Annotated in this window: 43 protein-coding genes and 2 pseudogenes (1 of these 45 only partly in view); 25 read left to right on the top strand and 20 right to left on the bottom strand. The window is 37.5% G+C overall.

What is annotated here, in order from left to right; all coding sequences use genetic code 11:
* Nucleotides 1–258: 258 nt before the first annotated feature.
* Nucleotides 259–401, top strand: a pseudogene (locus ACFINE_RS00725) (integrase); the annotation flags it as partial.
* A gap of 99 nt (nt 402–500) precedes the next feature.
* Here ACFINE_RS00725 and panB read toward each other — a convergent pair.
* The 11 genes from panB to rpoZ all read right to left on the bottom strand — a co-directional run bounded on the left by panB (nt 501) and on the right by rpoZ (nt 9,924).
* Nucleotides 501–1,316, bottom strand: a complete 816-nt coding sequence (panB, locus tag ACFINE_RS00720) for a 3-methyl-2-oxobutanoate hydroxymethyltransferase (protein ID WP_375620722.1) — start codon at nt 1,314–1,316, stop codon at nt 501–503.
* Nucleotides 1,313–2,173, bottom strand: a complete 861-nt coding sequence (gene panC / locus ACFINE_RS00715; RefSeq protein WP_375620721.1) for a pantoate--beta-alanine ligase — start codon at nt 2,171–2,173, stop codon at nt 1,313–1,315. The genes panB and panC overlap by 4 nt, the downstream gene beginning before the upstream one ends.
* A 23-nt stretch (nt 2,174–2,196) precedes the next feature.
* On the bottom strand, nt 2,197–2,943 hold the full coding sequence (recO, locus tag ACFINE_RS00710; protein WP_375620720.1) for a DNA repair protein RecO: 747 nt from the start codon (nt 2,941–2,943) through the stop codon (nt 2,197–2,199).
* A 25-nt stretch (nt 2,944–2,968) separates the two neighbouring features.
* Nucleotides 2,969–3,874, bottom strand: a complete 906-nt coding sequence (gene era / locus ACFINE_RS00705) for a GTPase Era (protein ID WP_375620719.1) — start codon at nt 3,872–3,874, stop codon at nt 2,969–2,971.
* Complete coding sequence (gene rnc / locus ACFINE_RS00700; RefSeq protein WP_375612949.1) at nt 3,867–4,574, bottom strand: ribonuclease III; 708 nt, start codon at nt 4,572–4,574, stop codon at nt 3,867–3,869. The genes era and rnc overlap by 8 nt, the downstream gene beginning before the upstream one ends.
* Entirely contained in the window at nt 4,555–5,367 is an 813-nt protein-coding gene (lepB, locus tag ACFINE_RS00695) for a signal peptidase I (protein WP_375620718.1), read from the bottom strand. The genes rnc and lepB overlap by 20 nt, the downstream gene beginning before the upstream one ends.
* Before the next feature lie 79 nt (nt 5,368–5,446).
* Nucleotides 5,447–5,848 carry a holo-ACP synthase gene (gene acpS, locus ACFINE_RS00690; RefSeq protein ID WP_375620717.1) on the bottom strand — a complete coding sequence of 134 codons (402 nt, stop codon included), beginning with the start codon at nt 5,846–5,848 and terminating at the stop codon, nt 5,447–5,449.
* 26 nt (nt 5,849–5,874) lie between these two features.
* Nucleotides 5,875–6,483, bottom strand: a complete 609-nt coding sequence (locus ACFINE_RS00685; RefSeq protein ID WP_375610146.1) for a DUF2062 domain-containing protein — start codon at nt 6,481–6,483, stop codon at nt 5,875–5,877.
* Nucleotides 6,484–6,576: 93 nt separating this feature from the next.
* Nucleotides 6,577–7,155, bottom strand: a complete 579-nt coding sequence (gene pyrE, locus ACFINE_RS00680) for an orotate phosphoribosyltransferase (protein ID WP_375620810.1) — start codon at nt 7,153–7,155, stop codon at nt 6,577–6,579.
* Between the two features lie 16 nt (nt 7,156–7,171).
* Nucleotides 7,172–9,397: a RelA/SpoT family protein gene (locus ACFINE_RS00675; RefSeq protein ID WP_375620716.1), complete on the bottom strand. Its 2,226-nt coding sequence runs from the start codon at nt 9,395–9,397 to the stop codon at nt 7,172–7,174.
* A 128-nt stretch (nt 9,398–9,525) separates the two neighbouring features.
* Complete coding sequence (gene rpoZ / locus ACFINE_RS00670) at nt 9,526–9,924, bottom strand: DNA-directed RNA polymerase subunit omega (RefSeq protein ID WP_273791104.1); 399 nt, start codon at nt 9,922–9,924, stop codon at nt 9,526–9,528.
* A gap of 567 nt (nt 9,925–10,491) precedes the next feature.
* Here rpoZ and ACFINE_RS00665 point away from each other — a divergent pair.
* Complete coding sequence (locus tag ACFINE_RS00665; RefSeq protein ID WP_375620809.1) at nt 10,492–11,160, top strand: uracil-DNA glycosylase; 669 nt, start codon at nt 10,492–10,494, stop codon at nt 11,158–11,160.
* A 48-nt stretch (nt 11,161–11,208) separates the two neighbouring features.
* Here the strand turns inward: ACFINE_RS00665 and smpB are convergent, their stop codons facing one another.
* Together smpB and dapA are read right to left on the bottom strand one after the other, a co-directional pair.
* Nucleotides 11,209–11,685 carry an SsrA-binding protein SmpB gene (smpB, locus tag ACFINE_RS00660; RefSeq protein ID WP_012231306.1) on the bottom strand — a complete coding sequence of 159 codons (477 nt, stop codon included), beginning with the start codon at nt 11,683–11,685 and terminating at the stop codon, nt 11,209–11,211.
* 18 nt (nt 11,686–11,703) lie between these two features.
* Nucleotides 11,704–12,588 (bottom strand): 4-hydroxy-tetrahydrodipicolinate synthase, encoded by an 885-nt coding sequence (gene dapA / locus ACFINE_RS00655; RefSeq protein ID WP_375620715.1) that lies wholly within the window; start codon nt 12,586–12,588, stop codon nt 11,704–11,706.
* Between the two features lie 251 nt (nt 12,589–12,839).
* Between dapA and ACFINE_RS00650 the strand changes: the two genes are divergently transcribed.
* Nucleotides 12,840–14,930 (top strand): lytic transglycosylase domain-containing protein, encoded by a 2,091-nt coding sequence (locus ACFINE_RS00650; RefSeq protein ID WP_375620714.1) that lies wholly within the window; start codon nt 12,840–12,842, stop codon nt 14,928–14,930.
* Between the two features lie 1,015 nt (nt 14,931–15,945).
* On the opposite strand, the gene ACFINE_RS00645 is transcribed toward ACFINE_RS00650, so the two are convergent.
* Nucleotides 15,946–16,716 carry an energy transducer TonB gene (locus ACFINE_RS00645; RefSeq protein ID WP_375620808.1) on the bottom strand — a complete coding sequence of 257 codons (771 nt, stop codon included), beginning with the start codon at nt 16,714–16,716 and terminating at the stop codon, nt 15,946–15,948.
* 242 nt (nt 16,717–16,958) lie between these two features.
* Here ACFINE_RS00645 and ACFINE_RS00640 point away from each other — a divergent pair, with 242 nt between their 5' ends.
* From ACFINE_RS00640 to ACFINE_RS00620, 5 genes are all read left to right on the top strand, one after another.
* Nucleotides 16,959–19,136 (top strand): TonB-dependent hemoglobin/transferrin/lactoferrin family receptor, encoded by a 2,178-nt coding sequence (locus tag ACFINE_RS00640; RefSeq protein WP_375620713.1) that lies wholly within the window; start codon nt 16,959–16,961, stop codon nt 19,134–19,136.
* A 263-nt stretch (nt 19,137–19,399) separates the two neighbouring features.
* A complete protein-coding gene (locus ACFINE_RS00635; protein ID WP_375620712.1) occupies nt 19,400–20,443 on the top strand; it encodes a hemin-degrading factor in 1,044 nt (347 codons plus the stop codon).
* Nucleotides 20,444–20,461: 18 nt separating this feature from the next.
* Complete coding sequence (locus ACFINE_RS00630; RefSeq protein ID WP_375620711.1) at nt 20,462–21,364, top strand: hemin ABC transporter substrate-binding protein; 903 nt, start codon at nt 20,462–20,464, stop codon at nt 21,362–21,364.
* A 5-nt stretch (nt 21,365–21,369) separates the two neighbouring features.
* A complete protein-coding gene (locus ACFINE_RS00625; RefSeq protein ID WP_375612958.1) occupies nt 21,370–22,467 on the top strand; it encodes a FecCD family ABC transporter permease in 1,098 nt (365 codons plus the stop codon).
* The gene (locus tag ACFINE_RS00620) at nt 22,464–23,297 is read left to right on the top strand and encodes a heme ABC transporter ATP-binding protein (RefSeq protein WP_375620710.1); all 834 of its coding nucleotides are present in this window, start codon (nt 22,464–22,466) and stop codon (nt 23,295–23,297) included. Before ACFINE_RS00625 ends, ACFINE_RS00620 begins: the two co-directional genes overlap by 4 nt.
* A gap of 1,121 nt (nt 23,298–24,418) precedes the next feature.
* Here the strand turns inward: ACFINE_RS00620 and ACFINE_RS00615 are convergent.
* Nucleotides 24,419–25,393 carry a tail fiber protein gene (locus ACFINE_RS00615; protein WP_375611203.1) on the bottom strand — a complete coding sequence of 325 codons (975 nt, stop codon included), beginning with the start codon at nt 25,391–25,393 and terminating at the stop codon, nt 24,419–24,421.
* Nucleotides 25,394–27,260: 1,867 nt separating this feature from the next.
* Here ACFINE_RS00615 and thiC point away from each other — a divergent pair.
* The 9 genes from thiC (at nt 27,261) to ACFINE_RS00570 (ending at nt 38,970) form a co-directional block, all read left to right on the top strand.
* Nucleotides 27,261–29,096: a phosphomethylpyrimidine synthase ThiC gene (gene thiC / locus ACFINE_RS00610; RefSeq protein ID WP_375620709.1), complete on the top strand. Its 1,836-nt coding sequence runs from the start codon at nt 27,261–27,263 to the stop codon at nt 29,094–29,096.
* Nucleotides 29,093–30,043, top strand: a complete 951-nt coding sequence (locus ACFINE_RS00605) for an FAD-dependent oxidoreductase (RefSeq protein WP_375611201.1) — start codon at nt 29,093–29,095, stop codon at nt 30,041–30,043. The genes thiC and ACFINE_RS00605 overlap by 4 nt, the downstream gene beginning before the upstream one ends.
* A gap of 3 nt (nt 30,044–30,046) precedes the next feature.
* Nucleotides 30,047–30,244, top strand: coding sequence for a sulfur carrier protein ThiS (thiS, locus tag ACFINE_RS00600; RefSeq protein ID WP_273791115.1), 198 nt, complete (start codon nt 30,047–30,049; stop codon nt 30,242–30,244).
* A 4-nt stretch (nt 30,245–30,248) separates the two neighbouring features.
* Complete coding sequence (locus ACFINE_RS00595; RefSeq protein ID WP_375611200.1) at nt 30,249–31,022, top strand: thiazole synthase; 774 nt, start codon at nt 30,249–30,251, stop codon at nt 31,020–31,022.
* A complete protein-coding gene (locus ACFINE_RS00590) occupies nt 31,019–31,624 on the top strand; it encodes a thiamine phosphate synthase (RefSeq protein ID WP_375611199.1) in 606 nt (201 codons plus the stop codon). The genes ACFINE_RS00595 and ACFINE_RS00590 overlap by 4 nt, the downstream gene beginning before the upstream one ends.
* Nucleotides 31,615–32,373, top strand: a complete 759-nt coding sequence (locus tag ACFINE_RS00585; protein WP_375620807.1) for a hydroxymethylpyrimidine/phosphomethylpyrimidine kinase — start codon at nt 31,615–31,617, stop codon at nt 32,371–32,373. Before ACFINE_RS00590 ends, ACFINE_RS00585 begins: the two co-directional genes overlap by 10 nt.
* A gap of 448 nt (nt 32,374–32,821) precedes the next feature.
* Nucleotides 32,822–33,661 carry a uracil-DNA glycosylase family protein gene (locus tag ACFINE_RS00580; RefSeq protein ID WP_273791211.1) on the top strand — a complete coding sequence of 280 codons (840 nt, stop codon included), beginning with the start codon at nt 32,822–32,824 and terminating at the stop codon, nt 33,659–33,661.
* A 73-nt stretch (nt 33,662–33,734) separates the two neighbouring features.
* Nucleotides 33,735–36,362, top strand: coding sequence for an aminopeptidase N (gene pepN / locus ACFINE_RS00575; protein WP_375612964.1), 2,628 nt, complete (start codon nt 33,735–33,737; stop codon nt 36,360–36,362).
* Between the two features lie 286 nt (nt 36,363–36,648).
* The gene (locus ACFINE_RS00570; RefSeq protein ID WP_375620708.1) at nt 36,649–38,970 is read left to right on the top strand and encodes an ATP-binding protein; all 2,322 of its coding nucleotides are present in this window, start codon (nt 36,649–36,651) and stop codon (nt 38,968–38,970) included.
* Here the strand turns inward: ACFINE_RS00570 and ACFINE_RS00565 are convergent.
* Nucleotides 38,967–39,491, bottom strand: a complete 525-nt coding sequence (locus ACFINE_RS00565; protein WP_375620707.1) for a methylated-DNA--[protein]-cysteine S-methyltransferase — start codon at nt 39,489–39,491, stop codon at nt 38,967–38,969. The two genes, ACFINE_RS00570 and ACFINE_RS00565, sit on opposite strands and share 4 nt — an antisense overlap.
* A gap of 455 nt (nt 39,492–39,946) precedes the next feature.
* Here ACFINE_RS00565 and ACFINE_RS00560 point away from each other — a divergent pair.
* From ACFINE_RS00560 to ACFINE_RS00545, 4 genes and pseudogenes are all read left to right on the top strand, one after another.
* A pseudogene (locus ACFINE_RS00560) lies at nt 39,947–40,045 on the top strand (integrase); the annotation flags it as partial.
* Nucleotides 40,046–40,302: 257 nt separating this feature from the next.
* On the top strand, nt 40,303–43,788 hold the full coding sequence (gene carB / locus ACFINE_RS00555; RefSeq protein WP_375611195.1) for a carbamoyl-phosphate synthase large subunit: 3,486 nt from the start codon (nt 40,303–40,305) through the stop codon (nt 43,786–43,788).
* A gap of 247 nt (nt 43,789–44,035) precedes the next feature.
* The gene (locus ACFINE_RS00550; RefSeq protein ID WP_012754908.1) at nt 44,036–44,245 is read left to right on the top strand and encodes a cold-shock protein; all 210 of its coding nucleotides are present in this window, start codon (nt 44,036–44,038) and stop codon (nt 44,243–44,245) included.
* A 321-nt stretch (nt 44,246–44,566) separates the two neighbouring features.
* Nucleotides 44,567–45,769: a pyridoxal phosphate-dependent aminotransferase gene (locus ACFINE_RS00545; RefSeq protein ID WP_375620706.1), complete on the top strand. Its 1,203-nt coding sequence runs from the start codon at nt 44,567–44,569 to the stop codon at nt 45,767–45,769.
* 1,157 nt (nt 45,770–46,926) lie between these two features.
* On the opposite strand, the gene ACFINE_RS00540 is transcribed toward ACFINE_RS00545, so the two are convergent.
* Nucleotides 46,927–47,832, bottom strand: a complete 906-nt coding sequence (locus ACFINE_RS00540; RefSeq protein ID WP_273791217.1) for a LysR family transcriptional regulator — start codon at nt 47,830–47,832, stop codon at nt 46,927–46,929.
* Between the two features lie 42 nt (nt 47,833–47,874).
* Nucleotides 47,875–48,831: a thioredoxin-disulfide reductase gene (trxB, locus tag ACFINE_RS00535; protein WP_375620705.1), complete on the bottom strand. Its 957-nt coding sequence runs from the start codon at nt 48,829–48,831 to the stop codon at nt 47,875–47,877.
* A gap of 310 nt (nt 48,832–49,141) precedes the next feature.
* Here trxB and ACFINE_RS00530 point away from each other — a divergent pair, with 310 nt between their 5' ends.
* Nucleotides 49,142–50,536 (top strand): TrkH family potassium uptake protein, encoded by a 1,395-nt coding sequence (locus ACFINE_RS00530; RefSeq protein ID WP_375620704.1) that lies wholly within the window; start codon nt 49,142–49,144, stop codon nt 50,534–50,536.
* Nucleotides 50,537–51,758: 1,222 nt separating this feature from the next.
* Here ACFINE_RS00530 and ACFINE_RS00525 read toward each other — a convergent pair.
* Complete coding sequence (locus ACFINE_RS00525; RefSeq protein ID WP_375620703.1) at nt 51,759–52,817, bottom strand: glycosyltransferase family 4 protein; 1,059 nt, start codon at nt 52,815–52,817, stop codon at nt 51,759–51,761.
* A 17-nt stretch (nt 52,818–52,834) separates the two neighbouring features.
* A complete protein-coding gene (gene greA / locus ACFINE_RS00520) occupies nt 52,835–53,308 on the bottom strand; it encodes a transcription elongation factor GreA (RefSeq protein ID WP_007347010.1) in 474 nt (157 codons plus the stop codon).
* A 338-nt stretch (nt 53,309–53,646) separates the two neighbouring features.
* Between greA and ACFINE_RS00515 the strand changes: the two genes are divergently transcribed.
* The 3 genes from ACFINE_RS00515 to ACFINE_RS00505 form a co-directional block, all read left to right on the top strand.
* The gene (locus ACFINE_RS00515; protein WP_375612971.1) at nt 53,647–53,961 is read left to right on the top strand and encodes an SH3 domain-containing protein; all 315 of its coding nucleotides are present in this window, start codon (nt 53,647–53,649) and stop codon (nt 53,959–53,961) included.
* Between the two features lie 258 nt (nt 53,962–54,219).
* Entirely contained in the window at nt 54,220–56,529 is a 2,310-nt protein-coding gene (uvrB, locus tag ACFINE_RS00510) for an excinuclease ABC subunit UvrB (RefSeq protein WP_375620702.1), read from the top strand.
* Nucleotides 56,530–57,159: 630 nt separating this feature from the next.
* On the top strand, nt 57,160–57,671 hold the 5' portion of the coding sequence (locus ACFINE_RS00505) for a BA14K family protein (protein ID WP_375620701.1). It continues 274 nt past the right edge of the window; the window shows 512 of its 786 coding nt (coding positions 1–512); its start codon is at nt 57,160–57,162; its stop codon lies off the right edge, out of view.

Genomic DNA, 57,671 nt, shown 5'->3' with positions numbered 1-57,671 from the left:
AATATCGTAAGCTTCACTCATTTCAAATCTGTTTATATTGAATCAATCAAAATCATTCTCTTGCACACCACAAGCGGGTCTGGCGTGTGGGTAAAATTTTTTAAAGAAAGAGTTAAAATGCTCCTTATGAACCATCTCAAGTGCTAAGCGCTGTCGCAGCATTGAAAATTGGCAAAGTGTGTGATGATGCCGGTTTGCTCTCTTATGAAGCGTAAAGACGGGAGTACTCTATAAATTTTATAAACTTTATAAGGGACTTACCACTATACTATTCACGAACGCCGTCGCGAAATAAGATTGGGTACCTTAAGAAAGCTTTCTTTAAAAAAGCACGTGAATTAGCGACCCAATGGCGTTCTGTTTTGCATGAGAGGCGTGACTTCATTAAAGAAATGGAAAAAAGCACAGTTCAAATTGCATACAAAATATATTAAATAATGCACATTCATTATCAAAATAAAAAATGTTCTCTTGTCAAACCTTTCATCTTAAACTGAAGTTTATTTTAGTTTATAAACTTCATTATCCGCTGGGAAAGCGCGAGATGTGACATCCTCTGCATAATTCTTTATTGCAGTTTCCATCGCTTGTTCAAGGTCTCCATAACGGCGTACAAATTTTGGCACATGAGAACCATAGCCCAACATATCTTCCATAACCAATACTTGCCCATCACATTGATTGGACGCCCCTATACCGATCGTAGGGATAGAAAGCTTATCTGTCAGTTTCACCGCTAAAGGTTCAACCATTGCTTCTAAAACAACAGCAAAAGCACCTGCCTCTTCAATCGCTGCTCCATCTGCTTCAATTCTTTGCCAATCATTCTCCTTGCGTCCTTGTGTTTTAAAACCACCAAAACGATTCATTGCTTGGGGTGTAAGACCAATGTGCCCCATCACTGGAATGCCACGTTTACACAAAAAATCTATTGTTTGGGCTATATAAACGCCACCTTCAAGCTTAACTGCACCACACCCCGTTTGTGCAAGAATGCGCGATGCATTTAAAAAAGCTTGTTCTGGACTTTCCTCATAAGATCCAAAAGGCATATCAATAACAACAAGAGCTTTTTGAGATCCACGCACCACGGCTTTCCCGTGTAAAATCATCATATCTAAATTAACAGGAAGCGTTGTCTCAAACCCATACACAACCATCCCAACGCTATCACCAACCAAAAGGATATCGCAATATGGATCAGCAATCCGCGCAGTATAAGCTTGATAAGCTGTTAAAGAAACAATTGGCTGTTGTCCCTTTCGTGCACGTATTTCGGAAGATGTTATACGCTTTACGGTTTTATGTACACTCATTTTCCACCCTTCTCTTGCAATATATATTGATCAATCAGCCTTACCTCACCAAAACGGACAGTAAGGAGTAAAACCGCCGGTTTATTCAATGTTCCTTTAACCACGCATAAAGTTTCCATATCCCGTAAATCTATCGCTTCAATGATTGCACGCGTTTCTTGTTGTAAAATATCACGAACAGTTTTGCATAATTTATCAACCGACCGTTCACCTTCATGATAAAGCTTTTCAGCAGCTTTTCCACTTTCAGGAATAATTTTGGCAGCTTTACGATCTTCTAATGTTAAAAGCTGATTGCGTGAAGAACAAGCTACACCATCTGACTCCCGTAGAATAGGAACTCCAACGATTTCAATAGGAAAAGCCAAATCTTCAACCATACGCCGAATAATTAAAATTTGTTGAAAATCTTTTTCCCCAAAAAAAGCCTTATCTGCTTGGACAATGTTAAAAAGTTTAGCAACAACGCTTGTTACACCACAAAAGTGCCCCGGACGTAATTTTCCCATCAAAATACGTGATAATTTTTTCACTTGCACAATTGTATCATTTCCTAGTGGCCACATTTCATCGACAGAAGGAGCAAAAACACATTCAACACCTGCTTCTTTTAACAAAGCACAATCGCCCTTCAAATCTCTTGGATATTGAGAAAAATCTTCATGAGGTCCAAATTGCTTTGGATTGACAAAAATAGAAACCACTACGCGATCACACATTGCTCTTGCATACTGTACTAATGCAAGATGACCATCATGCAATGCCCCCATTGTTGGAACAAAACCAATCGAAAAACCTAAACGTCGTTCCTCTGAAGTATATTGGCGAACTTCAGCAATTGTCTTTAAAATTCTCATTTTCCCATTCAATTATCATCAGATCAACAAATTAATGCCTGTACACCAAATTGGCGCTCAAACAATTGTATCAAATTCATGCGCACTGACGGCTGCTTTATATCTCGTGGCTCCCAGACATGACGCATAAGAAAAAAACCCGTCAGTATAAAACCATTTATTATATCACTAAAATCAGCAGGACGAGTCGTTCTTTGTACAAGAAACTGTGGTAGAATGAGAAGCTTTTTTTTCCAAGGTTCTCCTGCTTCTTCACAGACAGCCCGACCAGATTTTGGTGATACGTAATGAAGCCTTTCCTGACGACCTGTTGCAGCACAACAAGATAAATCAAGACCAAAACCAAGTTCTTCAAGAAGCAGCATTTCAAAACGTACAAGCAATTCTGCATTTACAAATGGTTCATCAAAATTCTGCATAAAAAGGTGTAAAATATCATATAAAATGGGGTGCGGATCACGTTCGGGAAGAAGCCGCAAATGAAAAGCTATCAATTGCAAAGCATAAAGTGCTTCTGGTAGACAGATTAATCGTGCCGCATGTAAATCAAGAGCTTCAAGCCGAAAAAGTCCCAAATGTTCGTCTAAACGAGCCCACCATTCAGCCTCCACAAAATTTCCAGGTTGAAGAAGAGCTGCCATACGACGCGACCGCCCCCCTTTTACCACTCCCATATAACGACCATGTTCACGTGTCATAATCTCAAGAATAACACTTGTTTCACCATATTGGCGTGTACCAAGAATAACGGCTTGTTCTTTCCACTTCATTTTACTTTAATTATTTTTAAAAATCTTATTTTAAAAAATCCAATCCCATTTCGCGATAACGTTCTGGATCAGTATCCCAATTATCGCGCACTTTCACAAAGAGAAAAAGATGAACCTTTTGATCCATAATTTCCATGAGTTCTTTACGTGCTGCTTGACCAATCGCTTTAATTGTATCGCCTTTTGCTCCTAAGACAATTTTTTTCTGACTCTCACGCTCGACATAAATAACTTGATTAATTTTAACGGAACCATCTGAACGCTCTTCCCAGTTTTCTGTTTCAACCGTTGAGGAATAAGGAAGTTCATCATGAAGACGAAGAAAAAGTTTTTCACGCGTAACTTCAGCAGCAAGATGACGCATAGGCATATCAGAAATTTGATCTTCCGGATAATACCATGGCCCTTCCTGCATCATGTTACTCAACGCATGAAGTAAATCCTTGCAACCAGAACCGTTTAGAGCAGAAATCATAAATGTTTGCGCAAACTTTACACGTTCATTTATTTTAGTGGTTAACGCTAGAAGAGATGATTTAACAACTGTATCAACCTTATTAAGAACAAGAACTTTTTCTTGTTTCATATTGTTTACAATATCTAACATCATATCAACTTCATCCGAAAGACCACTTTGAGCGTCAATTAAAACGAGTAGAACATCAGCGCTCTTAGCCCCTCCCCAAGCAGCAGAGACCATGGCTCGTTCTAAGCGCTTATGGGGACGAAAAACACCCGGTGTATCGACCAACACAATTTGCACATCATCATGAATGACAATACCGCGGATTAAAGTTCGTGTTGTTTGTACCTTATGTGTTACAATTGAAACCTTTGTTCCAACCAATTGATTAACCAATGTCGATTTACCGGCATTAGGCATCCCAATAAGCACAACAAACCCAGAACGCGTTTTCATAACGTCACTCATGATCATTTTTTCCTACTGTTTTCCATACACCCTCTCGTCGCAAAATTTTTTCAGCTGCCATTCTTTCAGCATATCTTTTGGAGCTTCCCTGCCCAATCTCTGAAGCAAACCCAGAAATACTGACCTCTACCATAAAAACAGGATCGTGATCTGGACCTGAACGTTTTATAACCTGATAATGTGGTTGTGCATTGCCTTGGATATGCGCCCATTCCTGTAATTCTGTCTTGGCATCACGTCGACCAGCATCCATTTTCTTTGCCCGACTTTGCCAATATTTTTGAATAAAAGGGCGAACGCTTTCCAATCCTCCATCGAGATATATTACTGCAATCAAAGCTTCCACGACATCTGCATGCATGTTGATAAGTCGACGTCCCTCAAAATTTTTCATCTCAAAACCAACACGGATCATATCAGGAAGCCTCATTTCACGCGCAATATCAGCACATGTCTGTGCATTGACCAGATGATTTAAACGAACTGATAATTCACCTTCACTTGCCTGAGGAAAAAGTTGATACAGCATCTCTGCAATCAAAAGCCCTAAAACCCGATCCCCTAGAAACTCTAGTCGTTCATAATTCCCCTGTTCCGAATCTTGTACACTCGAGTGTGTTAATGCCTTCTTTAACCTCTCTTCATCTTTAAAACGATGCCCCGTCAGCTTGAAAAGCTGATCAATCATGAGACGTTTCATCGTTGCTTCCTTGCTTGATAAGCGGCAAATCATGAACCGTATTTATGAAAGAAAACAAACGTTTCCAACGCACATCAAATGGCCAGCGCCAAATCTGCCAAGCACTTGAACCATTACTGATAGAAAAGAAAATCACGCTCGCGCGACCAATAAGATTTTCTTCTGGAACATAGCCTACATCTAAACGACTATCATCTGAATTGTCGCGGTTATCTCCCATCATAAAGTAATGTCCTTGAGGAACTTCAAAGACTTCTGTATCATCAACTTTCGGGATGAAAGCTAAATCAAGTGTATCATAACTGACACCGTTAGGCATTGTCTCGCGATAAACCTCAACAGGATAGTTAACCTCTGTTATATCAGAATTATCAATCTCCCCCATAAAGTGACGTGAAACAGCCTCATCATTAATATAAAGGACACTTTGACGGACTTGTATACGATCACCTGGTAGCCCAACAACGCGTTTTATATAATCAATCTTCGGATTACTTGGTAAGCGAAAAACGACCACATCTCCACGTTGAGGTTGAGATGCCCAAATCCGTCCAGAAAAAAGAGGAGGAGAAAAGGGGATGGAAAAACGAGAATACCCATATGCATACTTAGAAACAAACAGATAATCTCCCACCAACAAAGTAGGACGCATTGAACCGGAAGGAATACTAAACGGCTGGAAAAAAAGTGTCCGAATAAACGCTGCTAAAAGCAAAGCCTGTATTAAAACAGAAATAAATTCACGAAGCCCACCTTTTTTTTCTTTTTTATGCACTTTATCTTTTTGGATCATCACCAACTGCCTTCTCATCACAGATATAATTTTTTTCATCATAATATTCAAATAACAAAAGCACAATCTCTCATGCCATCTATCCACGTGGAAGTGCTTCGATAATAATAAATGCCTGCGCCCAAGGAAAATCATCTGTTATACTAAGATGAATAACTGCATCATGATGAGGAGGTAATAACTTTTGAAGTTGTATTTGCGCACGATTTGTTAATTGCATTATTGGTTTACCAGACGGCAAATTAACTACCCCCATGTCTTTCCAATTGATACCACAAGCGATTCCCGTTCCTAAGGCTTTAGCACATGCTTCTTTAGCAGCAAATCTTTTTGCATAAGAAGAGGAGCTTTTTTTGAGATTTTCAGATCTATTTCTTTCAATATCCGTAAAAATACGTTCGATAAAATGCTCACCATAACGAACCAACATTTTCTCAATACGTCGTATATCAACCAGATCATTTCCAAGACCAATAATCATAAGATATTACCCGATCTTTCTTAAATTTATTTCTGTTTTAATACAGGCGATGAGCGCTTCTTTAAACGCCTTTTTTTTATAATCTTTTGGTATCGCTTTTGTTTAAAACGAACCGTTGCTCTGTAAACACCTATATAAGATAAACCACCAAAAACAATACCTAAAAGAGTTCCCCCTAAAATCATAGGACTCATAATTGTGTCCCATGCGCCTTTAAAGAGGAGAGAGAGATTTGACAATGTCAAACCATTAAATAGAGCACGAATTTGCGAAAGAGAAATCTCTTTGACATCGCTAAAAAGTGATAAACAAAAATACCCTACTTTATAATCAGCCATGACAATCAATAAAAATGTGAGTGGATTAGAAAAAATTGTCCCAATGATTGCGGCAGCAAAGTTTGCACGCAAAAGCCAAGAAAAAAATATTGCCAAAATAATATGCAGCCCAAAGAAAGGTGAACAAGCTAAAAAAACGCCAACAGCAACCCCTAATGCTACTTCATGCGGTGTTGCTGATATACGCAAAATACGTTTATGTATGTAGCAAAATGAGCGAGAAAATGAACGACGTGGCCATAACCAAAGTCGAATACGCGTTACAAAATCTATTGGTTCTCGACGACGAAAAAGCATATGACTCTCAATATACATCTTTTGATGATGAAATAATCTATATCATCCAAATTAATCTTTTTAAGCTTTTGCACAAAAAAAATATAACGACAATTAAATATTTCGACTGCCTGGTTTAATCGCGGGAAGAACAGAAAGCTCTGCAGGAAGTGCATCACTAGCATAAGAGGTTATCTCGTATTCAGCAAGCGCAATCAATGGAACTCCAACATTGACCTTACCACCAGAACGATCAAGGATACATGCACTAGCCAATACCTCTGCTCCTGCTGCAACAAGCGCTTCAACAGTCTCACGAATGGAAAGACCCGTTGTTACAATATCTTCAACAATAACAATCCGTGCACCCTTCTTGATTTCAAAACGACGCAATTCAAAGATGCCATTTACACGCTCTACCCAAAGAGAAGGAACACCAAGGTGACGTGAAGTTTCATAGGAAGGAATAAGACCGCCAATTGCGGGACCAACAACATAGTCAATTTTTCCCTCGATAGATTTTTTGATTTTTTCAGCCAATCCACGACATAACTTTTCCGTCAAGTCAGCATGCATGAATACTTTCGCTTTTTGCATATAAGTCGCACTATGGCGCCCCGATGTTAAAATAAAATGCCCTTCTAGAATAGCATCTGCTTGTTTAAAAATATCAATGACATCCTGTGTCTTCATTGCAAAATCTTTCTTTTTATCCATGAACCCGCCGTACTGTACTTACTGAACCTGCCTTTTTTAACTGAGAAAAAATACGATTCAAATGTTTTAAATCCCACACTTCCAAATCAATCATAATTTCTGTAAAATCTGGTGCTGTACGGATAAAAGATAAATTTTGGATATTGGCATCGTTAGCAGAAATTATTTGTGTAATTTCAGCCAGAGAACCTGGACTATTTACAACTAAAATATCCATCCGTGCAGGAAAACGTTCATTCATTTGGGCATCAATATCCCAGCGGACATCAATCCATCGTTCTGGCTGATCATCATACGCCATCAAAGCTGAAGACTGTATTGGATAAATAACGATCCCAGCTCCTGGCTGCATAATACCAACAATCCGATCTCCAGGTACTGCTCCTTCCGGTGAAAAACGTACGGGTATATCTCCACGGGTTCCTCTAATAGGCAATGCTTTAGATTGATGATTCTCGACCTTTGCATTCTTCTCATTTTCTGGAACTTTAAAAATCATACCTTGAGCATTTTCAATATTAAACCAACCTTCTTCCCCAGGCCTAAAAGATGACTTTTGTACCACACGGTGATCTTGATAATCAGGATAAACCGCTTTAATCACATCAGCGGAAAACAGCTCTCCACGCCCAACAGCAGCCAATACATCCTCTACATCTTTACGTGCTAAACGTGGCAAAACTTTCTTCAAAAGGTCTTTTGAAAATTGCTTTCCCATATATTCAAATGAACGCTCGAGAATACGATATCCTAAACCCGAATATTGTTTACGTACCGCTGCACGACTTGCTCGTCGAATAGCTGAACGTGCTTTACCCGTGACAACAAGAAATTCCCATGCTGCTGGCGGAATTTGAGCGTGTGAGCGAATAATATCAACCTCATCACCATTTTTTAATTTGGTCATTAAAGGCATAATACGACCATTGATTTTTACACCCACACAAGAATCACCGATGTCTGTATGGACGGCATAAGCAAAATCAATAGGCGTAGCTCCTTTAGGAAAAGCAATTAATCGACCTTTCGGCGTAAAACAAAAAACTTGGTCTTGAAAAAGCTCAAGTTTTGTATGTTCTAAAAACTCTTCTGGATTATCTCCATCAGACAAAGATTGTATCGTTTGACGCAACCATGCATAGGCATTCGTTTCACTTGATAACTTCACAGTCGAATAATTGGAACCATGCTCTTTATAGATGGAATGAGCAGCAACCCCATATTCAGCAACTTCATCCATAGCAGCCGTTCTAATTTGCAACTCAACACGTTGTCTTGAAGGGCCAACAATTGTTGTATGAATAGAACGATAATCATTTTGCTTTGGTATAGAGATATAATCTTTGAAACGACCAGGAACCATTGGCCATGTCGTATGAATGACACCAAGAGCACGATAACAATCATTCACGGACTCAACAATCACACGAAATCCAAAAATATCCGATAATTGTTCAAAAGATAATGCTTTACTTTCCATTTTGCGAAAAACTGAATAAGATTTTTTCTGACGGCTTTTAACATCTGCTTTAATGCCATTTTCCAAAAAAAGTTTTGTCAATTCATTTTCAATTGTGGAAAGCAAATCACGGTTGTGTTTCAATAATTCAGAAAGTCGATTGGTAATCGTACGATAACCTTCTGGATTTAAATAAAAGAAAGAGAGATCCTCTAATTCCTCACGCATATCCTGCATACCCATACGACCTGCAAGTGGCGCATAGATATCCATCGTCTCTTCAGCAATTCGCCGACGTTTATCATCACGCATAACACCAAGGGTACGCATATTATGAAGACGATCAGCAAGTTTGACTAAAAGAACACGAACATCATCAGAAATAGCAATAAGAAGTTTACGAAGATTTTCTGCTTGTACGGCTTTCTTTGATACAAGATCAAGCTTATTAAGCTTTGTAAGCCCTTCAACCAACTTCCCAATTTCAGAACCAAAAAGCTGATCAATTTCTGCTCGTGTAGCGCTTGTATCTTCAATTGTATCATGCAAAAGAGCAACAGCAATCGTTGCCTCGTCCAACCGCATATCTGTCAAAATAGCAGCAACTTCTAAAGGATGAGAAAAATAAAGATCACCTGATGCACGCTTTTGATGTGCATGCTTTTTCATTGCATAATCATAGGCCCTGTTTAAAAGAGCCTCATCTACGTCAGACTTGTAACGTTGAACACGTCCAACAAGCTCACACTGACGCATCATACGAGCATATCCTTTATCTTTTCACACCTCTAATCTTTATTGAACATGTCCTATCAATAAAAGACAAGAAAAATAATTGCTCCTTACATGACAAGGTATCTTTACTCCTGTAACATAAATTGCTGCAATTAATAATCGTCACTTTTTTCTGGAACAACCAAACCTTCAATACCCGCTAAAAGCTCTTCTTCTGACATATGATCAAATGAAGTACCTTCTTCTTGCGACGACGTATTAAAAACACTTTCAGCTTCACCTGAATGGGTAATAAATTCACTTGCCATTTCTGGCTCATCTACTTCCACATGCTTTTGCAACGAATGAATAAGGTCTTCCTTTAAATCAGCAGGCGACAATGTTTCTTCTGCTATTTCACGCAAAGCAACAACTGGATTTTTATCATTATCACGATCAACCGTAATCTGCGCTCCTTGTGAAATCTGACGCGCCCGATGACCTGCTAAAAGTACCAATTCAAAGCGGTTGTCAACTTTATCAATACAATCTTCTACCGTTACGCGGGCCATTTATGCCTCTTTCTCAAATAAAAAAATTTAATAGCGGATAAAGGAGTATATACAATAATCAAAATAAAACACAAGAAAAACAACACAAACTTTTATATTTTTTGATTAAAGAACTTATTTAAAAAAATTCTTGGAAAATTTAAAAATGTATAACCTATTCATGCTCGTTATCAAAATTTCTTTTAAAAGCATTCCAATAGATTGACTTCAAACAAAGGGAGGTCTTTCTTGACAAAAGACTTGTCTGGAGTCCTTATCCTTTTAAAAGGAATACCTGCTGTTTAAACCCTTTGCAATAACAGCAGTCTTATACATACTTTTTATGATAATATCTTTATCTAAAGAGAAAACTTTTTTCTTTGAACATCATGTGTATCGCACTCTTATTCATCGAATAAATTACTGAAAGATGACCTCTCTTTACACAATAATGAGCAATAAGTTTATATTAAACTTTCTTCTAAAAAAGTTTATTTATATTCATTATAGATTGTTTATCAAAACATAACCCGTCATATACGCTATATAAAGACTCACAAAATAGAAAAACGATTGATGCCTAACACCATGAATAGCCAATTAACATCACTGTGCCCAGAACCACCCCAAAATTGCAATTTATGTCCGAGGCTTCATCAATTTATCGCTGGCTGGCGTGTAAAAGAACCAAGTTGGTATAACGCACCGGTGCGCCCATTCTTTCCTTATAAAGGGCCAGATACAACACGCCTTCTTATTGTTGGGCTTGCTCCTGGATTACGCGGAGCAAATCGAACTGGACGTCCATTTACTGGTGATTATGCTGGGCACTTACTTTATTCAACTTTAAAAAAGTTTGGTTTTGCCCAAGGAACCTTTGAAGAAAGAGCAGACGATACTCTTGAACTTATTGATGCAGCAATTGTTAACTCTGTTCGTTGTGTTCCACCAGAAAATAAACCCACCGGTGCAGAAATTAACACGTGCCGCTATTTCTTCTCACCTCTTTTAACAAATCTTCCCAAACTTAAAGCCGTTATTACCTTAGGCACCATTGCGCACCATTCAACGATACGTGCCCTTAATGCAAAAGTTTTAGCTCACCCTTTTGGACACGGCGAAATCAATAACATCGGCAGATTACGCATCTTTTCGAGCTATCACTGTTCTCGTTATAATACAAATACTGGACGTTTGACAGACGCCATGTTTCATCAAATCTTTCAAGCAGCAAAAACATACTTAGATCAATGCTAAAACTGTTTTAAACAGCGCTATGAATAAAGAATATCTAGATCGCATCCATTAGCCATACCTTTTTAAAAGTCTTGCTTTCTCACGTCCCCAATCACGTTTTTTTTCCGTTTCGCGCTTATCATGAAGCTTTTTCCCCCGCGCTAGAGCGATCTCCAACTTAACGCGCCCTCGTTCATTAAAATAAAGTTTGAGAGGAACAAGTGTCATTCCTTCACGAGACGTTGCATTAAAAAAACGTGCCATCTCACGTTTTGAAAGTAATAATTTGCGCAAACGTCGTGGTTCATGATTAAAACGATTAGCCTGCGTATATTCAGGAATATAGCTGTTTACTAACCACAATTCCCCATTCTCAAAACTCGCATAGCTTTCAGCAATATTGGCATGATTAGAACGTAAGGACTTCACTTCCGCTCCCTGAAGGACAAGACCAGCCTCAAGATTATTAAGGATTTCAAAATTAAAACGTGCTTTACGATTGTCAGCAATTATTTTCCGTACGGGCGCGTTCTTTTTTTTATTCATGGCTTTGTCAATATCATTTTATGCTTTTAAAAGACCAGCATGACTGAGGGCTGCATCAATAATCTTCTTTGTTCTTTCTGTTAATGGAACAATAGGAGAACGCACAGTATCACCACAAAATCCTAATTTTGCAGCAGCATATTTAATACCTGCTGGACTAGGTTCAATAAACACAGCACGATTAAGAGGCATCAAGCGATCATTTAATTCTCGTGCTGTTTTATAATCACCACGAAAACAAGCTGCTTGAAGTTCTGCACAAAGCTTCGGAGCAACATTGGAGGAAACTGAAATACACCCCATACCTCCATGTGCATTAAAACCTAACGCCGTACAATCATCACCGGAAAGCTGCACAAAATCTTTTCCACACTTTTCACTTTGTTCACTAACGCGCTCAATTCTGCTCGTTGCATCCTTAACACCAATGATATTGTTAAAATCTTGATAAAGGTCTTTCATCGTTTCTACAGCCATATCGATAATAGAACGACCAGGAATATTATAAATTATAATCGGAATAGAAACAGCTTTGGCAATGGAAGAAAAATGCTTATATAAGCCAGATTGATTTGGTCTATTATAATAGGGAGTGACAACCAAAACTGCATCTGCGCCAGCTTTTTGCGCGTATTGTGCAAGCTCTACAGCCTCGCTTGTGCTATTTGATCCCGCTCCAGCAACAACAGGAACACGCTTTGCAACCTGCTCAACACACAATTCTATAATCCGCTTATGTTCTTCATGACTTAACGTTGCTGATTCACCTGTTGTCCCAACAGGGCTTACACCGTTAATCCCTTGTGTGATCTGCCATTCAACAAAATCACAAAACGCCTTCTCATCAATTGCGCCCTTGTTATCAAACGGTGTGATAAGCGCAGTTATAGCTCCCTTGAGCATGACAAACTCCCTATAATGTTTGCTTTTATTTTTTTAATAATCGCCTTTTATAAATTTTAAATAGAGCATAATCTTGCTCTATCATTGAAGCAAGATGAATTTCAAAAAAAGCCCCCATAAGATGAAAATGTCCCTCCTTAAATGTTGAACATTTCTTTAAAATAAGCCGTCTATATTAACGCGTTTTTCATGCTTGTGTTCTATAAATCCTTAAGTTTTTACAAAAAGCAAGGTCTCAAGGTCTTTTCTCTATGCGTGTATTTTCCACCTCTCTTTTCGTATCAACCTTTACTGCCCTTATACTGGCAATAAGAATTTTATTTTCAAGTGCATACGCGCAAACACCCCTTTTGCAAGGGAAAGTACCAATCCCTTTGGTTCGCCCTACTCCCTTTACCGCAAAAGAAGCTCAAGAATCTCTTCAACAGACACACACAACATCACACAATACTGCTACACTTCAGCAACTGAAAACTGGGCTAGATGCACTAGCAAACAACAATATTGCAAAAACAATAAATCTTCGTAATTCAATGGAAAAACATAGCCTTGATCGTCATATTTTGACATGGGCGCTGGGGGTGTCAAACCAAGCTAATATATCCAGTTCTGAAATATTTAATGCAATCAACATGCTAAAAGGATGGCCAGGTATAGAAACGATGCAACGCAATGCTGAACGTGCTTTTCTTAACGAAACCAACGTCACACGCGCAATCATCCAAAAATTTTCTCATCACCCGCCCCAAACAGCACAAGGGATGGCTCTTTTCGCTAAAGCACTTATCGCAACGGGACAAACCACTCGTGCTCAACACGTTATTGCGCCATGGTGGCATAAAACACAGCTTAATGCAAAAGAAGAAGTATTTGTTCTTAAAAATGCAAGCGCTACATTAAAACCTATTGATCATTTGAAACGCATGCAGTTTATGCTGTATGCACATCGTTTTGATTCAGCAGCACGCGTTGCAAAATTAGCCCATGCTCAATCTCTTTTTAATGCTTTTGTGGCCGTTGAAAAAAATGATCCTAGAGCTACACAAAAATTAAAAGCTGTAGAGAGATCATGGCAAAAAGATCCTCTTTTTCAGTTTGCTCGAATACGCCATCTTCGACGAACAGAGCAATATGATGCGGCCGCAGCACTCATGATGAAAACATCAAAAGATGCATTTCGCCTTATGAACCCTCATTCATTGTGGAAAGAACAACGCGCCCTTTCTCGTGAAATGCTCGATTTAAACAAACCAAAAATTGCTTATCAACTCGTTGCAATGCACACTGGTATAACATCTGCATTAGCCATCGATGCTGAGTTTCATGCAGGATGGTATGCACTACGGTTTCTTCATAACCCTAAATTAGCAATGCAGCATTTTTCACGTATTCCTCAACTCTCTTCTTTACCTTTTTATGCATCACGTGGATATTACTGGATGGGACGAACAGCAGAAGCGCTAAAAGAACATCAAAATGCCCAGCAATACTTTCATCGCGCAGCTCATTTTGGTGCAACTTACTATGGTCAATTAGCCGCTGCACGACTCAACCAAAAAAAGCTTAAAGTTTTCTTTCCCAAACCAACAACCGCTGAGCGACAACATTTTAGTGCACGAAAAGCGATCAAAGCAATTCAACGTCTTGAAGCAGCCGGCTATGCTGATTTTGCTAAAATTTTTTATAGAGAGCTCGGAAAAAAAATAGAAAGCCCCGGTGAATTAGCTCTTCTGGCTGTTATGGCAGAAAAAAATGGAGACTATTATACCAGCCTCAAAATTGGAAAAATGGCTGTTTTTCAGGGGAAAAATGTCGGTGCACTCTCTCATCCTCTGGGAGCTATACCAGCTTCTGCTAATATTTCTGTAGAAGAAAAATCGCTTATCTATGCCATTGCACGCCAAGAAAGCGAATTTAATCCAACAGCCATATCAAAAGCAGGTGCACAAGGTATACTCCAATTGCTTCCTACAACAGCAAAAGCACTGGCAAAAAAATACTCAATCGCATGGTCTCCTAAAAAATTTAGCAGTGATGCTCATTATAATGCAACATTAGGTGCTCATTTTCTCAATGAACAATTAGAACGTTTTAATGGATCCTATATACTAACTCTTATTGGCTATAATGCGGGTCCCCGTCGAGTCAATGAATGGATAAAACGTTATGGCGATCCTCGAGGTCAATCTCTCGATAACGTCATTGATTGGATTGAACGTATTCCTTATACAGAAACACGTAATTACGTGATGCGTGTCATGGAAAATTATGGTGTCTACAAAGCAAGACTCACTGGGAAAATAGATATAAAAACCGACTTGCTTTCTGGTCGACGGAAATAATATGCCTTAACTTCCCAAATAGCATTTGAAAGCGTTGATAAGAAGTGTTTTTATTCCTTTTTAAATAGTACCATACCCACTTTCTTAGGACGTATAAGAAAGTAATTTTAATTGATTCAGTATTAATAAATTCGAAATGAGGAAACCCTACGCTATTTGGGTCTTTTATTTTAAATACAAAATGATGAATTATCATTATAAATCAACAGGTAGTACAAATAATTCATTTCTTCTCAACATAGACGACAATATCATAGAGATTACAAATATAAGAGAAGAGTGAAACAAATAGCTCATCCTTTTACTGTTGCTTATTAGTCAATATTCAAATCTTGTGAAACAGCATCTTTTAAGACTATTTTTTCCTGCTTATAACATTTCTATAACAAATAAGAGTACGTTATTATATATATCGTTTGGATTATCTCTGATAACAGAAAGACAGACTCATTGAGTTAGAAAGCCTTAAAGACAAACAATTCTCTTCTGCCCCTTCCCTTTTCATTCGGTTCTACGACTTTTAAATATGTCAATATCTTTTAATGATGAAGATGAAGCTTTGCTTTTTTTTCTTATTTTTACATATAAGCTCACATCCTTCACACAAAACAGAGTATCCCCAAATAGTATGTTTTTCTTATTTATATTATTGTTTTATTTTAATGTTTCTAAGTCCATTTCACAACGGTGTATCTGAAAAGTACTTACGAAAATCCTCTCACGAATGGTATAAAAATCGATTAGACCTTTAATTAATAAAAGCTATAGCTCTATCATCCCTTAACTCCCAATGATGCAAAAGCCCTTTCATTTAGAGCACTCATAAGAAGTATATTCACTGCTTCTTAGAAGTTTTTTATCCATGCTCCTCCTCAACTTGTATCATACGTAAGCGGATGGTTTTGATTGATTCAACATCAAAAAAATTCGAATAAATTGTATTTGAACTTTCATTAAAATTATAAATAATCATTATAAATCAATATATTATAAGAAAAGCGCCCCGCATAAAAAATCAGCTAAATATTAGGGATACTCTAATTGTTTTATTCACTTTTGATGGTGGTGGTGGTGGAAAAGAACCAACGCGTCGAAGGGCTGCCATCGCTAATCGATCAAGTTCCGGGTCACCAGCAGAGACTGCTACACGACTAGAAAAAATACTCCCCTGCTCATGCACCATAAATTCTAACTTCACCGTTCCTTTTGTACGATTGGTGCGCTGTCCCACAATATAATTTTTTTGCCTTTCTAATTGTGACTGTACCTTTGCTAACCACTCCATTAACAACATATCTTCAAGCCCTGCTGTACCGCCACCCTTGTTGATGGAAGAAGAACGTACCGCCTTTGCATTGGAGCGCTTTACTACAGCCTTTGGCATCGGTATTGTTTTTTTGATAAACGCTTTATGCTCCACTTTTTGAGGTAGGGGTTCTTCCAAAGGCTTTAAGTCATCTTGTTCTACTATATGCTGAGGTTCTTCCGATTGAACTTCATCCACGGATTCCAATCCTTCTGACTCCTGCTCTAGGAGATCAGACTGTAATACTTCTTGCTCTGTATTAATATCCAACTCTCTATGAATATCTGGCAAGTCTGTATCAACATCCGGATATACAGTTTCTTGCATAAAAGTCAGCATAATCTCCGACGAGAGCAAACCATTACTTATACCAGTACTTTGAAAATAAAACTGTGCTACCAATAATACATGCAAAAAGAAAGCCCCAATAAATGCACCAATCCAAAGAGTTAATAATTGTTTCGTATTTGCAAAATTCATCGTTTCTTCTGCCACTATTTTAAGCTTAATATTGGTGTTCAATCTCATTAAAACAGGCTATTTTGAAATTGCAACTTTTTTCTTGACTGATTTTGTCATGTTTAATATGGTCTTCTAATGATTTTGTGCCGTTGTCAAAATCATTCCTACTTGGCTGGCAAGTTTTAATCAGTGAGTCCAGCCTTTTTGTATTAAAAAATTTCAAAACAGAGAGGGGATGTTTAAAAGGGTTATGATGTGTTATGCAAATAAGACGAAAAAATATCTATAAAAGCTGTGTAATTTTAAGTGCATTATCGGTCTGTATACCTTCATTTGTTTTTGCACAAAATAAAGATGGAAGTGCTGTCACTGAACTCAAACCAATCCTTATTAAAGGAAAAAAAATAGAAGATGCTTCAAATTCAATAACCATTCTGACTGATCGTAAGACCAACAAGAATATTGATGAAAGACAAATAACTGATGTTTATGATGTGAGTCGTCTTAATCCTTCCGTATCCTATAACTCAGAAAATAACAGTTTCGTTATTCGGGGTTTAGATGCAAACCGTGTTCTTACGACAATGGATGGTATTTCTCTTCCATGGTTTAATGATATATTCCGTGGTGGAGGTGGAAACACAACTTTTGATTTCAATGCTCTTTCTACGTTTGATACTATTCAAGGATCAGATTCTAGTCTTTATGGTTCTGGCGCCTTAGGGGGAATCATTGCGTTGCGTACCCTTGATCCTGAAGACCTGATCGTGGAAGAAAAGAATTGGGGAAGCCTTATAAAAGGTGGTTATAATTCTGTTGATAACAGCTGGCGCATCGATCAAGCTTTTGCTGTGCGTAATTACCGGACATTTTTACTTTTTCAAGGATCTTATGTAGAAGGTCATGAGCGCAAAAATATGGGAACAGTAGAAGGGTATGAGGAACGCACGCGCAAAAACCCTTCTCACTTTGATAAAAATAACTTGCTTTTTAAAATTCATCAATATTTGAGTGATAATCACCGCCTTGGTTTTACCGCAGAGCGTTTTGGTCATAATAGTAACACACATGAATTAAATTCGTCTAAAAGATACGCTCCAGGTTCCGTTTATGAGCAGGATAATAAACTTCGTGAGCGCTTTTCTCTTTCTTATAATTATAATGGTAATGGTGATGCAGTTCTTGATGCGTTTAATGGGCAGCTTTATTGGCAAAGGCAATCAAGTCGTTACGTTATGACAGGCGTTCGTGTTTCAGCTCCCAAAGGGGATTATTTGAGAGATAATTTCTTGCGTAATATCAATTATGGTTTCAATGCTGATGCCCTTAAAAAAGTGGATTTTGGCACTATAAACCATACGTTAAAGTTTGTAATGAATGTTTCGTCATCTAAATTTCATCACTATTTGTTAGGTAAAGACAATTGTCATATAAAAGAATACGCTCGGGGATGTCTTTTTGTTCCTGCTAATCGATCAGATTCACCAGACACAAATGGTTACAATTTAGGTTTTGTTTTTGAAGATGAAATTGGGTTGGTTGATGATCGTTTTCGTGTAACACCGGGAATCCGGTATGATTGGTACAAATATGTTCCTCAGAAAACACCTTCTTATGAGAAAGCACTGATTTCTGATAAATTCCCTCCAGAAAGAAGTGGTTCACGCTTTTCTCCTAAATTACGCGTGGAGTGGGATGTTCGTAATCAAGTAACGCTCTATGCTCAGTGGGCACAGGCTTTTCGTGCACCACGTATTTCAGAACTTTACGTCTCTTATATCAAACCTTCTGCTTATTACGTGAAAGGGAATCCTGATCTTCAACCAGAAACAAGCAATGGGTATGATGTTGGTCTACGGTATGGAAATGTAAATTTCGGTGGTTCCTTCAATGCCTTTTTCAATCAATATAAGAATTTCATAGATACTGAGGATAGAGGGCCATCAGAGGAATTTAGATTTGCGCGTCGGCATTACATGAATCGTTTTCACGTGCAAATTTTTGGTGTTGAGACAAAAGCTCATTTAGTTCTTAAAAATGGTTTTCATAGCAATGTTGCTCTTGCTTATTCACAAGGAAAAGATCTTGATAAAAAGGAGTATCTTAACTCAATTCCTCCTTTGAAAGCAGTTATCGGATTAGGATATGCAAAAGAAGTTTGGGGAAGCGATATTATCCTTACTTTGGCAGCTAAACGTGACAAAGTAGCCGGAGAATCTGATTACCAAAAAATTCCAGGATATCATGTCGTTGATATGACAGGGTGGTGGAAACCATTCGGTGAAACGGGACCTATTCTAAGAGCCGGTGTTTATAATCTTTTCAATACAAAATATTGGAATGTATCTGAACTTCCTTCAGGTAAAAGTTCAACACCAAAAGATTATTATAGCCAGCCTGGTCGTAACTTTAAGGTGTCGTTTGTACAAAAGTTTTAGTCACTTCTGTTAATTATTCGGTCAATAAAATCGTATTGATAAAAGGATTAATTATTGTGTTTCTATTTTCAACATCTTTAAAATTACAAAGATTTGGTAGAAAAGTTTTAATTCTTTCTGTTTTATCGTTTTTTGATTGCTCAGCTGTTGACGATAGAGTGTTATTTTGTGATAGATTGAACTCTTAAAAGAATTTAATTTATTGCCTTGGAATTGTAAAATTTGAAAGTTAGTTTTTGAGTTAAGTAACATAAGGTAAATTCATGGCACATACAGCTGAAATGATTCTTCGTTTGCGTGAAGAAAAAAAAGAAATGCGAAACCGCGATTTTGCGGTTTCGATTGGTATATCTGAAGCGGAGCTTATTGCGGCTTATTGTACCATTGGAAAAGCAAAAAGGCTACAAACTGATGTTGCTACTCTCTTGGAAAATGCACCTCGACTTGGAACCGTCATGGTCTTAACTCGCAATGAATATGCTGTTCACGAAATAACGGGACGCTTTGAAAAAATTGTTCAAAACGAACATATTCCTATCACACTTGGTGAAATTGATTTGCGTATTTTTACAAAACAATGGAAGTTCGGTTTTGAATATGATGTCGTTATTCTTGGAAAACCTACAAAAAGTCTGCAATTCTTTGATCAACATGGCGTTGCTATTTTAAAGGTCTATTCTAAAGATATGACAAATATGGAAGAGTGGAATAAACTTGTTGAAAAGCTCCTTCTTGAAGATCAGTCTCCTGTTCTTAACATTCTTCCCGTTTCTCTCCCAGCCCAATGTGACATAACAGAATTGGATATTGAGAGTTTTCGGGATCGTTGGCGGAAAATGACAGATGTACACCAACTTCACAAAATTATTTCCGAATTTAAAATTAATCGACATCATGCTGTAAAATATGTTGGTAATGAATTTGCCGATGAATTACAGGTAAATGCTGTTGAAATGATGCTTAACCAAGTCGCACAACAAGAACTGCCAATCATGTGTTTTGTTGGGAATAAAGGGTGTATTCAAATTTTTAGTGGGACTGTAAAAAATATTAAGCAAATGGGACCTTGGCTTAATGTTCTTGATCCAAGATTTGACCTTCATTTACTCACGTCTGGGATTGCTAGAGTATGGCATGTTCGCAAACCTACCCGTGATGGTTATGTCAGTTCACTTGAAGTTTTCGATAAAGATGATGAGATGGTTATTCAATTTTTTGGCGTACGCAAGGAGGGTCAAAAAGAACGTGAAGATTGGCGTTCTTTATTGAATAGTTTGCCATCATGCCAAGAAAACAGCAGTAACTAAGATAAGATAAGGTTAGACATGTTCATATCTCTTTTACATAGGTTATCAAACCTTTTTCTTACGTGTTTACTGCTCTCTCTTACTTGTTTTTCTAAACAAGTAATTGCTGAACCTGCAACGCGTTTTCCTGAAAATGCTCGAATTGTTTCTATCGGCGGAGCACTTACAGAAATTGTCTATGCATTGGGAGCCCAAGATCAACTTGTCGCCCGTGATAGTACAAGCGTCTACCCACAAGAAGCGCTCAAGCTTCCTGTGCTTGGATATATGCGTGCTCTTTCACCTGAGGGGGTTTTATCACTTGCTCCAGAGGGTATATTGCTTGTTGAAGGAAGTGGTCCCGCTTCAACAATTGATATTCTCAAAAAAACATCAATACCTCTGGTGATCATACCAGAAGACTACTCCCGTGAAAATGTGATAGAAAAGATTCGCCTCGTTGGTCAAGCCATTCATCGGGAAGTGCAAGCCGCGGCGTTAATTGAGAAATTGAAGCGTAATTTTTTAGACAACGATGCGCTTTTGGCGAAAGTAACAACACCAAAGCGTGTTCTTTTTGTTTTCTCTGTGCAAAATGGACGCGTCATGGCATCTGGGACAGGTACTGCAGCTGATAGTATGATCAAACTTTCAGGCGCTATCAATGCTATCACCGATTATAAAGGATATAAACTTCTCAACGGCGAAGCATTATTGAAATCAGATCCTGATGTTATTTTGCTTATAAAACATGGTGCAAGATCAACCAGCATTGATAAGATTTTAGCCATACCGGCAGTTCAAGCAACAACTGCAGCGAAAAATCATGCCATAAAACAGATGGATGCTATGTATTTTTTGGGATTTGGTCCACGTACTGCAGACGCATCAAGAGAGCTTATTGAGATACTTTATGGTGCACATCAAAACGGTAAGAGCTGATAAAAATGGTAGACGGTACATCCAGGATGCATTTACCTAAAGAAAAAGAAGGTAAAAAAATAAACCGTTCAAAGCAGGGAAAAATTTTATTATTAAGCTTAATAATATTCCTTATTTTCAGTATTTTTGGTGGGCTCTTGAATGGTGCAGCAAAGGTTTCTTTCGTTGATCTCCTCCATGTGATACTTACACAAGATTTTTCGGTAAGTAGTAAAACGCGTGATTACCTCGTGCTCATCGACATAAGGCTTCCCCGTGTTATCTTGGGATTATTGATTGGAGCAGCCTTAGCTGTCTCCGGTGTTCTTATGCAAGGGCTTTTTCGTAATCCTCTTGCAGATCCCGGAATTGTAGGTGTATCAGCAGGTGCTGGACTTGGAGCAGTCTTAGCAATTGTTGTCGGCATTGCTTTTCCTGTTTCTTTTGCACCTTTTCTAGAGCCTTATAAAGTTATCATAGGTGCTTTTTTTGGTGGACTTTTATCAACGATTATTCTCTACATAATAGCAACGCATAACAGCTTTACCTCTATTGCAACCATGCTGCTTGCTGGTATTGCTCTTGGTGCATTAAGCAGTGCTGTTGTCGGAACATTGATTTTTGTCGCAAATGACCAACAACTGCGTGATATCACTTTTTGGAGTCTGGGCTCTCTTGCGGGCGCTACATGGTTGAAAGTATGGCTTGTTCTCCCTTTTATCGTTATTGGTCTTCTTTTCTCTCCCTTTTTATCACGAGCACTTAATGCCCTTGCTCTTGGAGAAGCTGTTGCTGGCCATATTGGTTTCCATATTCAACGCGTCAAAAATATTGCTATTCCCCTTGTTGCTCTTATGTGCGGTAGTGCTGTTGCTGTCAGTGGTGGTATTGGTTTTATTGGTATTATTGTTCCTCATATTTTACGTCAGCTCATAGGTCCTGATCATCGCTATCTCATTCCTTGCTCTGCTCTCTTGGGAGCAGCATTACTTATTTTTGCTGATATGTTTGCACGCTTAATTGTTGCCCCCGCTGAATTGCCGATTGGGATTGTAACAGCACTTTTTGGTGCACCTTTCTTTCTATGGATCCTTATATGCAAACGAGGAACAGACTTTTCATGATTGAAGCGACAAATATTTGTGTTCAGCGCGGAAAGAAGCAGATTCTTAAACACATTAATCTTCAAGCTAAAAGTAGTGCTTTTACCATTATTATTGGTCCTAATGGATCAGGAAAAAGTACTTTTATCAAAGCTCTGAGTGGTGAAATTCCTTACAGTGGAAAAATAACCTTAAATGGTTATAATGTATGCCAAACAAAAACTCATGTAATGGCAAAAATGCGCGCTGTACTACCACAATCAACAACGCTCGTATTTCCATTCTTAGTCCATGAAGTTGTAGGGCTTGGTCTTTCTGTAAACCAATTTAGCATTGCCAAAGCCGAATTGCAAAATCTTATCCAGAAAGCTTTAGAGTGCGTTGACCTTTCTGATTATGGCAACCTGTATTATCACCAATTATCAGGTGGAGAACAAGCTAGAGTACAACTTGCCCGTGTACTTTGCCAAGTCTGGAAACCTGTTCATAATGGGATTCCTCGCTGGATGATATTAGATGAACCTATTGCTAGCCTCGATATTCAACATCAAATCATCGTTATGGATATTGCTAAACAATTTGCTCATTCTGGTGGCGGCGTTCTTGCTGTTCTTCATGACCTCAATCTCGCGGCACATTATGCAGATAACATGATCTTGCTCAAGGAAGGTGAGATTTATTGCGAAGGAAATGCAACTAATGTGTTGACAACACAAAATCTCCGCGATGTTTATCATTGTTCTTTAAACGTTTCTGAATTACCTAAAGAAGATATCCCTTTTATACTCCCTCAAACGACATCCTCCTATGAAATTAGATCTCTAGGCTATCGGCTTCAATCTAAAAACTAAAGTCCATAGCAAAATAAAACACGCAAATATTCAAGAATCTTTTTTATTTTCATATGAACTCCTTTTTGTCATCTGTCATTAAAAAAGAAGACCAATTACCCTAAAGATATTTTTGGAAAAAAATACCAGTTTAAAATCTTTTAAGATTTTACGTAACTAAAAACATGTGAAGTTTTGTTTTGTTATCAAACTGTTATATCATACAAATTTATACAACATAAACATGCGTTTTCCCACTCTTTCTATCACTTTTATCTTTATAAAAATGATTCAAGAAATACATATAAATGCCTTTGTTATAATAACGGGTGTATTATTATATCTTCTAAGGACCATATAGAAATCAAGTACCTTTCTCCCCTGCATAAAAGATTTATTTGTAGCTTTAATGGTAATGTTTTCTTTATAATACATATACTTTAGCTTATTTGTATAAATAAATATTGATTTACAATGATATTTTTACTTTTCTCTCTCTATTAAAAAATTGTTTATTGGCATATCACAAAGAATTAACCTATTGAATAAAAACTTTAAAATAAACTCAATAACGCTTTTTGTAAGCCCCCTAATGCAAAAACAATGCGGAATATAGGGATGAGGAGAGAGTATAGAAATAGCGTTTGTCTTCTGCTTCATAAGCATAATGATGATTCCACTCAAAGGGGAACTATCATTTACAGATAAAGCCTCCTACCATGGAATGCAAAGAAATGAAATCGACAACAAGGTGAGAAATATCTTTATAAGATGAATTAACTCATACAGGGGTATGCTATTTTTGCACAAAAAACGCTAAAAATATTGTACTTTTTTATGCCTCAGGTTGAATAATTTTATTACCTTCCCCTATCAAAACACCTTATGAAAAAATATATCTCCAGATCTCTTCACGGCACAGTTTAAATGATTTTTACACATTTTCCCTATGTTATCATATAATTATAAAATAAATTATATCCTTAACTCTTTCTTTCAATCATTTTAAAATTGTTTTTTGACGCTCTCAAGTATTCTATTAACAATATAGATTTCCTTTTCATATGCATAGAAAATAACGCGGAATTGCTCCGCGTTAACAAAATTATCAAGGTGTATAGATTATTATTACTTAAACATACTCATGATTTTATAGCATAGACAACGGTTGTATTAACAGGGCGCGTTTCTGCCTCACCCGTATGGGAAAGAGTTACCTTGTGTGTATGTGCACCAGCAGAAGCTGTTCTCCCTTTCAGGGTTGCATTATAAGTATAATGATTCGGGAGTCTCCCAATATCACCAACGGGCCATCCTACCCCTTGATACTCAAAATTATGCGCATGCTCGCCTGCGTTTTCAATACTCCCAATATGCGTATGTGATTTTATGCTATCTTGTTGTTCATCTGCAAACTTTCTACCACCATCTAAACCCCGACCATTATCAAAGCCGCGTAAAAACATGCCTCTAAAATCAGGAACTTTAAAAGTTTTATTGCTGTCTTTTCCCCATTTATCACCTATTGCCTCGAATAACTGCGGATAATCTTCACGCTTATAGGCCTTACCATCACATAAAAGCCAACCATTTGGCACATTTTGCATAGCAAATGTTGCAATGAATCCAGAGGGGAAACTTTCTATCTTTGGTGGTGTAGGGTTTAATAAATACCAACCCTCATGCTCTTTTATTAAAACACCATTATTGTATACCATTTCATAAATGCCATCTGTTTGAAATTCTCCACCTTCTAATGGTATAACCCCTGTATCAGTGGCTTTATAGATAAGCTTTTCTCCTATATTATTAACAGTTATTGTTGTCACGCCAATATTTACACCACAAGCTTTAAAACGTATGACGATATCATTGTTGTATTTCTTTATAGGCGAAACTGTCTTTAAGGTAATTAATGTTGTTTTATCTTCCAAATTTACTATAAAGCTTGAATTAATAGATCCACCATTATCTGCAAGATATTCGCGCACGCGCTGCATCATCGCCCTTGCACTATCATTAACAGAACTAGGCGGCTGTCCTTCTGCCCAATTAATGATACTATCTGAATAAGCATTTTCATCAGCCTTTAGAGACCAATCATAGATATTAGACATTTTAAATCCCCCATTATTTTCATAGTTTTTCTAACAACTTCTCGTTCTGTGCACTAAAATGTGCTGCCGCTGTTTATTGGTACATCATAACCACTGCACCATCCTTATTTACGCATTTTATCTCTCTTCACTCCTTCCAATTTTATAACCTAAATTCACCAGACGCTTTTCATAACATTAGTCTTAATGCTTTCTCTTCTAATGTATAATGTAACACCTCATCTGATGTTACTTAATATCTTGTTTTGTTGCTTTGCTGTTGTTATATAATTATTTTTTCAATCTTGCATCTTGCATCTTGTTGCAAAATTTATAAATACTTCCAAAATTTTTCTTATTATGGATTTCATATAACCATTACTGAATGTAATAACTTATCATCCACATAGAAAATTTCTGACTTAAACATTATCTTTTTTTATTTTTTTCAATAGTTTAAATCTATCTCGTCGATATTTTATACCATATATTTTAAACAAAGAAATTCTATCTTTTGGCTATCATTTGTATTAAAATTTTAAAAATTAGCTTCAAATTTTTTGCATGCTTCATTATGTTTTTATCCACATGCAGATACTTTGTTCTATTTTATTCAATTGATTTCTGAAATTGTGTCACAAGATTAGCACCAATGTTTTTTTTGAATAAGCTTTTGTTCAATCTAAATGTATCACAGAGAATATATTCAATATGGACATTTGCTCCACACTTTCATTAAACTGGAAATAAAATACTTTGAAATATTAAATATCACACACCTTCACAAAATTTGAAGGTTGTATCCGATCCGGAAAAAATTAAAAAGCATAACCCAGCCCCTCCCCCAATTTTTATGAACAATATCCTTGTTTATTAAACGCCCCATAACCAACTTTTGCCCTCCCACACTTAGCATATCCCCCTCTATATATTATTATATGTATATTTTTTTTGCAAGAACAATAAATCATTCTAAATAACATCTTGCAATTATTGGTGTTCTTCTTAATTCAAGGCAATATTATTTTTATAATAAAGATTAGGTATTGTTTCTCGCTTTTATTTATCGCATTCTTAATGGGAACATCCCCCTCATGAAGAATAGAATGCCCCAAACAAAATATAATGATATTGCATATTACGCACTTTTTAAGAAATATTGCTCAAAATATACTCCTTTCATTTTACGACAGCGCACGTCAATGATACAATAGCAAGCCATTATAGATCATCAGCTTTAAGCTTTTGAAGATACAAGTGGAATCCATCATACATTTTGTTGGCTCCCACGTTTTGACAGCCTCACTCTTAGAATGTTCATTAAATGACATTTGGCTTCCTTTCTTCAAGTGCTTTGCCCCATACGCTCCCACTTATGACGTGCAAGGAAGTATTTTTATACGAAAAGATATATGATGAGAGGATCTTATGGTATTCTGAGTTATTATTTTAATATGAAAAAAATCTCAATCAAAGCCATAAACTATCTACTTTTCCCTGATAATCCGTTTTTAACTTTATTCTGGTTTATAAAAGCTTCAATATCATAGTTTATCACTTCATAATATCTATTTTCACTCTTAAAAACACACCAAAATCGTTTAAAATATATTTTTATGATTGACAATATAGATATTTAAGCCAACCATATTCGTATTAACAAAAATACTTCAAGTGGGAGGAGGCATGCAAATATTAGAATAGATATTGTATCAGTTTTTCAAAATAACTTTTCTTGAGCTGTATTGGGTTTTCTTTGCTACAAAGCAATACTATCCCTATTCATCTGAATGCTCGTGATTGATAATTTGAATACATCTCCATTACATCGTAACTCCATTAACATCGCAACCTATTTTTGAACTTCGTGTCTATAAGGAAAAAGTTTGTGCAGAAAAATACTCCATCAATCAGTTGTAGCCCCTTTCCCGCTTCACGCAAAATTTATCAACAGAGCCTTCTCTTTTCTGATGTGCGCGTACCATTGCGTGAAATTTCACTGGCTGATGGCAGTGGTGAAAAACCTTTAAACGTCTACGATACTTCTGGCCCCTACACAGATAAAGATATGATCATTGATATTACAAAAGGCCTGCCAGCAATTAGCTTGCCTTGGCTCTCTAAGCGGGATGATACTGAAACTTATCCTGCACGATTAGTTAAACCTGAAGATAATGGATTGACTTCTGATAAAAACCTTACTCCAGCCTTTAAGCAAAAACGTTCTATTTTACGAGCAAAAAATGGCAAAGCAATTACACAAATGGCTTACGCACGCGCAGGCATTATTACCGAAGAAATGGAATATGTGGCTATACGAGAAAATGAAGGATTAGCAGTAGAAGAACGGCAGAATGTACCATCAAATGAAACATTTGCTGGATCAATACCAGAAATTTATACTGCGGAATTTGTTCGCAATGAAATTGCTTGTGGACGCGCCATTATTCCACAAAACATTAATCATCCAGAGTGCGAACCCATGATTATTGGGCGTAATTTCCGTGTTAAAATTAATGCCAATATTGGCAATTCAGCAGTAACTTCATCTATGGAAGAAGAAGTTGATAAAATGGTTTGGGCCATTCGCTGGGGAGCAGATACAGTTATGGATCTTTCTACAGGTCGAAATATTCATAATATTCGTGAATGGATTATTCGAAATTCTCCTGTGCCCATCGGGACTGTTCCTCTGTATCAAGCACTCGAAAAAGTACAGGGTATTGCCGAAAACTTAACATGGGATATTTTCCGTGATACCCTTATTGAGCAAGCAGAGCAAGGTGTTGATTATTTTACCATTCACGCAGGATTAAGATTATCATTTATTCCTATGACCATTGATCGTGTAACAGGTATTGTTTCACGAGGCGGTTCTATTATGGCAAAATGGTGTCTCCATCATCACAAAGAAAGCTTTCTCTATGAACATTTTGATGAAATTTGTGATATTGCAAAAACATATGATATCTCTCTTTCATTAGGAGATGGGTTACGCCCTGGCTCTATCGCCGATGCCAATGATGAGGCCCAATTTGCAGAGCTTAAAACCTTGGGAGAATTGACAAAAATTGCTTGGAAAAAGGATGTACAGGTTATGATTGAAGGACCAGGACATGTCCCAATGCACAAAATTAAAGAAAATATGGAGCAACAATTAGATCTTTGTCATGAGGCGCCTTTTTATACTTTGGGACCTCTTACAACGGATATTGCTCCTGGTTATGACCATATTACATCAGCAATTGGTGCCGCTATGATTGGATGGTTTGGAACTGCTATGTTGTGTTATGTAACACCTAAAGAACACCTAGGACTCCCCGATAGGAATGACGTAAAAACTGGTGTGATCACTTATAAAATTGCTGCTCATGCCGCTGACCTTGCTAAAGGTTTACCTAGAGCACAATTGCGCGATAATGCTCTTTCGCGTGCACGATTTGATTTTAGATGGCATGATCAATTTAACCTTTCTCTTGATCCAGAAACAGCCTGTGCCTTTCACGATGAGACAATGCCTAAAGAAGCCCATAAATTAGTGCATTTTTGTTCCATGTGTGGACCAAAATTCTGTTCTATGCGTATTTCCCATGATATTCGTGAGGCAGCTGCAATAAGAAAAACAAAAGGGGAAGGTATGATCGCCATGGCCGAAAAATATCAGAAAAATGGTGACCTTTATATGGAAATTGTTCCTCCTCAAAAAAAGAAAGTAAATAGTTGAAGAACATTCTTATCAAAGGTGCAGGTGTAGGCGGCTTAACAGCTGCCTTTATGTTACAGCAAAAAGGTGCTTCTGTTACTGTATCAGCCCCCCCTCATTCACCTATAGGAAGTGCTAGTTGGTATGCAGGAGGAATGCTCGCACCTTACTGTGAAAGGGAAAGTGCAGAACAAATTGTTGAAGATCTTGGTGTACAAGCTATACAATGGTGGCGTAAAACGCTCCCCAACCTTGTCATACAAAAAGGCACTTTAGTGGTTGCACCTACACGAGATAGAGGAGAGCTTGAACGATTTTCTGTACGTACGCATAATCACAAAACCGTAGATAATACAGAAATAGCTCATCTTGAACCAGATCTTGCTGAACGTTTTAACTGTGCACTCTTTTATGAAAATGAAGCCCATATTGATCCTCGCAAAGCACTTATGGCTTTAAAAGAAAAGCTTCTCAACAATGGAGCCTGTTTTGTTGATGTAGAGAAGGCTGAAAAAAAATTTGATATTGTTATTGATGCGACAGGAATAGCACGTTTAGGAAAAGATAAAAATATACGGGGCGTACGCGGTGAAATGCTTCTCGTGCGCTGCACCGATATTAAAATTTCGCGTCCAATTCGTCTTCTTCACCCACGGTTTCCTCTCTACATTGTACCTCGACAAGATAATATTTTTATGATTGGTGCAACGATGATTGAAAGTGACTTTGATGGTGCAATCTCTGTAAGATCAATGATGGAACTGCTCAACGCGGCTTATACTTTACATCCTGCTTTTGCTGAAGCAGAAATTATTGAATCTGGCGTTGGTGTTCGTCCATGTTATCCTAATAACTTCCCTTCTGTGCATAAAGATGGTAACTTTATTTCTATTAATGGATTTTATAGACATGGTTTTCTGTTGTCTCCAGAAATGGCAAAACGAGCAATGGAATTAGCATTGGAATAAAACATGCAAATATTTGTTAATGGTGAAACAGTCCAAACAGAAGTTATGACTCTCGGTCTCTTGCTTGAAGAATTGGGATATGAAGGAAATTGGCTTGCAACTGCTGTTAACGCTGAAGTTGTTCCCATAGATGCACGAAGCCAATTTGTCTTGCATGAAGGAGATAAAATTGAAATTTTAAGCCCAATGCAAGGAGGCTAAAATTATGCTGAATCTTTATGGACGACAATTCTCTTCCCGTCTTCTATTAGGTACAGCGCAATATCCTTCACCAGCAATCCTTCGTGATGCTATTCATAAATCGAATACGGAAATTGTAACTGTTTCCTTGCGCCGTGAAACTGCAGGTGGAAAACAAGGTGGACAATTTTGGAAATTTCTTCAAGAACTTGGGGTAACAGTGCTTCCTAATACTGCTGGTTGTTATACTGTTAAAGAGGCCGTAACCACAGCCCAATTAGCAAGAGATCTTTTTAAAACGGCTTGGATTAAACTCGAAATTATCGGTAATTCAGATACCTTACAGCCAAATATTTTTTCCTTAATCGAAGCTGCTCAAATTTTAAACAATGAAGGTTTCAAAATTTTTGCCTATACAACGGATGATCTCATTGTTGCTGAAAAACTTTTCGACATTGGTTGCCGTGTTATTATGCCTTGGTGTGCTCCTATTGGTTCTGCCAAAGGACCTCATAATACTGATGGATTGCGTTCTATCCGTGCTTACCTTCCTGATGCTACTCTTGTTATTGATGCCGGCATTGGACGCCCATCACATGCCGCCATTGCGATGGAACTGGGTTATGATGCGGTCCTTCTTAATACCGCAGTTGCTAAAGCAGCTGATCCTGTTTTGATGGCTGAAGCATTTTCTAAAGCTGTTCAAGCAGGACGTATGGGATATAAAGCTGGCATGATCGAAGCACGCAATGTAGCAGTCCCTTCAACACCAATCATTGGAAAAGCGGTATTTTCATGAAACTGGATCCATTTTACCTCATCGTTGATAACGCTGATTGGATTGAACGTTTGCTTCCTCTTGGTATCAAGCTCGTACAATTGCGTATGAAACATGAAAATCAACAAATAATCCGTCAACATATTAAGCGTGCAAAAAACATATGCAATAAATTGGGAGCACAATTAATTATTAATGATCATTGGGAAATAGCAATTGATGAAAAGTGTAATTTTATTCATCTGGGACAAGAAGACCTAAGCAATGCTGATCTTCACGCAATTCGTAAAAGTGGTATAAAAGTTGGTCTTAGTACACATGATGAACATGAATTGGATATCGCACTCTCTGCTAATCCTGAGTATATTGCACTTGGTCCTATTTATCCGACAATCTTAAAAAAAATGAAATGGATGCCGCAAGGACTAGAAAAAATCAAACAATGGAGAAAGCGGATTGGTGCTTTACCTTTGGTGGGTATTGGTGGTTTAACACCAGAACGCGCAGTGGGTGTTTTAAAAGCAGGAGCAAATAGTGCTGCTGTTGTGACTGATATTATCCTCCATAAAAAACCAGAAGAGCGTGTACAGCAGTGGATAAAAGTGACACAAACATGGCGTTGATACCTTCTATTCTTATTGTTGCGGGCACTGATCCAACAGGAGGTGCTGGTATTGTTCGTGATATAGAAACCTCTGCACATTTTCAAATAAAAGCAAATTTAGCAATTAGTTGTGTTAACGTACAAGATGATAATCGCGTTGTCGAAATCATTCCAATGCGTGGAGACCTCGTCGCTGCGCAAATGCGTGCTGCCCTAGAAGCAAATCCAATAAGCGCAATAAAAATCGGTATGACGGGGACAAAAGCAATTATAGCAGCAATCTGTAACGTACTCAAAGACTATCCCCATGTTCCAGTTATTTTGGACCCTGTACTTGTCGCTTCATCAGGAGGAAAACTAATAACGGAAACAATCATCGACACGATGATCGATAAACTGCTTCCTCATGTTGATCTTTTAACACCGAATAGAGAAGAACTCGCTCTTCTTAGCCACAGTCCATTGGCATCTCATGATAAGCAAGCAATACAACAAGCAAAAAAACTTTTGTCATTGGGAGCTCGCTCTATTTTAGTAAAGGGGGGACATGCAGAAGGTCCTCTTGCAATTGATAGCTTCATTGACAAAACTGAAGTCATAAATATCTCTACTCCACGTTTAAAAGGAACAATGCGAGGAACAGGTTGCATTCTCTCAAGCGCTATTGCAGCGCATTTAGCATTAAATGAACCTCTCATTTCAGCTGTAAAAAAAGCAAAAGCATATATCCACACATTGCTTTTAACCCATTGTAAAAATAGTTTATAACGTCTTAGTATTTTCTTATATAAAAGTAATATTTATATATTTCAATTAATATATTTAATTTTTTTAATAAAAGTTATTAAAAAAATATAATAATATAAAATTTATAATTAATCTTATAAATAAAATACTACAAAATTCACTTTCATTAAGTATTAAATATAGAATATAATGATAACAAATATTATAACACCACTTGCATTCAGTAAAAAAATCTTTTATTATGAATGCGTTTAGTCTGTTTAAAAAGTTGAAATAGCGCAATTTAAACAAATTGTACATTTAAAGATGTATATAATCGCGAACATTCGCATTTTACGATTTGCCTTTTTTGTGAAAAGAGAGAATCCTATCAGCGTTCTTATACATTAATGGCTAGCGAATACATTTAATAAAACTTGAAGGATAATTTTGTTTGATCTATAATCGCTAGATCATTAGAAAAAGTAAAATGTTAAATCAAACGCCGTGCTCAATTTCCTATGAAGAACTCTTAAACTTTTATAAAGAAAGTGGTGCGGATGCCGTTCTGACGGATTTCCCTATTGATCGTTTTAAGCAGTCTGCTTGTTCAGAGAGAAAATTAATATCTGTCGTGAACATTTCTCATAATCAACAAGCATCTCCCAAAACATCTCCAACCGTAAAATTAGATCATCATCAGCTGCATAACTCTAGGACTATACAAAATGAATCCACAGCTATAGAGAGTGCAAAAAGTGCAAAGACACTTGATGAATTAAAATCTGCTCTCCTTGCATTTAATGGCTGTTCATTAAAATTGACAGCAAAAAATACCTGTTTTTCAGATGGAACAGCAGGAAGCCCCCTGATGCTTATAGGCGAAGCACCAGGACGAGACGAGGATATACAAGGAATTCCTTTTGTGGGAAAAGCCGGGATGTTGCTTAATAAAATCCTCGCATCAATTGGCTTAACAAGAAATAATGTTTACATTGCCAACACTATTCCTTGGCGTCCGCCAGGAAATCGTACACCAACACCAAGAGAAGTTGCCTTGTGCCGCCCTTTTATTGAACGGCACATTTATTTAGCGCGTCCTCGTGTTCTTATAGCTCTGGGAGGTGTTGCTGCACAGTTTCTTACTGGATCTCAAAATGGGATTATCCGAACAAGAGGGAAATGGCATATCTATGAAAGCGAGGATAATATAAAAATACCTGTTATGCCAACTTTCCACCCAGCTTACCTTCTTAGAACCCCTAGTCAAAAGAAGCTTACATGGATAGACTTCTTAGAAGTAAAAAATCGCCTCGACAGCCTTTTGTAATTCTTTAATCCTATCTTGCTTCTAAAATTAACACACCCTTCTTTAACTCTTAAAATACAAATGGGAAAAAACTATGAAACAGCCAATAACATCTATTTATCGTTTGGAAGACTACCAACCAACCCCTTATGTTATCCCTAAAACACAACTTTCTTTCCAATTGGCACCGACAAAAACCTATGTTACAGCCATATTGTCTATTGAATCCCGTCACGATACAAAAGAATTAACACCTCTTATTCTTTCTGGTGATGATCTTACTTTAATTTCCGTTTCTATTAATGATGAGATATTAGCTCCAAACACTTATAAAGTGACGCCTTCACGTTTAGAAATTACAACGCCACCAACGGCTCCTTTTACATTGAAATTGGTTACAGAACTGAATCCTGAAAGCAACCGCCAACTTATGGGGCTTTACCTTTCAAATGGTGTTTATTGCTCACAATGCGAATCGGAAGGTTTTCGTCGTATTACTTATTTTTACGACCGCCCAGATGTTCTTTCTACCTATAGAGTGAAAATTGAAGCAGATACCCAAACAATCCCAATCTTGCTTTCAAATGGTAATCTGGTGGAAACAGGAACTTTAGAAAATAATCGCCATTTTGCCATTTGGGAAGATCCTTATCCCAAACCATCTTATCTCTTTGCTTTAGTAGGTGGAGATCTTGATAAGTTAGAAGACCATTTTACAACTGTATCTGGACGACGTATCGAGCTTGGTATCTATGTAGAAAAAGGAAAAACCGAACGCGCAACCTATGCAATGGATGCTCTTAAACGTTCCATGCGTTGGGATGAACAATGTTTTGGGCGCGAATATGATCTTGATGTTTTCAATATTGTTGCTGTTTCCGACTTTAATATGGGAGCAATGGAAAACAAAGGCCTTAACGTTTTTAATGATAAATATGTTCTTGTCGATCCTGAAACAGCAACCGATCAGGATTATAGAAATGTTGAACGTGTCATTGCACATGAATATTTCCATAATTGGAGCGGTAATCGTGTTACCTGTCGCGATTGGTTTCAACTCTGTTTAAAAGAAGGATTCACTGTTTATCGTGATCAGGAATTTTCATCAGATCAAAATGTACGCAGCCTACAGCGAATTGAAAATGTAAAAGCATTAAAAGCAACGCAATTTGCAGAAGATGCAGGACCTCTTGCGCATCCTGTGCGTCCTCGTCAATATAGCCAAATTAATAATTTTTACACAACAACTGTTTATGAAAAAGGTGCTGAAGTTGTTCGCATGATACGGACTATTTTAGGTCCTACTCTTTTTCGTAAAGGCACTGATCTTTATTTTCAACGTCATGATGGACAAGCTTGTACAATTGAAGATTTTATTACCTGTTTTGCTGAAGTGTCTGGTCAAGACTTCTCCCAATTCATGCTATGGTATGAACAGGCAGGAACACCCAATGTAGAAATCGATAGTCATTATAGCGATGGTGTTTTAACAATTCATGCAAAGCAACATATTCCCGTTACCCCACAACAAAAAACAAAAAAGCCCATGTTTATCCCTATCGCTTTTGGACTCCTAGGACCTAATGGAGAAAACCTCACCTATGAAGCAGATACAGATATTCAATCAGATGTTATGCTTTTATCCAAGGAAAGCCAAACCTTTACATTAAAGGGACTGCGTGAAAAACCCGTTTTATCACTGCTGCGAGACTTTTCAGCACCAATCATTCTACACACTCCATTCAATGAAAGAGAACTTATTTTTCTTGCACAACATGATGACAATCACATCAATCGCTGGCAATCTCTTAATCATTTAATGACGCAAGCTTTGATTCAAAGCATTCAAGATAAAACACAAGAAAAAGCAACACTTCCTTCTGCTTTGCTAAAGCTGATTGAAACGATTATAACAGATGAAACCTTAGAGCCTGAATTTCGTGCCTTCTGTTTAAATTTACCTAGTGAAGTTGAGCTTGCTCATACAATCGGTAAAAATATTGACCCAGATCGTATTCATTATGTCCGCAATCAGTTTTTAGTTTCACTTGCACAAACTCATCAAGAGCTCTTAACAAAATTCTATGGACAAATGCAAACCCAAGAGCCCTATTCACCAAACACTGCACAAGCTGGAAAGCGAGCATTAAAGAATATCATACTGGATTACCTTTCCATTGCTGAAGCCAATCCAAATCGAGCTGCTATACAGTATGCAACAGCTGATAATATGACTGACCGTATGGCGAGTATCGCTGTTCTCGTGAAGCGTTTTAATGAAAGTGAGCAGGCACAAAATGCCTTAAATGATTTTGAAAACAGCTATCAGAATGACCCTTTGGTCATGGATAAATGGTTTTCTATTCAAGCAATGGTTGCTGGCACATCAACACTCGAGAATGTTCAAAAGCTCATGCAACATCCGCTGTTTTCACAAGATAATCCTAATCGTGTACGTTCTCTAATCGGTGTTTTTGCCTCTAACAATCTCACGGGCTTTAACAGGATGGATGGAGCATCTTATCATTTTCTTTGCCAAGTTATTTTGGAAATTGACAAAAAAAATCCACAGCTTGCTTCACGATTATTAACAATGATGCGCTCTTGGCGACAATTAGAACCTATTCGACAACAAAAACTTGAAACTGAATTAAAAATGATTGCTGCTGCGCCAAAATTATCAAGCGATGTTGCTGATATCATCAACCGTCTGCTTACTTGAAACAAAAAATTATTTTAAATCAATATGCTATAATATTTTTTAAAATAAATTCTATAAACTATTCGATCATCATTAAATCTATAAACAGGCAATCTAAGCCTGTTTATAGATCACGTTTAAAGTACTTTTTTCTTTTCATATTCCAAAATCATAAAAGTAAAATTATTTTTTTTTAAAAAAAGACTGGACAGAAGACTCCTGTTTTGATTCATTGCACTCGATGGGGTTACTATGAATATCGAAGCAGTTTTTAAATCACATTATTCCAGAATTAAAGGAACGCGAGATGGCTAAATTGGACGCATATAATGCGCCAAGGGAGGTGTATGCTGATTCAAAATCAAGCGCTCAAAGTCGCAAGGAGCGGACAGAGCGTACCAATCTGTTTTCTGGTTCTGCCTATAAAAAACTTCTTTTTATTGAACCTTGGCTGCGACGTTCACTCCCATTTGTAATTCTTGCATTTCTTGTTATACTAGCAGCAATCCGTTTCCTATCAATCTATGATTGGCGCAACACAATTGATAAAAACACGCATTCTACCATCGCTCTCTTAGCTTCTCATATTACCAATACAATCGACCGTGACTTACTTGCCGCCACTCGACAAGGAAAAGCTGCTGCTCTTTCTCATAATCATTTACAAAATATCCTGACTAATTTTCGTAACAAAGGTTTTATAAAAACCAGCGCTGTTATTGCTATTGTCGATCAAAAAGGCAATGTCCTAGCTTCATCAAGTTCCGAGATTGTCTTAGGAAAACCCTTACAGAATTTTACCTCTGAAAGCATTACTTTACAAGCTCTAGGAAAACATGCTGGAATCATGAAAATTACAATAGGAAAAGATATTCCTGCTCTCGCTTCCTTTCAGCAAACAGAAAATGGACAATATGGGGTATTCATCAGTGAAAAAATGCAACATATTTACATGGAATGGCGGAAAGCTCTCTCGTTAAATATAACCATGTTCATTGGAACTAGTGGCGTTATCCTTGCTCTTCTTTATGCTTATTACAACCAAATTGTACGAGCACGCAAAACAGATCTTGTTTCAGAAAAAATTCAAAACCGTATTGATATGGCAATGATGCGTGGACGCTGTGGACTATGGGATTGGAATATGGCAAGTGGACGCGTCTACTGGTCACGAGCAATGTACGAAATGCTCGGCTATGTCCCTCAAGATGCATTGCTCTCAATTTCCCAAATTAGCGCCATTATCAATCCAAATGATGCGAATTTTTTTGACCTTGCTCAGGAATTAATGAGCGGTAAAAAAAAGCATATCGATATTAACGTTCCTATGCGTCATGCTGATGGTCATTATGTATGGATGCGCATTCGTGCCGAAGTTACTGAAGAAGAAGAACCCCATTTGGTTGGTATTTCCTTCGATATTAGTGAACAGCAACAATTGGCTGAACAAACAGCGCAAGCCGACCTTCGTATCCGTGATGCGATTGAAAACATTTCAGAATCTTTCGTCTTGTGGGATGCTGAAGGACGTTTAGTCATGTCCAACAGCAAATTTTGCGAATATGCCGCTATTCCTAAACAAATTCTCCAATCAGGTATCCAACGTGCAACCGTCGAAGCCATGGCACGCCCTGCACTCAGTGAATATCCCCTTAAAGATGATGGTACTGGTAACTTAACCAGTATTCGCCAAACGGCAGATGGTTGTTGGCTCAAAATTAACGAACGACGAACCCAAGATGGAGGATTGGTTTGTATTGGTACTGACATTTCTGAGCTTAAACAACAACAGGAAAAATTTGAAGACAGTGAAAGGCGTCTTTTCTCTTTCATTCAAGAACTCAAGCGCGCGCGAGGGAGTGCTCAACAACGCGCAACAGAAGTTGAAAAACTTAATAAAAGTTTGAAAGCAGAAAAAGAACGCGCCGAAAGTGCTAATAAGGCTAAATCAGAATTTTTAGCCAATATGTCTCATGAATTGCGCACGCCTCTGAATGCTATTCTTGGTTTTTCAGACATCATGTTGCAATCAACTTTTGGCCCTCTTGGCTCACAACGCTATAAGGAATATATGCATGATATTTACAATTCAGGAACCCATCTTCTAACCCTTATCAATGACATTCTTGATATGTCAAAAATCGAAGCAGGAAGATTTACGCTTGATTGTAAAAATACCGATCTTGAGCCCATCATTAGTGAAGCAGTACGAACACTAACGCCTCAAGCTCAAGAAAAAAATATTGTTGTTACAACAAACATTACCCCAGAACTTCATGCTGAAGTTGATGGTCGTGCAATGAAACAGATTTTCCTTAATCTCATCTCTAATGCCGTTAAATTTACGCCTTCTGGCGGAAATATTGATGTCTGCGCTTTCAAGAAAAAAAATAACCTTATTTTTAAAATTACAGATACAGGTGTCGGTATTCCCCAATCAGCAATTAAAAAACTTGGGCAACCTTTTGAACAAGTTGAAAATCAGCTTACTAAGTCTCATACAGGCTCAGGTCTTGGATTAGCCATTTCACGCTCCTTGCTAGAACTCCACAAAGGAAAACTTGAAATTACTTCAAAAGAAATGAAAGGAACAACTGTAACAATTATAATGCCCATCACACAAAGTTAAATTTCTCCATTTTGTTCTCGTTGTAGTAAAATCTGTTTCCGTTTGTCCCCCCAACGATACCCTGAAATAAAACCATTTTTACGCACAACACGATGACAAGGAATGATAACAGCCAATTCGTTACGTGCACAGGCATTAGCAACGGCACGAAAAGCTTTCGGCATACCAATACGGCACGCTAAGATCTCATAGGAAATTGTTTCACCACATGGTATATCACATAATACTGCCCATACTTGTCGTTGAAAAACTGTACCATTTATATCTAAGGGAAAATTATATTTTTTTACCAGCTTAGGTGTTTCTATCATGGCTATAATATGGGCAACTTCTCTCTTAAATGTATTATCACCTACAACTTGTTGTGCATCACCAAAGCGTATCGTAAACTCCTGTAATAATTGCTCTATAGTATCTCCTAACGCTATATGACAAATCCCTTTTTGAGACCTAGCCACCAAAAGTTTCCCTATTGATACATCTTTCAAACAGAATACTCTTGTTTGGGAAATGTTCAGCATTTTAGCCTTCTTTATATTTTAAATAAGTCTTGAACATCATCCATAAAGTAAAAGGAGAGTATTCACTCTCTTTTAAAAACAAATAAAATCATTCTGAAATGATCTCCTTAGCCATTGTATTAAAATACACTCTCATCCTTTTATGAAACGGACACATCTATAGATTGACGTTCCCTACCCTAAAACAGAAACTTCGACCAGAGCTGATTTATCAACAATCTTGCTATTTATCTAACAGATTCCAACTGAAACCATTTGATATAGTTTATTTCATAAGCTCTCTACAGACAAATCTTGTCCTGAATTTTATCATATACTAACAAAAAATACCTTAATGTGGTAAATTTTCATACCTTATATCACAGCTCTAAACGGCAGTATTTTACAGAACAACACGATAAGCTTTCCACTTCATTTTACGAAATCCCATTGAACCATAAATAATGGCTTATGTTTTACAAGCAATAGAAAAAGCGCGTGCTCTCTTAGGCAAAAAATGTCATAAAACACAAAATATACCGGCAATGGATTGGAAAGATGTTCCGGCTTTTTATGCTCCACGTATGCTTGAATATTCTAATTTGTTAGAGCACTGTTATTATTTTTTTATCAAAGGTCATACTTTTGATAGACTGACGAGATGACTCAACTCAAAAAGGAAATTTATCTTCAATTTTATGAAAAAAAGCATGGAAAAGGTATTTTAATGCTTACTTTCTTTGTCACTTAACTTATAAAATGATTGTAGCCTCAGAACTGAAATATTTTGCCCGCAACAATCGCACATAGATATTTGTCATAGGAAAAAGTCATGCCCAAACGCACAGATATAAAATCTATTCTTATCATCGGAGCAGGACCTATTATCATTGGTCAGGCATGTGAATTTGATTATTCAGGCACTCAAGCCTGTAAAGCATTAAAAGAAGAAGGTTACCGAATTATTTTGGTAAATTCTAATCCTGCCACGATTATGACAGATCCAGATCTAGCTGATGCAACTTATATAGAGCCCATTACTCCTGAAATAGTTGCCAAAATTATTGCCCACGAGCGTCCCGATGCCCTTTTACCCACTATGGGAGGACAAACAGCCCTCAATACTGCTTTATCATTAAAGCGTATGGGTATTTTAGACCGCTATCATGTTGAAATGATAGGAGCCAATGCTGATGCTATTGATAAAGCTGAAGATCGTGCTTTATTCCGCCAAGCGATGGCAAAAATCGGTTTGGAAACGCCACGCTCTATGTTAGCCAATGCAACAGAACTGAAAGAAGAAAATCGCCAACAACACGCAAAAACGTGTGCTGAACTTAAAGCAAAGCTTTCTGGTGCTGCGCTTGACAAAGCACTCGAAGAACTTGAGCGCAACTGGCGACATACCGAAGCTGATCGCAAACAACATTATATCGCTCATGCAACAGCAAAAGCAGTTCAAGCTCTTGATGTTGTTGGGCTTCCAGCTATTATTCGTCCTTCATTCACCCTTGGTGGAACTGGTGGTGGAATCGCTTATAACCGCTCTGAATTCTATGAAATTATTGAACGTGGGCTTGAAGCTTCACCAACAACAGAAGTATTAATTGAAGAAAGTGTTTTAGGGTGGAAAGAATATGAGATGGAAGTTGTTCGTGATAAGAACGACAATTGTATCATCGTTTGTTCTATTGAAAACATTGATCCGATGGGGATTCATACCGGTGATTCGATCACTGTAGCACCTGCTCTCACCTTAACCGATAAAGAATATCAATGTATGCGCAATGCCTCGATTGCTGTTTTGCGTGAAATTGGTGTTGAAACGGGGGGATCCAATGTACAGTTTGCTGTCAATCCTGAAAATGGGCGCCTCATTGTTATTGAAATGAATCCGCGTGTTTCTCGCTCTTCAGCGCTTGCCTCAAAAGCAACGGGGTTTCCCATTGCTAAAGTAGCGGCTAAACTGGCTGTTGGTTATACTCTTGATGAATTAAAAAATGATATCACGGGTGGTGCAACACCAGCATCATTTGAACCTTCTATTGACTATATTGTGACAAAAATTCCTCGTTTTGCGTTTGAAAAATTTCCCGGTTCATCACCCGTCCTCACAACTGCGATGAAATCTGTAGGAGAAGTCATGGCAATTGGACGTACTTTTCAAGAATCGTTACAAAAAGCACTCCGTGGACTTGAAACAGGGCTTACAGGTCTTGATGAAATTGTGATTCCAGAGCATGCTGAAGGTGATGAAAAAAGTTCTATACGCTCCGCCATTGCCATACCAAGCCCTGATCGTCTACGCTATATTGCTCAAGCCATGCGCACAGGCTTACCCTTAAACGAGATTCACCAAATTAGCAAAATTGATCCGTGGTTTTTAGAACAAATAGCCTCCATCATTGAAATGGAGCAGCGTATCCGCATTCATGGATTACCCCAAGACGCAGATAACTTACGTATGTTAAAAGCTATGGGCTTTTCAGATGCGCGATTAGCCTCCCTTACAGGGAAAGAACCCGATTATATCGCAGCTTTACGCAAATCACTGAATGTTAAACACGTCTTCAAACGGATTGATACTTGTGCCGCTGAATTTTCTTCTCCTACAGCCTATATGTATTCAACATATGAAGTTCCCTTTGCAGGTGTAGAGCACTCGGAAGCACACGTTTCTGAACGCAAAAAAATTGCTATTTTAGGCGGTGGACCAAACCGCATTGGGCAAGGTATTGAATTTGATTACTGTTGCTGCCACGCTGCTTTTGCACTGCGTGATGCAGGATTTGAAGCGATTATGATTAACTGTAATCCTGAAACAGTTTCAACCGACTATGATACCTCTGATCGCCTTTACTTTGAATCTTTAACAACAGAAGACGTTATCGCTATTTTAGAAGCAGAACAGGAAAAAGGAGATTTGGTTGGAGTCATCGTCCAATTTGGCGGACAAACACCCTTGAAATTGGCAAGCGCTCTAGAAAAACACAACATCCCCATCCTAGGTACTTCACCTGACGCTATCGACTTAGCAGAAGATAGAGATCGCTTTCAAAAACTGTTATTTAAACTTAATTTAACACAACCTCAAAATGGTATTGCCCACTCCATTGAACAAGCGCGCCTCATTGCCCACGAACTAGGCTTCCCCTTGGTTGTACGTCCCTCTTATGTTTTAGGAGGACGTGCTATGCAAATTATCCGTGATGAACGTAGCTTACAAAATTATTTACTTGAGAGTGTCCCCGAATTAATTTCAGAAGATATCAAAGTCCGTTATCCTAACGACACAACAGGACAAATCAATATATTGCTTGGTAAAAATCCGCTTCTCTTTGATACCTATTTAACAGAAGCAATTGAAGTAGACGTCGATTGTTTATGTGATGGCAAAGAAACACTAATCGTTGGTATTATGGAACATATTGAAGAAGCTGGTATCCACTCTGGTGATTCAGCATGTTCTCTACCAGTCCATACGCTCTCAAATAAAATAGTTACTGAATTAGAGCGCCAAACCAAAGCATTAGCACAAGCACTTCATGTTCGCGGCTTAATGAATGTACAATATGCTATAAAAGATGACACCATTTATGTCTTAGAAGTCAATCCCCGTGCTTCACGTACTGTCCCATTTGTTGCAAAAACGATTGGTCGCCCTATTGCTAAAATGGCTGCACGTATTATGGCAGGAGAAACGCTTCATGATGCTCTTCAAGCTTATGGTGGATTACCTTCTTTGCAAAAAAAACAACATATTGCCGTCAAGGAAGCAGTATTTCCTTTTGCTCGTTTTTCAGGTGTTGATACACTTCTTGGTCCAGAAATGCGCTCAACCGGTGAAGTTATGGGACTTGACTATGAATTTTCGCTTGCTTTTGCTAAAGCCCAACTTGGAGCTGGTGTAAAACTCCCTAAAGAGGGAACTTTGTTCGTTTCTGTAAGGGATGAAGATAAAAAACGCATCTTAAATCCTGTAAAACGTTTAACTGAGCTTGGCTTTTCTGTTGTCGCCACAAGTGGAACACAAAAATTTCTCACCGAACACCACGTTGAAGCAAAAAAAATCAACAAAGTTCTAGAGGGACATCCCCATATTGAAGACGCTATTCGTAATCGCCAAATTCAATTAATTTTTAATACAACTAGCACTGCCAGTGCCATCTCAGACTCAAAATCATTACGTTATGCAGCACTCATGCAAAATGTTCCCTATTATACAACAATAGCTGGAGCCGAAGCCGTCGTAGAAGCGATCAAAGCACTCAAAAAAAGGCACCTTGAGGTACGTTCACTACAAAGTTATTTTAGTTGAATTTTTTTCTACTTAGCAAAATGTACACTGTTTTCTTATTTTTTCTTTATATAAAAATTGATTAAGACTTGCTTTTTGTTCTAAAAACTTTTATAGAGGTTTCATCGAATTTTCGGTTACGTGACTTTCTTTCCTGTGCAATCTGCACTTTCGGCGAAACTTCTCCCACCTAATTTCGATCTACAACCGTATTGAAGAAATGAAAGCTTCAATGCTCAATATAATTATATATTCTAAGGAGTTTCCTATGTCTACAGGAACAGTTAAGTGGTTTAATACAACAAAAGGTTTCGGATTCATTCAGCCTAGCGATGGTAGTGCAGATGTATTTGTACACATTTCTGCCGTCGAGCGTTCAGGTCTAAACAGTCTTAATGAAGGGCAAAAAATCTCTTATGATGTTCTTCAAGATCGTCGTTCAGGAAAATTTGCCGCTGGTAACCTTGCAGCACTTTAAAGTTTAAATTCTGCAATATTTTATTTAGAAATCTTCGTCTGTAAAGACGAAGATTTTTTATTTTGTATAAAGCATTATTTTACCTTGTTAAAATAAAAGACTGCTTATCTCCTTTGCACAATTTATCAAACCTCTCTTATACTTCCTCAAAAACTTTCATAAAATCTACGAAGAGATTATCTTGTAAAAGATCTCAAAAAAGAAGAATATAAAGCCCGTGTAAGAGTATTTTGGAAGTTTTTTATTGCATACAATATAATCTCTTATAGAATATCCTTAAAGCAATAACCATTTGTTGATATAATATAAGGATTTAAAATTATGGCTTTTATTGCCGACAAACTGTCTCGTATCAAACCTTCTGCAACAATTGCTGCTTCTCAAAAGGCCCGTCATTTAAAAGCATTAGGGCGAAATGTTATTGCTTTAAGTGCTGGAGAGCCAGACTTTGATACCCCAGACAACATCAAAAACGCGGCTATTGAAGCTATTCGAAGGGGAGAAACAAAATACCCTCCCATATCTGGAATTCCAGAATTGCGCCAAGCAATTTCTGCAAAGTTTAAAAGAGAAAATAACCTTCTTTACCAACCAGAACAAATTATTGTTGGTACCGGTGGAAAACAAATTCTCTTTAATGCATTCATGGCAACTTTGAATAAAGGAGATGAGGTCATCATTCCATCCCCTTATTGGGTTAGTTATCCAGAAATGGTCGCACTCAACGATGGTACGCCTGTCTTTTTAGAAACAAAAGCCGAATTTTCTTATAAACTCCAACCACAAAAGCTAGAAGCTGCCATTACCCCCAAAACCAAATGGTTCATCTTTAACTCTCCTTCAAATCCATCAGGTGCCGCTTATACACATAATGAATTGAAAAAACTTACAGATGTTTTAGTAAAATATCCTCATGTTTATATCCTTTCCGATGATATATATGAACATCTCACATATGAGGGTTTTACCTTTGTGACTCCAGCTCAAGTAGAACCAGCGCTTTATGAGCGTACACTCACAATGAATGGTGTTTCTAAAGCCTATGCGATGACGGGATGGAGAATCGGTTATGCAGGCGGACCACAAGAATTAATTAAAGCCATGGATACCATTCAAGGACAGCAAACATCTGGAACAAGTGTCATTTCACAATGGGCTGCGGTTGAAGCACTCAACGGACCACAAGACTTTATTGCTAAAAATAAAAGTATTTTTCAAGCACGCCGTGATCTCGTTGTCTCCATGCTAAATCAAGCTCCTGGCATTTACTGTCCAACGCCTGAGGGTGCTTTTTATGTTTATCCTTCTTGCACCGGACTTATTGGAAAGAAAACACCCAATGGTCAACGTATTACGAATGATGAAGACTTTGCCATAGCGCTTCTAGAAACAGAAGCTGTTGCTGTCGTCCAAGGATCTGCTTTTGGACTTGGATCAACTTTTCGTATTTCTTATGCAACATCAGAAGAATTACTTGAAAAAGCTTGTATACGTATACAGCGTTTTTGCAACAGTTTAATTTAAAATTTTTAATATCATCTCTTGTGATTGTTTTTTGCCGAATGTTAGTATATCCGAGAAAATATCTGAAACTGTGTCACTAAATCTATCGATTCAGCAAAAATATCTATGAATAAACACAAAAATAGATGCTGTAGATAAAGATCAAAAAAAATTAGCTATCAAATAAATGAATCGGTCTATTATCATAAGATATGACACGCCTATTCTACTTTCTCCATTCAATTTATAACTCTAAAAAAGACCGAGCACTTTTAAACACAATTGCCCTTATAATCAAAGGCCCTTACAATAAAATCTCTTCTATTTCTCAGCTTCTTCTTCGTCCTAAAACGAAGAAGAAGCCACCTCCCATCGTTGTGTAAGCAATCCAATTTCCTTTAAGTTCTATTTAATAACTACTTGATTTACTTCATAGGCTTTATGAACAAGACCTGCCTTAAATATTCACCTCACATTCTAATAAAAAGCACTTCATGTATAAGGTTTTAAATATTTTATATCACGCCCCTAAAAGACAGACTTTTACAGTACAATAGAATACCCCCTCTCAAACTCCTCATTGAATTTTAGTATTCTTAAAAAATTTTTGGATATCCACCAGTTTCGAAATTTTTTCTTTATCATCTTCCCATATATTGCAATTTCTAGGGACTCTTTCAAAAATTAAAAAAAAGCCGGACATATGTCCGGCAAATTTGGAAGATCCTCAGAGATAAAATCAATCTGATAGATCTTCGTAAGGGAACACTCAAGAAAACGAAACTGGGAGGCAACATAATCAAGAGATAGTACTCTATGTCATTTTATAAGGAAAAGCACAATAAAGACTTAAGCGTATCTGCTATGCAATAAACACATAGCTTTAAATTTGTCTCCATCATGTACCACTCTCTTTAATTAAATAGTAAAAATGTTAACTACACCATCACACGATTGTCCATTTTTCAATATATAATAGCTCTCATGTTTGCTAGCATTTGTAAAAAAACATTTATCCCTCTTTTCAAAAATATTTACCCGTACGGACTCCCTCCACTTTTAATGTGCAACAAATAATTTTAATTGATTCAATATAGGCAAATTTGAAACGAAAGAATATTACGGGAGTCTCAAGTTGCAAAACAGCTAATTATTCCTTATAAATTAAGATATTAATATTAAAAAGACCACTGGCGAGCTTTTAAAAAAATATAATCTCGAAAAGCATTTAACCTTGCCAAATTCTTTAAATTATAAGGATAACAAAAAAAAGTATCAAAAGAGGGAATATCAACCATATCAGGAAAAAGACGCACTAAATGCTCATCATTATTGACGATATAATCAGGAAGCACAGCAATCCCAAGATCACGCATAAGCGCATTCTTTATTGAGATGATATTGTTGATTTGTAAAACTGAAACGCGCAATGATCCATCACTTCTACCAGCCTTTTCCAACCAATTTAAACCAGACAAATAAGGTGGAACAGGTTCACCGAACGAAATAATACGATGCTCATCGAGATCAGACAATTTTTCCGGCTTTCCATAATTTGCAATATACTTTTCCGAAGCATAAACATGCATATGAATTGTAAAGAGTTTTCTTTGTATAAGATCAGGTTGTTTGGGTTGATGTAAGCGAACAGCACAATCCGCATGACACATTGTCAAATCAAGCTCTTCATCGGAAAGCAAAAGCTGAACCTGCATATCAGGATAAAGACTAAGAAATTCTGGCATACGCTCTGCAATCCACCCTGCCCCCATTCCAAAGGTCGAGGTCACACGCAAGTGCCCCGTTGGTTTTGCATAGCTTTCACTTAATTGCAAACGCACACTTTCAAGCTTCATCAAAACATCATGAGCTGTACGATAAAGAGTTTCTCCCTGTTCTGTAAGAATCAAACCACGCGCATGACGTTGAAATAAGGATACCCCAACCTCTTGTTCTAAAGCCGAAACCTGTCGTGAAACGGCTGATTGAGATAAATGAAGTTTTTGAGCAGCATGCGTAAAAGATCCCGCTTCTGCTGCAGCGTGAAAAACCCTTAACTTATCCCAATCCAACGGTGGCGCCACAATTAATTCTACCTCTATATTCTCTATGTTCTCAATGAGTGACTAACGCCTGGGTATATCCAAAAACCGTTCTGCTTCCAACGCTGCCATACATCCTCTTCCCGCAGCTGTTACAGCTTGGCGGAATGTTTCATCTGTCACATCCCCAGCAGCAAAAACACCAGCAATGCTTGTTGCTGTTGAGTTGGGTGCTGTCCATAAATAGCCGCCTCGTTTTTGTTTCAGCTGTCCTTCAAACAGAGAAACAGCAGGATCATGCCCAATGGCAATAAATATGCCCTCTGCATTAACTTTCATCTCGTGACCTGTCTTAACATTTTTCAGACGTGCCCCTGTTACAACAGCGCCCATTGAATCTTGAGCTGGCAGCCCCACAATTTCTTCAACCACATGATCCCAAAGAACACGCACATTATTACAAGCCAGCAACCTATCTTGCAAAATTTTTTCTGCCCGAAACTGCCCCCGCCTGTGAACCACGCTTACACTCTTAGCCAAATGCGATAAATAAAGTGCTTCTTCAACAGCCGTATTTCCTCCTCCCACGACAATAACGTCCTTATCACGATAAAAAAAGCCATCACATGTAGCACAAGCGGAAACACCTCCGCCCATAAAGGTCTGTTCACTTTCTAAACCAAGCCAGCGCGCTTGAGCTCCTGTTGCAATAATCAGTGCATCACAAGAATATTGTGTTCCTGAATCCCCATATAAGACAAAAGGATACTTCAACAAATCAGCCTTTATAATTGTATCATAAACAATTTTTGTCCCCATATTCTCAGCTTGTTTTGCCATTTGTTCCATCAACCATGGTCCTTGAATGGGATCTGCAAAACCTGGATAATTCTCAACATCAGTTGTAATTGTCAATTGTCCCCCCTGCTGCAAGCCCGTCACCAAAACAGGCTTAAGCATTGCTCTTGCTGCATAGATCGCCGCTGTATAACCAGCCGGACCTGAGCCAATAATCAGCAGACGAATATGCGATTGTACCATTAAATCCCCTTCACTTTATTATAAATTAATTATTCTATAAATGATAACGGAATGCAGCCTTTTAAAAAAATATTTTTCAAGAGCCCTAATTATGTTATGTATACTTCTTTTCAAGTTTTATGAAAAGGTCTGATTACTAATTCATCAAGGCACGCTAATGTTAAGAATTAATCCTTATCCTATAAAGAGAAAAATGTAACTTCTTATGAGCACAAAACCATAATAAAAAGAGATACAAAGATAGGGAACGATCATTTTTCAATTTATTATCAATGTCTGTGCACGTTTTGCCTTAATCATGGGAGGAGCAATGCTTTTGCCAATTTTTGTGGATTTGCACGACAACAATCGTAATTGGATAAGCTTTCTCTATTCTTGTGCCATAACCACCATGTTAGCAACGCTGATTCTTTTAGCAACTAAGGGAGCTACTTGTCGCTTTTCAGCACGACTTGGCTTTATGCTCACTGTTTGTCTTTGGCTTACAGGAAGCATCGTAGGTGCCTTACCTCTTTATCTTTCTCCTCTTCCCATTTCTCTAGCAGGAGCCATTTTTGAATCTGTTTCTGGAATTACAACAACAGGCTCCACAGTCCTTTCTGATCTTGATAATTTATCGCGAAGTATTTTATTATGGCGTTCTCTTATATGCTGGATTGGGGGCATTGGTTTTATCGGTTTAGCCCTCTTAATTTTGCCTTCACTGCGTGTGGGTGGCGTGCGACTTTTTCATATGGAATCATCTGATAAATCTGAAAAAATATTGCCTCGCATCAACCAAATTGCTAACGGAATTATCATCGCTTATGTTGGGTTAACATTGGCTTGTATGCTTTCTTATTTTGCTGCAGGCATGAATTTATTTGATGCCATTAACCATGCAATGAGTACAGTAGCAACAGCTGGTTTTTCAACGCATGATGCTTCTTTTGGCTATTTTTCTGATACACCAGCCATCTTAATTATTTCAACAATCTTCATGTTGCTTTCTGCTTTACCTTTCGTACTTTATGTTAAATTAGTCCTTCCTGGACACTCTAAACGCTTCCTTGACCCACAAGTGATTGTTTTTCTCCATATCGTTCTCCTTTTCAGCTTTGCTTTAGCGGCATGGCTACGGTTTTATGATCATCGCGCGTTCCACTTGATTTTTCTTGATGTCATTTTTCACCTTTCATCCATTATTAGCACCACCGGTTACAGCGCTGAAGATTATCAACTTTGGGGACCGTTTGCGCTTGGAGTTTTCTTCATTGTTTCTTTTACAGGCGGATGTGCTGGTTCTACTTCTGGTGGTATGAAAATCAATCGCCTCATTATTCTTTGGCGTATTACACAAACAAATATAGAAAAACTTCTTTCTCCTAATGTCGTTGTAAAAGCGCGCTACGATCACTCAAATATATCAAATGACGTTGCTCAAGCCGTTTTGTTTTTTGTCTGTCTTTATATGTTTTGCCTTGTTATCGGCACTGCACTTTTGCTTACAACCGGTCTTGACTTTACCTCTGCCTTTACCGGGGTCTTAACTGCACTTTCAAATGTTGGTCCAGGCTTTGGAGATATTATTGGCCCCACTGGTAATTTCTCTACAATCAACGATCATGCTTTATGGATTTTAAGTTTTCTAATGTTAGCTGGACGCCTTGAAATCATAACAATATTCGTCCTTTTTATTCCCGCTTTCTGGCGTGAACAATTCTAATGCAGAGAGTATTTTATTCTACCATGATAAAAAATTGACAAGATAAAAAGGCGAGAACAGTATGCGTCATAATATTCACTCCTCACCCAATCTACTGAAGATTTCCTAAAATTTCATACAAAACATCATATCAATGATATAAAAATAATTCAACAAAAACAATCAAATACCGATACTCTCAAAGCCATGACATATAAAACTTCCCTTTATTGATCTTCTTTATCAAATAAAGTGGACGCATAGAACATTCTTTTTTACGAATAATCTCTCATGCAAAAATATGAATATTTACTGATAAAAGTGTTTTTTCTTTTTAATAGAGTTACACCCTTATAGAAAATAAAATGCTATTATATTATGAACTCACAAACTTGTAAAAAACATCTCACAATACTCATCACCCTCATTTCACGACAGTCCTCATGAAAGATATAAAATGGGCACCATCATTTTTACTTAAATAACAATAAGGTGCAAGTCGGTACAAAAAAATAAGATATAAATTAGTACCACCATATTATTTTCTTTCTATTAATGTCGTAACAGCCTGCATTTCAGACAATTTATAAGAAATCTCTTTACACCCTGTCTTCAATAGTTTTTATCCACCACATGCCTTCTTCCAATTGTGATGTACAAGAAGATAGCTCTCATTGTTAATATCAACAGATTTTACATAAGAAAATCTTACGGTACTCAAAGCTCTTATTTAAATTGAAAAGGTAATTTATTTATAAAAATCATATATATATATATATATATATATTGATCTTAAATCCATCTTATTATGAATTTATTGAAAATATGTACGACTATTTTATCCATGAAGATACCATCATTATCTTTTTAAGACAAGAAAACGTTTTTTTTGCTATCTATTTAAGTCTTACAAAACGAACAATATCAGCACAACCCCGTATAAGATAGTGCATAAATCCCCAGACTTGAGTTAAAGCATTATTTTCTTATTCTAAAATATCAATGAATAAAAGTAGCTTTCTTATCTCCTAGTATGCTTTATCATAAACTACATATCGCTCTCAAGCGTATACATTTTTAATCTTTTATCCAAAATTTTGAGAACTTTTTATAGCGTGCTACTAAAGACAATATAAATTTTGTAAAATAACATTTATATCATTGAGCTGTTTTCTTGATGACTATGAAAAACCTTTAAGGAAAATACTTTTATCATTCCTCAAAAAGATTTTTGATATAATAATCAAAGTGTTTTTTCTGCAAACAGTTCTTTGTAAACACTTCCAATCTTGCTTGCCTCTTTTTCCAAAGGAAAGTGAGTACGAACATGGGTTAAAGCTTTCTTTCCGGCTGCCAATGTTTTTTCTACATCAGCAAAATAAGGTTCAATTGCTGCTGTTAAAGCCGCTCCATCTCCTGCTTGAACAACCGTTCCTGTTCCCTCGACCACCAATTCTTTAAAAATTCCTACATCACTCGCCACTACAGCCGTCTGTGATGCCATTGCCTCCAATGGTGTCAGACCAAAACCTTCCAAACGAGAAGGAGTTACATAAAGTGATAAACGGCGATACCACACAGGTATATCAAGCCTTTCACCAAGAAAAATAATGCGGTCGTTTAAACCAGCTTCAGCAATCTTCTGTCGTAATTTCTTTTCAAAACCATAATGCTGTTCTGTAGTCCGACCAGCGATAAGTGCTGTCCATTCGGGATAGTCAGGCAATAATGCTATCATCGCGTCCACAAACAAATCAGTACCCTTTAAATAGCGCACGCGCCCAAAACATCCTACCGCATATTTTCCTGGCACCCCAGTTGCTGGAAAGTAATCATCAGGAATTTTTGGGGGTGAAAAACGCCTAATATCCACTCCATGCATAATAACCTTATGAGGCACTTCTAGATAGGTTCCCGTACATACGCTAGTAGCGATAACTTTATCCATACGACGAAGCAACCATTTGGTAAAAGGCTTGTGTTCGCGTCGAGATGCCGAAGTAAAGATGAGTTTAAGCTTCATTCGCAAAACATCGCGTAAAAACACCCCGCAAAGCATCTCAATATTGCGTCGTGCATGCCAAATACGAAATGGCTTCCCTTTCGGACTTTTCCAAAGTCCGAAAAGGTCCCTAAAGGCAAGAGCCGGTAAACTTTGTGGTAATCCAAACCCAAAAGTGGATATACGTACACCCTGTTCGCGTTGCAGTGGAATAAGCTGAATAATCGTAGATGTTACTCCCGATAAACGCCTTTTCAAGTGAGGCGCAATAATCTCAGTCTCGTCCAAAGATACACGCATAATAATCCATATGTTATTTAGATGTACTGAACCTTAATGATCTCGTAATTATGCGCACCACCTGGTGCATTCACCTCAATCACATCACCCTCTTGCTTGCCAATGAGTGCACGTGCGATAGGCGAAGAAATAGAGATTTTTCCAACCTTTACATCAGCTTCTTGATCTCCTACGATCTGATACACTTTTTTTTCCTCAGTATCCTCATCCAAGAGTTTAATGGTTGCACCAAATTTTATTTTGTCACCTGAAAGACGCGAGACATCTATAACTTCTGCTCGTGCGATATAATCTTCAAGCTCATTTATACGCCCCTCATTATGACTTTGCGCTTCTTTAGCTGCATGATACTCAGCATTTTCAGATAAATCACCATGCGCACGCGCCTCAGAAATTGCTTCAATAATTCGCGGACGCTCCTGTTGTTGACGCCAACGCAACTCTTCTTTAAGACTCTCAAAACCAGCTGTAGTCATCGGAACTTTTTCCATAATCCGTCCCTTTCTATTACACGGAAGGTTTAATAAAAATACAAAAAACGGCTTCCAAAATTACTTTTGGAATCCGAAAACTACGATCTTTTTTATTATATAGTACAGTATCACTGTTTTCCATACAAAAATAAATAAAGGAAACAAAACATGCACAAATAGTGATTAAAACATCTCATTTTGGTGTTTAAAACGTTAAACTTCACTCTTCTCTTTAAAGTGTCCTAAAGAAGAAAGAATTGTATTTTTTTCTGTTTTATCATAATCTAGTAAAAGAAATTATATGGGATATGAAGAGAGAAGGATAGAAAATCTCTAAAGAAATTCTTTACAGAAAAATGAAAAAAATCGTCATTTTTTTTATGTTTGGCTCTTTCTTTTTAGCCACAACAATATCAGAGGCAGCAGATGCTTTTGTTACGAGAAATCTTAATTTTAGAACAGGTCCCAGCACTCAGTATGCACTTTGCGGCTTAATCTCTGCTGGAGAATTAGTTTTTGTTAAAAACTGTGAAGGAAATTGGTGCCATATCCGATATAACACTCAAATAGGTTGGGTGTCATCTCGTTATCTTTCATTTAAAGATGGAAATGATCTTTATCACACATATACAATGTCTTTAATGCCCAAACGTACCGATTATTCTCCATAACAGCCATAATAACTTATGCCCTCTTGAATATCATCATGGCAAAAATGCAATAGTGTTCACGAACAACCACAAATATGCTCCTTCCAAAGAAATACTTCGAAGAATTTGTCTCATAAAAAACTTGATCAATATCCTAATGAAAGCTCTAATAAACCAAAATAAATCTGTTCAATAACGTTTTGCTGTTGTCGTAATAAATTTGTAAAAATTAGTATTTTCTTTAAAATCACCAGCACTTTTCTATCAAAGGATACAACAATGAAAAATGGTGTTACTGCAACAGTAGAAGCTCTTTCTGCTCTTATTGCTTCAGGTAATCCTCTTTTTAAGAATGGTGCATTATGGACACCTCACCGCCCCATTCGTCCTGAAAAATCTGAAGGTGGTATTCCATTTCAACTCGAAACATCTTTTAAACCAGCGGGAGATCAACCTCAAGCCATTAAAACTCTGGTTGAGGGAATTCAAAAAAATGAACGTACACAAGTGCTTTTGGGTGTTACCGGCTCAGGGAAAACCTATACAATGGCCAATATCATTGAAAAAACACAGCGTCCAGCTTTAATATTAGCTCCCAATAAAACTCTAGCAGCGCAGCTTTATGGGGAATTTAAAAGTTTTTTTCCCCATAATGCCGTCGAATATTTTGTTTCCTATTATGACTATTATCAACCAGAAGCCTATGTTGCACGCTCAGACACTTATATTGAAAAGGAATCCTCAATTAATGAACAAATCGACCGTATGCGCCATGCTGCAACACGCGCTGTCTTAGAGCGTGATGATGTTATTATCGTCGCATCTGTCTCCTGCATCTACGGAATTGGTTCCGTAGAAACCTATACGGCCATGACCTTCGAAATAGAAAAAGGGGACAAACTCAATCAACGAAAACTCTTGGCTGATTTAGTCTCTCAACAGTATTATCGACAAGATATCAACTTCGTTCGTGGTTCCTTTCGTGTACGAGGGGATACAATCGAAATTTTCCCTGCCCACCTCGAAGATCGTGCTTGGCGTATTTCGCTCTTTGGCGATGAAGTGGAAACAATTACGGAATTTGATCCTCTCACCGGACAAAAAACAGGCGATCTTCAATCAATTAAAATTTATGCCAACTCACACTACGTAATACCACGCCCAACACTTAACCAAGCGATGAAATCTATCAAAATGGAACTCGTTCAACGCCTCGATGAGTTGAACGAAGCTGGACGTCTTTTAGAAGCACAACGTTTAGAACAACGTACAGTTTTTGATTTGGAAATGTTGGAAACCACCGGTTCATGTCCGGGAATTGAAAATTATTCACGTTATTTAACAGGACGAAATCCCGGTGAACCACCCCCAACTTTATTCGAATATATTCCACTCAATTCTCTTGTTTTTATCGATGAAAGCCATGTAACCATTCCCCAAATTGGTGGTATGTACCGAGGTGATTTTCGCAGAAAAGCAACCTTAGCAGAATATGGTTTTCGCCTCCCTTCTTGTATGGATAACCGTCCTTTGCGCTTTGAAGAATGGGATACTATGCGCCCACAAACGATTGCTGTCTCCGCAACACCTGGACGGTGGGAAATAGAACAATCTCACGGTACTTTTGCAGAACAAGTTATTCGCCCCACAGGGCTTGTTGACCCACCAACAGAGGTTCGTCCAGCCAAAAATCAAGTCGATGATGTTGTGAATGAAATTCGTAAAACAATTCAAAAAGGCTACCGCACACTAGTGACCGTCCTAACCAAGCGTATGGCCGAAGATTTAACGGAATATCTCCACGAACAAGGTATTCGTGTACGCTATATGCATTCCGACATTGATACATTAGAACGCATTGAAATTCTACGCGATCTTCGGCTTGGCACCTTTGATGTCCTCATCGGTATCAACTTGCTCCGAGAAGGCTTAGATATTCCAGAATGTGGTTTTGTTGCCATTCTAGATGCCGATAAAGAGGGCTTTTTGCGCTCTGAAACTTCCCTCATACAAACAATCGGACGTGCTGCACGTAACGTAGATGGCCGTGTTATCCTCTATGCAGATACGATCACTGGTTCCATAAAACGAGCCTTACAGGAGACACAAAGACGTCGACAAAAACAAATAGCCTATAATGAAGAACACCATATCACACCGAAAAGTATCAAAAAAAATATCGGAGATATTCTCAATTCAGGCTATGAAAACAACCATATTCGTACAAATATCCCTGATGTCATCGAGAAAAAAAATATGGTTGGCAACAATTTAGCATCTCATATTAAACACCTCGAAAAATTAATGCATGAAGCAGCTGCTGATCTTAATTTTGAAGAAGCAGCACACCTTCGCGATGAAATCAAACAATTACAAAAGATAGAACTAGAACTCGCGGAAAATCCCTTAACACATCATAGCGAACAATCCACCCATGAGCGCGTATTACAACCAAGTCTTTTCTCCAAACCAAACCTTGCACACATGGGACCAACCATGGACACTGGTATTTTGGAAAATCAAAAAGGAAAATCTCGTAAAAACACCCCTAATCAAGCAACAATAAAACGAAAAAAACGCAATCAATGAAGGAGCAAAAAATTTCAAACCGCATAAAATAATCTTCAGCTCTTCTAAAAAAAGACGAAAGCTCAAAAGCAAACAGCGTTATCCGAAAAATAGACAACCTCCAACATCAAGGGTGCTTCAATTTGTCTAAAACAACATGAGAGAGAACATTTTATAAAAAATTTCTAAAATATATTATCTTTATACAGTTATACTCTGATATCTAACTCAATATTATTTATCCTTACAAGAAAATATTCAAATAGGACACTGTCCTATAACACAAATAAAGTAAAATAAGACTTTCTCATAGAACCATAAGCCTATGATAAAAAATGATAACTTTTATTCATATCCCTATTGTTCAATTTATATTGTACCAAACAATAAAAAATTATCCCTAAATAAAGAGTTTATATTCCATAGTAAAAAATCGTGGACTCTCAATACAAACTTATTAATTAACCTCAAGCAGAGTACATTAATTGAAATCAAAATTCTGTTATGATTTCATTTTACTGTCTCCGCGATAGATTTAACTAAATAAATTTTTATTTTTTTTGTCACAATAAAGCCCAAAATTGTTCAGGCTCTATTCAGTTTGAAACGTGTAGGATGTGAAAAATACGAATTTACACAAGGAGCATCATTATGAAAAAAGTGATCAGGTTAGCGGTATTATCAGCAATGTCAACTGTGACCGTTTTGATGCCGCTAAATGCAACGCTTGCGGATATGGCATGGAATCGTAGTGACTCTATCTCGAGAGAAATAGATGATATGATGAGGAAGATGCGTAAAGAAACAGATGATGCGATAAGGGAAATGAGGAAGAAAGCTGATATTCTGCCTTGCGGTTTTTCTCGCTCCCATTGTTCTGATAAAAAACGTAGCTTTTTATCTGATGATTTCCAAAAGTTTGTTGATGATTTCCACAAGAGTTCTGATGACGACAAGAGAAGATTTAAAGCCAAACATGAAAGGTCTGTAGCCAAACAGAGTAAGACGGAACAACAACAACAACATCATCACCACCACCACCATTATCATCATGTTGAAAACAAAACATATCATTACGTCGAGCGCAAAAAGACAAAACACAGTAATATTCATATAGATAACTCAGGAGATGCTTTAGCGGTGGGTATTCTTGGTCTTGCAAC

The sequence above is a fragment of the Bartonella sp. AA97HXZ genome, assembly GCF_042196985.1.
In the GTDB taxonomy this organism is placed as follows: domain Bacteria; phylum Pseudomonadota; class Alphaproteobacteria; order Rhizobiales; family Rhizobiaceae; genus Bartonella.
The sequence above is the reverse complement of the archived record's forward strand: the minus strand, read 5'-3'. Positions and strand labels throughout refer to the sequence as shown.

Coding starts and splice junctions, on each gene's coding strand:
- panB (WP_375620722.1), bottom strand. CDS start 1,316: ATGAGTGTACATAAAACCGTAAAGCGTATAACATCTTCCGAAATACGT.
- panC (WP_375620721.1), bottom strand. CDS start 2,173: ATGAGAATTTTAAAGACAATTGCTGAAGTTCGCCAATATACTTCAGAG.
- recO (WP_375620720.1), bottom strand. CDS start 2,943: ATGAAGTGGAAAGAACAAGCCGTTATTCTTGGTACACGCCAATATGGT.
- era (WP_375620719.1), bottom strand. CDS start 3,874: ATGAGTGACGTTATGAAAACGCGTTCTGGGTTTGTTGTGCTTATTGGG.
- rnc (WP_375612949.1), bottom strand. CDS start 4,574: ATGAAACGTCTCATGATTGATCAGCTTTTCAAGCTGACGGGGCATCGT.
- lepB (WP_375620718.1), bottom strand. CDS start 5,367: ATGATCCAAAAAGATAAAGTGCATAAAAAAGAAAAAAAAGGTGGGCTT.
- acpS (WP_375620717.1), bottom strand. CDS start 5,848: ATGATTATTGGTCTTGGAAATGATCTGGTTGATATACGACGTATTGAG.
- ACFINE_RS00685 (WP_375610146.1), bottom strand. CDS start 6,483: ATGCTTTTTCGTCGTCGAGAACCAATAGATTTTGTAACGCGTATTCGA.
- pyrE (WP_375620810.1), bottom strand. CDS start 7,155: ATGAAGACACAGGATGTCATTGATATTTTTAAACAAGCAGATGCTATT.
- ACFINE_RS00675 (WP_375620716.1), bottom strand. CDS start 9,397: ATGATGCGTCAGTGTGAGCTTGTTGGACGTGTTCAACGTTACAAGTCT.
- rpoZ (WP_273791104.1), bottom strand. CDS start 9,924: ATGGCCCGCGTAACGGTAGAAGATTGTATTGATAAAGTTGACAACCGC.
- ACFINE_RS00665 (WP_375620809.1), top strand. CDS start 10,492: ATGAATAGCCAATTAACATCACTGTGCCCAGAACCACCCCAAAATTGC.
- smpB (WP_012231306.1), bottom strand. CDS start 11,685: ATGAATAAAAAAAAGAACGCGCCCGTACGGAAAATAATTGCTGACAAT.
- dapA (WP_375620715.1), bottom strand. CDS start 12,588: ATGCTCAAGGGAGCTATAACTGCGCTTATCACACCGTTTGATAACAAG.
- ACFINE_RS00650 (WP_375620714.1), top strand. CDS start 12,840: ATGCGTGTATTTTCCACCTCTCTTTTCGTATCAACCTTTACTGCCCTT.
- ACFINE_RS00645 (WP_375620808.1), bottom strand. CDS start 16,716: ATGAATTTTGCAAATACGAAACAATTATTAACTCTTTGGATTGGTGCA.
- ACFINE_RS00640 (WP_375620713.1), top strand. CDS start 16,959: ATGCAAATAAGACGAAAAAATATCTATAAAAGCTGTGTAATTTTAAGT.
- ACFINE_RS00635 (WP_375620712.1), top strand. CDS start 19,400: ATGGCACATACAGCTGAAATGATTCTTCGTTTGCGTGAAGAAAAAAAA.
- ACFINE_RS00630 (WP_375620711.1), top strand. CDS start 20,462: ATGTTCATATCTCTTTTACATAGGTTATCAAACCTTTTTCTTACGTGT.
- ACFINE_RS00625 (WP_375612958.1), top strand. CDS start 21,370: ATGGTAGACGGTACATCCAGGATGCATTTACCTAAAGAAAAAGAAGGT.
- ACFINE_RS00620 (WP_375620710.1), top strand. CDS start 22,464: ATGATTGAAGCGACAAATATTTGTGTTCAGCGCGGAAAGAAGCAGATT.
- ACFINE_RS00615 (WP_375611203.1), bottom strand. CDS start 25,393: ATGTCTAATATCTATGATTGGTCTCTAAAGGCTGATGAAAATGCTTAT.
- thiS (WP_273791115.1), top strand. CDS start 30,047: ATGCAAATATTTGTTAATGGTGAAACAGTCCAAACAGAAGTTATGACT.
- ACFINE_RS00595 (WP_375611200.1), top strand. CDS start 30,249: ATGCTGAATCTTTATGGACGACAATTCTCTTCCCGTCTTCTATTAGGT.
- ACFINE_RS00590 (WP_375611199.1), top strand. CDS start 31,019: ATGAAACTGGATCCATTTTACCTCATCGTTGATAACGCTGATTGGATT.
- ACFINE_RS00585 (WP_375620807.1), top strand. CDS start 31,615: ATGGCGTTGATACCTTCTATTCTTATTGTTGCGGGCACTGATCCAACA.
- ACFINE_RS00580 (WP_273791211.1), top strand. CDS start 32,822: ATGTTAAATCAAACGCCGTGCTCAATTTCCTATGAAGAACTCTTAAAC.
- pepN (WP_375612964.1), top strand. CDS start 33,735: ATGAAACAGCCAATAACATCTATTTATCGTTTGGAAGACTACCAACCA.
- ACFINE_RS00570 (WP_375620708.1), top strand. CDS start 36,649: ATGGCTAAATTGGACGCATATAATGCGCCAAGGGAGGTGTATGCTGAT.
- ACFINE_RS00565 (WP_375620707.1), bottom strand. CDS start 39,491: ATGCTGAACATTTCCCAAACAAGAGTATTCTGTTTGAAAGATGTATCA.
- carB (WP_375611195.1), top strand. CDS start 40,303: ATGCCCAAACGCACAGATATAAAATCTATTCTTATCATCGGAGCAGGA.
- ACFINE_RS00550 (WP_012754908.1), top strand. CDS start 44,036: ATGTCTACAGGAACAGTTAAGTGGTTTAATACAACAAAAGGTTTCGGA.
- ACFINE_RS00545 (WP_375620706.1), top strand. CDS start 44,567: ATGGCTTTTATTGCCGACAAACTGTCTCGTATCAAACCTTCTGCAACA.
- trxB (WP_375620705.1), bottom strand. CDS start 48,831: ATGGTACAATCGCATATTCGTCTGCTGATTATTGGCTCAGGTCCGGCT.
- ACFINE_RS00530 (WP_375620704.1), top strand. CDS start 49,142: ATGCTTTTGCCAATTTTTGTGGATTTGCACGACAACAATCGTAATTGG.
- ACFINE_RS00525 (WP_375620703.1), bottom strand. CDS start 52,817: ATGCGTGTATCTTTGGACGAGACTGAGATTATTGCGCCTCACTTGAAA.
- greA (WP_007347010.1), bottom strand. CDS start 53,308: ATGGAAAAAGTTCCGATGACTACAGCTGGTTTTGAGAGTCTTAAAGAA.
- ACFINE_RS00515 (WP_375612971.1), top strand. CDS start 53,647: ATGAAAAAAATCGTCATTTTTTTTATGTTTGGCTCTTTCTTTTTAGCC.
- uvrB (WP_375620702.1), top strand. CDS start 54,220: ATGAAAAATGGTGTTACTGCAACAGTAGAAGCTCTTTCTGCTCTTATT.